Annotated in this window: 61 protein-coding genes and 1 pseudogene (2 of these 62 cut by a window edge); 32 read left to right on the top strand and 30 right to left on the bottom strand. The window is 69.0% G+C overall.

Annotated elements, in window-relative coordinates; translation table 11 throughout:
• Positions 1 to 1,447: the 5' portion of a DNA gyrase/topoisomerase IV subunit A gene (locus tag QM714_RS05250; RefSeq protein WP_415098266.1), read on the bottom strand. 1,025 nt of this gene lie to the left of the window's left edge; only the first 1,447 of its 2,472 coding nucleotides appear in the window; its start codon is at positions 1,445 to 1,447; its stop codon lies off the left edge, out of view.
• 76 nt (positions 1,448 to 1,523) lie between these two features.
• Here QM714_RS05250 and QM714_RS05245 point away from each other — a divergent pair, with 76 nt between their 5' ends.
• The 4 genes from QM714_RS05245 to QM714_RS05230 all read left to right on the top strand — a co-directional run bounded on the left by QM714_RS05245 (position 1,524) and on the right by QM714_RS05230 (position 7,374).
• A complete protein-coding gene (locus tag QM714_RS05245; RefSeq protein WP_415098264.1) occupies positions 1,524 to 4,259 on the top strand; it encodes a GNAT family N-acetyltransferase in 2,736 nt (911 codons plus the stop codon).
• Between the two features lie 79 nt (positions 4,260 to 4,338).
• Positions 4,339 to 5,631, top strand: coding sequence for an MFS transporter (locus QM714_RS05240; RefSeq protein ID WP_415098262.1), 1,293 nt, complete (start codon positions 4,339 to 4,341; stop codon positions 5,629 to 5,631).
• Between the two features lie 13 nt (positions 5,632 to 5,644).
• Complete coding sequence (locus QM714_RS05235; protein WP_415098260.1) at positions 5,645 to 6,232, top strand: DUF5998 family protein; 588 nt, start codon at positions 5,645 to 5,647, stop codon at positions 6,230 to 6,232.
• Entirely contained in the window at positions 6,229 to 7,374 is a 1,146-nt protein-coding gene (locus QM714_RS05230; protein WP_415098258.1) for an alkaline phosphatase family protein, read from the top strand. The genes QM714_RS05235 and QM714_RS05230 overlap by 4 nt, the downstream gene beginning before the upstream one ends.
• A gap of 11 nt (positions 7,375 to 7,385) precedes the next feature.
• Here the strand turns inward: QM714_RS05230 and QM714_RS05225 are convergent, their stop codons facing one another.
• Complete coding sequence (locus QM714_RS05225; RefSeq protein ID WP_415098256.1) at positions 7,386 to 8,039, bottom strand: thymidine kinase; 654 nt, start codon at positions 8,037 to 8,039, stop codon at positions 7,386 to 7,388.
• Between the two features lie 54 nt (positions 8,040 to 8,093).
• Here QM714_RS05225 and QM714_RS05220 point away from each other — a divergent pair, with 54 nt between their 5' ends.
• Positions 8,094 to 8,924: a sulfurtransferase gene (locus QM714_RS05220; RefSeq protein ID WP_415098254.1), complete on the top strand. Its 831-nt coding sequence runs from the start codon at positions 8,094 to 8,096 to the stop codon at positions 8,922 to 8,924.
• Here QM714_RS05220 and sepH read toward each other — a convergent pair.
• Together sepH and QM714_RS05210 are read right to left on the bottom strand one after the other, a co-directional pair.
• On the bottom strand, positions 8,896 to 9,894 hold the full coding sequence (gene sepH / locus QM714_RS05215; RefSeq protein WP_415098252.1) for a septation protein SepH: 999 nt from the start codon (positions 9,892 to 9,894) through the stop codon (positions 8,896 to 8,898). The genes QM714_RS05220 and sepH overlap by 29 nt on opposite strands.
• 226 nt (positions 9,895 to 10,120) lie before the next feature.
• Entirely contained in the window at positions 10,121 to 11,302 is a 1,182-nt protein-coding gene (locus tag QM714_RS05210; protein ID WP_415098250.1) for an MFS transporter, read from the bottom strand.
• Between the two features lie 62 nt (positions 11,303 to 11,364).
• On the opposite strand from QM714_RS05210, the gene QM714_RS05205 reads away from it, so the two are divergent.
• The 3 genes from QM714_RS05205 to QM714_RS05195 all read left to right on the top strand — a co-directional run bounded on the left by QM714_RS05205 (position 11,365) and on the right by QM714_RS05195 (position 13,816).
• The gene (locus QM714_RS05205) at positions 11,365 to 12,468 is read left to right on the top strand and encodes a ferrochelatase (protein WP_415098248.1); all 1,104 of its coding nucleotides are present in this window, start codon (positions 11,365 to 11,367) and stop codon (positions 12,466 to 12,468) included.
• Complete coding sequence (locus QM714_RS05200) at positions 12,468 to 13,307, top strand: inositol monophosphatase family protein (protein WP_415098246.1); 840 nt, start codon at positions 12,468 to 12,470, stop codon at positions 13,305 to 13,307. Before QM714_RS05205 ends, QM714_RS05200 begins: the two co-directional genes overlap by 1 nt.
• Before the next feature lie 218 nt (positions 13,308 to 13,525).
• Positions 13,526 to 13,816 carry a DUF4193 domain-containing protein gene (locus tag QM714_RS05195; protein WP_415098244.1) on the top strand — a complete coding sequence of 97 codons (291 nt, stop codon included), beginning with the start codon at positions 13,526 to 13,528 and terminating at the stop codon, positions 13,814 to 13,816.
• Positions 13,817 to 13,859: 43 nt separating this feature from the next.
• Here the strand turns inward: QM714_RS05195 and QM714_RS05190 are convergent, their stop codons facing one another.
• The gene (locus QM714_RS05190; RefSeq protein WP_415098243.1) at positions 13,860 to 14,171 is read right to left on the bottom strand and encodes a DUF4235 domain-containing protein; all 312 of its coding nucleotides are present in this window, start codon (positions 14,169 to 14,171) and stop codon (positions 13,860 to 13,862) included.
• A complete protein-coding gene (locus QM714_RS05185) occupies positions 14,171 to 14,647 on the bottom strand; it encodes a DUF3093 domain-containing protein (protein ID WP_415098241.1) in 477 nt (158 codons plus the stop codon). Before QM714_RS05185 ends, QM714_RS05190 begins: the two co-directional genes overlap by 1 nt.
• Before the next feature lie 49 nt (positions 14,648 to 14,696).
• On the opposite strand from QM714_RS05185, the gene dut reads away from it, so the two are divergent.
• The 4 genes from dut to QM714_RS05165 are packed head-to-tail and all read left to right on the top strand — an operon-like array spanning position 14,697 to position 16,908.
• Positions 14,697 to 15,170 (top strand): dUTP diphosphatase, encoded by a 474-nt coding sequence (gene dut / locus QM714_RS05180; RefSeq protein ID WP_415098239.1) that lies wholly within the window; start codon positions 14,697 to 14,699, stop codon positions 15,168 to 15,170.
• A 35-nt stretch (positions 15,171 to 15,205) separates the two neighbouring features.
• The gene (locus tag QM714_RS05175) at positions 15,206 to 15,841 is read left to right on the top strand and encodes a DUF3710 domain-containing protein (protein WP_415098237.1); all 636 of its coding nucleotides are present in this window, start codon (positions 15,206 to 15,208) and stop codon (positions 15,839 to 15,841) included.
• A 15-nt stretch (positions 15,842 to 15,856) separates the two neighbouring features.
• Positions 15,857 to 16,210: an OB-fold nucleic acid binding domain-containing protein gene (locus QM714_RS05170; RefSeq protein ID WP_415098235.1), complete on the top strand. Its 354-nt coding sequence runs from the start codon at positions 15,857 to 15,859 to the stop codon at positions 16,208 to 16,210.
• Positions 16,207 to 16,908, top strand: coding sequence for a DUF3159 domain-containing protein (locus QM714_RS05165; RefSeq protein WP_415098233.1), 702 nt, complete (start codon positions 16,207 to 16,209; stop codon positions 16,906 to 16,908). Before QM714_RS05170 ends, QM714_RS05165 begins: the two co-directional genes overlap by 4 nt.
• 10 nt (positions 16,909 to 16,918) lie before the next feature.
• Here the strand turns inward: QM714_RS05165 and QM714_RS05160 are convergent, their stop codons facing one another.
• Both QM714_RS05160 and QM714_RS05155 read right to left on the bottom strand, forming a co-directional pair.
• On the bottom strand, positions 16,919 to 17,584 hold the full coding sequence (locus QM714_RS05160; RefSeq protein WP_415098231.1) for a potassium channel family protein: 666 nt from the start codon (positions 17,582 to 17,584) through the stop codon (positions 16,919 to 16,921).
• Entirely contained in the window at positions 17,584 to 18,231 is a 648-nt protein-coding gene (locus QM714_RS05155; RefSeq protein WP_415100987.1) for a potassium channel family protein, read from the bottom strand. The genes QM714_RS05160 and QM714_RS05155 overlap by 1 nt, the downstream gene beginning before the upstream one ends.
• A gap of 83 nt (positions 18,232 to 18,314) precedes the next feature.
• Here QM714_RS05155 and QM714_RS05150 point away from each other — a divergent pair, with 83 nt between their 5' ends.
• Both QM714_RS05150 and QM714_RS05145 read left to right on the top strand, forming a co-directional pair.
• Positions 18,315 to 20,378 (top strand): APC family permease, encoded by a 2,064-nt coding sequence (locus tag QM714_RS05150; protein ID WP_415098229.1) that lies wholly within the window; start codon positions 18,315 to 18,317, stop codon positions 20,376 to 20,378.
• A gap of 51 nt (positions 20,379 to 20,429) precedes the next feature.
• On the top strand, positions 20,430 to 21,536 hold the full coding sequence (locus QM714_RS05145) for a class I SAM-dependent RNA methyltransferase (RefSeq protein WP_415098227.1): 1,107 nt from the start codon (positions 20,430 to 20,432) through the stop codon (positions 21,534 to 21,536).
• A gap of 186 nt (positions 21,537 to 21,722) precedes the next feature.
• Here QM714_RS05145 and QM714_RS05140 read toward each other — a convergent pair whose 3' ends face one another.
• Positions 21,723 to 21,908 (bottom strand): hypothetical protein, encoded by a 186-nt coding sequence (locus QM714_RS05140; protein ID WP_415098225.1) that lies wholly within the window; start codon positions 21,906 to 21,908, stop codon positions 21,723 to 21,725.
• A 645-nt stretch (positions 21,909 to 22,553) separates the two neighbouring features.
• On the opposite strand from QM714_RS05140, the gene QM714_RS05135 reads away from it, so the two are divergent.
• Complete coding sequence (locus tag QM714_RS05135; protein ID WP_415098223.1) at positions 22,554 to 22,730, top strand: hypothetical protein; 177 nt, start codon at positions 22,554 to 22,556, stop codon at positions 22,728 to 22,730.
• A gap of 103 nt (positions 22,731 to 22,833) precedes the next feature.
• On the opposite strand, the gene QM714_RS05130 is transcribed toward QM714_RS05135, so the two are convergent.
• From QM714_RS05130 to QM714_RS05105, 6 genes are all read right to left on the bottom strand, one after another.
• Positions 22,834 to 23,787, bottom strand: a complete 954-nt coding sequence (locus QM714_RS05130; RefSeq protein WP_415098221.1) for a DUF4192 family protein — start codon at positions 23,785 to 23,787, stop codon at positions 22,834 to 22,836.
• Between the two features lie 41 nt (positions 23,788 to 23,828).
• Entirely contained in the window at positions 23,829 to 24,191 is a 363-nt protein-coding gene (locus QM714_RS05125) for a hypothetical protein (RefSeq protein WP_415098219.1), read from the bottom strand.
• Positions 24,188 to 24,475, bottom strand: a complete 288-nt coding sequence (locus QM714_RS05120; protein ID WP_415098217.1) for a ribbon-helix-helix domain-containing protein — start codon at positions 24,473 to 24,475, stop codon at positions 24,188 to 24,190. Before QM714_RS05120 ends, QM714_RS05125 begins: the two co-directional genes overlap by 4 nt.
• Before the next feature lie 114 nt (positions 24,476 to 24,589).
• Positions 24,590 to 24,904 carry a DUF86 domain-containing protein gene (locus tag QM714_RS05115; protein WP_415098215.1) on the bottom strand — a complete coding sequence of 105 codons (315 nt, stop codon included), beginning with the start codon at positions 24,902 to 24,904 and terminating at the stop codon, positions 24,590 to 24,592.
• 29 nt (positions 24,905 to 24,933) lie between these two features.
• Positions 24,934 to 25,239 (bottom strand): nucleotidyltransferase family protein, encoded by a 306-nt coding sequence (locus QM714_RS05110; protein ID WP_415098213.1) that lies wholly within the window; start codon positions 25,237 to 25,239, stop codon positions 24,934 to 24,936.
• Positions 25,240 to 25,343: 104 nt separating this feature from the next.
• Entirely contained in the window at positions 25,344 to 25,640 is a 297-nt protein-coding gene (locus QM714_RS05105) for a hypothetical protein (RefSeq protein ID WP_415098211.1), read from the bottom strand.
• Positions 25,641 to 26,020: 380 nt separating this feature from the next.
• On the opposite strand from QM714_RS05105, the gene QM714_RS05100 reads away from it, so the two are divergent.
• Positions 26,021 to 26,479 carry a GNAT family N-acetyltransferase gene (locus QM714_RS05100; protein WP_415098209.1) on the top strand — a complete coding sequence of 153 codons (459 nt, stop codon included), beginning with the start codon at positions 26,021 to 26,023 and terminating at the stop codon, positions 26,477 to 26,479.
• Positions 26,480 to 26,676: 197 nt separating this feature from the next.
• Here the strand turns inward: QM714_RS05100 and QM714_RS05095 are convergent, their stop codons facing one another.
• The 8 genes from QM714_RS05095 to QM714_RS05060 form a co-directional block, all read right to left on the bottom strand.
• On the bottom strand, positions 26,677 to 26,931 hold the full coding sequence (locus QM714_RS05095) for a helix-turn-helix domain-containing protein (RefSeq protein ID WP_415100985.1): 255 nt from the start codon (positions 26,929 to 26,931) through the stop codon (positions 26,677 to 26,679).
• Positions 26,932 to 27,132: 201 nt separating this feature from the next.
• The gene (locus QM714_RS05090) at positions 27,133 to 28,326 is read right to left on the bottom strand and encodes an MFS transporter (protein ID WP_415098207.1); all 1,194 of its coding nucleotides are present in this window, start codon (positions 28,324 to 28,326) and stop codon (positions 27,133 to 27,135) included.
• 48 nt (positions 28,327 to 28,374) lie between these two features.
• Entirely contained in the window at positions 28,375 to 28,749 is a 375-nt protein-coding gene (locus QM714_RS05085; RefSeq protein WP_415098205.1) for an FCD domain-containing protein, read from the bottom strand.
• Entirely contained in the window at positions 28,715 to 29,044 is a 330-nt protein-coding gene (locus QM714_RS05080; RefSeq protein ID WP_415098203.1) for a GntR family transcriptional regulator, read from the bottom strand. The genes QM714_RS05085 and QM714_RS05080 overlap by 35 nt, the downstream gene beginning before the upstream one ends.
• A 103-nt stretch (positions 29,045 to 29,147) precedes the next feature.
• Complete coding sequence (locus tag QM714_RS05075) at positions 29,148 to 29,894, bottom strand: amino acid ABC transporter ATP-binding protein (RefSeq protein ID WP_415098201.1); 747 nt, start codon at positions 29,892 to 29,894, stop codon at positions 29,148 to 29,150.
• Positions 29,891 to 31,027, bottom strand: a complete 1,137-nt coding sequence (locus QM714_RS05070; protein ID WP_415098199.1) for an amino acid ABC transporter permease — start codon at positions 31,025 to 31,027, stop codon at positions 29,891 to 29,893. Before QM714_RS05070 ends, QM714_RS05075 begins: the two co-directional genes overlap by 4 nt.
• A 2-nt stretch (positions 31,028 to 31,029) precedes the next feature.
• Positions 31,030 to 31,938, bottom strand: coding sequence for an ABC transporter substrate-binding protein (locus QM714_RS05065; RefSeq protein WP_415098197.1), 909 nt, complete (start codon positions 31,936 to 31,938; stop codon positions 31,030 to 31,032).
• Positions 31,939 to 31,968: 30 nt separating this feature from the next.
• A complete protein-coding gene (locus tag QM714_RS05060; protein ID WP_415098195.1) occupies positions 31,969 to 32,709 on the bottom strand; it encodes an acetoacetate decarboxylase family protein in 741 nt (246 codons plus the stop codon).
• Between the two features lie 376 nt (positions 32,710 to 33,085).
• Here QM714_RS05060 and QM714_RS05055 point away from each other — a divergent pair.
• The 4 genes and pseudogenes from QM714_RS05055 to QM714_RS05040 all read left to right on the top strand — a co-directional run bounded on the left by QM714_RS05055 (position 33,086) and on the right by QM714_RS05040 (position 38,311).
• Positions 33,086 to 35,900 (top strand): annotated as a pseudogene (locus tag QM714_RS05055) (aconitate hydratase).
• Between the two features lie 19 nt (positions 35,901 to 35,919).
• Positions 35,920 to 36,324 carry a YjbQ family protein gene (locus tag QM714_RS05050; RefSeq protein WP_415098193.1) on the top strand — a complete coding sequence of 135 codons (405 nt, stop codon included), beginning with the start codon at positions 35,920 to 35,922 and terminating at the stop codon, positions 36,322 to 36,324.
• 144 nt (positions 36,325 to 36,468) lie between these two features.
• Positions 36,469 to 37,830: a hypothetical protein gene (locus tag QM714_RS05045; RefSeq protein ID WP_415098191.1), complete on the top strand. Its 1,362-nt coding sequence runs from the start codon at positions 36,469 to 36,471 to the stop codon at positions 37,828 to 37,830.
• Complete coding sequence (locus QM714_RS05040; protein ID WP_415098189.1) at positions 37,823 to 38,311, top strand: SigE family RNA polymerase sigma factor; 489 nt, start codon at positions 37,823 to 37,825, stop codon at positions 38,309 to 38,311. The genes QM714_RS05045 and QM714_RS05040 overlap by 8 nt, the downstream gene beginning before the upstream one ends.
• On the opposite strand, the gene QM714_RS05035 is transcribed toward QM714_RS05040, so the two are convergent.
• From QM714_RS05035 to QM714_RS05025, 3 genes are read right to left on the bottom strand one after another with little or no spacing between them, the layout of a single operon-like run.
• Entirely contained in the window at positions 38,312 to 39,637 is a 1,326-nt protein-coding gene (locus QM714_RS05035; RefSeq protein WP_415098186.1) for a M20/M25/M40 family metallo-hydrolase, read from the bottom strand.
• On the bottom strand, positions 39,634 to 40,251 hold the full coding sequence (locus tag QM714_RS05030; protein WP_415098184.1) for a prolyl oligopeptidase family serine peptidase: 618 nt from the start codon (positions 40,249 to 40,251) through the stop codon (positions 39,634 to 39,636). Before QM714_RS05030 ends, QM714_RS05035 begins: the two co-directional genes overlap by 4 nt.
• Positions 40,184 to 41,800 (bottom strand): hypothetical protein, encoded by a 1,617-nt coding sequence (locus QM714_RS05025; protein ID WP_415098182.1) that lies wholly within the window; start codon positions 41,798 to 41,800, stop codon positions 40,184 to 40,186. The genes QM714_RS05030 and QM714_RS05025 overlap by 68 nt, the downstream gene beginning before the upstream one ends.
• Before the next feature lie 42 nt (positions 41,801 to 41,842).
• Between QM714_RS05025 and QM714_RS05020 the strand changes: the two genes are divergently transcribed.
• Genes QM714_RS05020 through solA form a run of 6 tightly spaced genes read left to right on the top strand, consistent with a single transcriptional unit; the run spans position 41,843 to position 48,874 of the window.
• Positions 41,843 to 43,669, top strand: a complete 1,827-nt coding sequence (locus tag QM714_RS05020; protein WP_415098180.1) for an ABC transporter substrate-binding protein — start codon at positions 41,843 to 41,845, stop codon at positions 43,667 to 43,669.
• Positions 43,670 to 43,682: 13 nt separating this feature from the next.
• Complete coding sequence (locus QM714_RS05015) at positions 43,683 to 44,723, top strand: ABC transporter permease (RefSeq protein ID WP_415100983.1); 1,041 nt, start codon at positions 43,683 to 43,685, stop codon at positions 44,721 to 44,723.
• Complete coding sequence (locus QM714_RS05010; protein WP_415098178.1) at positions 44,720 to 45,646, top strand: ABC transporter permease; 927 nt, start codon at positions 44,720 to 44,722, stop codon at positions 45,644 to 45,646. The genes QM714_RS05015 and QM714_RS05010 overlap by 4 nt, the downstream gene beginning before the upstream one ends.
• Positions 45,646 to 46,638, top strand: a complete 993-nt coding sequence (locus QM714_RS05005; RefSeq protein WP_415098176.1) for an ABC transporter ATP-binding protein — start codon at positions 45,646 to 45,648, stop codon at positions 46,636 to 46,638. The genes QM714_RS05010 and QM714_RS05005 overlap by 1 nt, the downstream gene beginning before the upstream one ends.
• A complete protein-coding gene (locus tag QM714_RS05000) occupies positions 46,635 to 47,675 on the top strand; it encodes an ABC transporter ATP-binding protein (protein ID WP_415098174.1) in 1,041 nt (346 codons plus the stop codon). Before QM714_RS05005 ends, QM714_RS05000 begins: the two co-directional genes overlap by 4 nt.
• A gap of 38 nt (positions 47,676 to 47,713) precedes the next feature.
• Positions 47,714 to 48,874 carry an N-methyl-L-tryptophan oxidase gene (solA, locus tag QM714_RS04995; protein ID WP_415098172.1) on the top strand — a complete coding sequence of 387 codons (1,161 nt, stop codon included), beginning with the start codon at positions 47,714 to 47,716 and terminating at the stop codon, positions 48,872 to 48,874.
• Between the two features lie 706 nt (positions 48,875 to 49,580).
• Here solA and QM714_RS04990 read toward each other — a convergent pair.
• Genes QM714_RS04990 through QM714_RS04980 form a run of 3 tightly spaced genes read right to left on the bottom strand, consistent with a single transcriptional unit; the run spans position 49,581 to position 50,615 of the window.
• Positions 49,581 to 49,760, bottom strand: coding sequence for a hypothetical protein (locus tag QM714_RS04990; RefSeq protein WP_415098170.1), 180 nt, complete (start codon positions 49,758 to 49,760; stop codon positions 49,581 to 49,583).
• On the bottom strand, positions 49,721 to 50,182 hold the full coding sequence (locus QM714_RS04985; protein ID WP_415098168.1) for a uridine kinase family protein: 462 nt from the start codon (positions 50,180 to 50,182) through the stop codon (positions 49,721 to 49,723). The genes QM714_RS04990 and QM714_RS04985 overlap by 40 nt, the downstream gene beginning before the upstream one ends.
• Position 50,183: 1 nt before the next feature.
• Positions 50,184 to 50,615, bottom strand: a complete 432-nt coding sequence (locus QM714_RS04980) for a hypothetical protein (RefSeq protein ID WP_415098166.1) — start codon at positions 50,613 to 50,615, stop codon at positions 50,184 to 50,186.
• A 52-nt stretch (positions 50,616 to 50,667) separates the two neighbouring features.
• Here QM714_RS04980 and QM714_RS04975 point away from each other — a divergent pair, with 52 nt between their 5' ends.
• From QM714_RS04975 to QM714_RS04955, 5 genes are all read left to right on the top strand, one after another.
• A complete protein-coding gene (locus QM714_RS04975) occupies positions 50,668 to 51,186 on the top strand; it encodes an SseB family protein (RefSeq protein ID WP_415098164.1) in 519 nt (172 codons plus the stop codon).
• Between the two features lie 217 nt (positions 51,187 to 51,403).
• The gene (gene infC / locus QM714_RS04970; protein ID WP_415100981.1) at positions 51,404 to 52,105 is read left to right on the top strand and encodes a translation initiation factor IF-3; all 702 of its coding nucleotides are present in this window, start codon (positions 51,404 to 51,406) and stop codon (positions 52,103 to 52,105) included.
• 104 nt (positions 52,106 to 52,209) lie between these two features.
• Complete coding sequence (locus QM714_RS04965) at positions 52,210 to 52,422, top strand: large ribosomal subunit protein bL35 (RefSeq protein ID WP_415098162.1); 213 nt, start codon at positions 52,210 to 52,212, stop codon at positions 52,420 to 52,422.
• A gap of 52 nt (positions 52,423 to 52,474) precedes the next feature.
• On the top strand, positions 52,475 to 52,858 hold the full coding sequence (gene rplT, locus QM714_RS04960) for a 50S ribosomal protein L20 (protein WP_415098160.1): 384 nt from the start codon (positions 52,475 to 52,477) through the stop codon (positions 52,856 to 52,858).
• Between the two features lie 19 nt (positions 52,859 to 52,877).
• Positions 52,878 to 53,678 carry a TrmH family RNA methyltransferase gene (locus QM714_RS04955; protein WP_415098158.1) on the top strand — a complete coding sequence of 267 codons (801 nt, stop codon included), beginning with the start codon at positions 52,878 to 52,880 and terminating at the stop codon, positions 53,676 to 53,678.
• 7 nt (positions 53,679 to 53,685) lie between these two features.
• On the opposite strand, the gene QM714_RS04950 is transcribed toward QM714_RS04955, so the two are convergent.
• Complete coding sequence (locus QM714_RS04950) at positions 53,686 to 55,125, bottom strand: aminotransferase class I/II-fold pyridoxal phosphate-dependent enzyme (protein ID WP_415098156.1); 1,440 nt, start codon at positions 55,123 to 55,125, stop codon at positions 53,686 to 53,688.
• 90 nt (positions 55,126 to 55,215) lie between these two features.
• Between QM714_RS04950 and QM714_RS04945 the strand changes: the two genes are divergently transcribed.
• Positions 55,216 to 55,221, top strand: the beginning of a protein-coding gene (locus QM714_RS04945) for an ATP-binding protein (RefSeq protein WP_415098154.1). 1,050 nt of this gene lie beyond the right edge of the window; 6 of the gene's 1,056 nt are visible here — the first part of the coding sequence; its start codon is at positions 55,216 to 55,218; its stop codon lies beyond the right edge, outside the window.

Raw genomic sequence — 55,221 nt, 5'->3', positions numbered from 1 at the left:
CCACCTCGCCGAGCTCGTCGGAGACGACTTCGCGGAGCAGCCCGTCGTCGGCCAGGATCGCGTCGAGCTCCTCCAGCGTGCGCTCCAGCTCGGCCTTCTCCTTCTCCAGCTCCAGGCGGGAGAACTTGGTGAGTCGACGCAGCGGCATGTCCAAGATGTAGTCGGCCTGGATCTGGGTCAGGTCGAAGACGGCGATCAGTCGCTCCTTGGCGGCCGCAGCGTTCTCCGAGGAGCGGATCAGCTGGATCACCTCGTCGATGTCGAGGATGGCGATCAGCAGGCCGTCGACGAGATGGAGTCGGTCCGCTGCCTTGCCCCGGCGGAACGTGGTGCGTCGGCGCACCACCGAGAACCGGTGGTCGAGGAACACCTCGAGGAGCTGCTTGAGCCCCAGCGTGCGAGGCTGACCCTCGACCAGGGTGACGTTGTTGATGCCGAAGGTGTCCTCCATCGGCGTCAGCTTGTAGAGCTGCTCCAGCAGCGCCTCGGGGTGGAAGCCGTTCTTCACCTCGATGACCAGCCGGAGCCCCTTCTCGAGGTCGGTGAGGTCCTTGACGTCGGAGATGCCCTGTAGCTTCTTGGCCCGCACCAGCGCTGTGATCCGGTCGATGACCTTCTCGGTGCCCACGCCGTAGGGCAGCTCGGTCACGACGATGCCCTTGCGTCGCCCGACCGACTCCACCCGTGCGGTCGCGCGCATCCGGAAGGTGCCGCGGCCGGCCTCGTAGGCGTCCCGAATGCCGTCCAGGCCGACGATCTTGCCGCCCGTCGGCAGGTCCGGACCGGGGACGAAGCGCATCAGGTCGTCGATGCTGGCGTTGGGGTGCTTGATCAGGTGGCGCAGCGCCTGCACCACCTCGACCAGGTTGTGCGGGGCCATGTTGGTAGCCATTCCGACCGCGATCCCGGTCGCGCCGTTGACCACCAGGTTGGGGATCGCGGCGGGCAGGACGATCGGCTCCAGCTCCCGGCTGTCGTAGTTGGCCCGGAAGTCGACGGTGTCTTCGTCGATGGAGGCGGTCATCGCCACCGCGGCGGGCGCCATCCGGCACTCGGTGTAGCGCATCGCGGCCGGGCCGTTGTCCGGCGAGCCGAAGTTGCCGTGGCCGTCGACCATCGGCAGCCGCATCGCCCAGGGTGCGGACATCCGCACCAGTGCGTCATAGATCGCGCCGTCGCCGTGAGGGTGCAGGCGACCCATCACCTCACCCACGACACGGGCGCTCTTGACGTGCCCGCGATCGGGCCGCAGACCCATGTCGTTCATCGTGTAGAGGATGCGGCGCTGCACCGGCTTGAGGCCGTCGCGAGCGTCGGGCAAGGCACGGGAGTAGATCACCGAGTAGGCGTATTCGAGGTACGACGACCGCATCTCGTCGCTCACACTGACGTCGAGGATGTGCTCCTCGAAGTCGTCGGGCAGGGCCTGCTTGGTTCGGCGGGACATGGGCCCGATTCTCCCCGGTCCGCCGAGGCGATCGGCGATGGGCACGCCGACCTCCGGTGGCGATAGATTCGACTCCGTGGTCTCGACGAGTTCGACTGACGGTCCCAGCGCCACCGACGAGGGGAAGGTGACGCCGGCGCCGCGGCACTGGGAGGCCGACGTCCTCCTCCGGGACGGCCGGACCGCCCACATCCGGCCGATCCGGGCCGACGACGCCGAGCTGCTCGTCGAGTTCTACGCCCGGGTGTCGCCCGAGTCGAAGTACTACCGCTTCTTCGCGCCGATGCCGGAGCTGTCCCGGCAAGACGTCCACAGGTTCACCCATGTCGACAACGTGGAGCGGGTGGCCTTCGTGATGCTCGTCGGCGGGCAGCTGATCGCGGTGGGCCGCTACGACACCGTCCGACCCGGCGAGGCCGAGGTCGCCTTCCTGGTCGAGGACGCTCACCAGGGGCGCGGCATCGGACAGCTGCTGCTCGAGCACCTCGCCCAGGCCGGTCGCGAGCGTGGCATCGAGCGGTTCGTCGCCGAGGTGCTGCCGGACAACCAGCCGATGATCCGCACCTTCCGTGACACCGGCTACCGCCTCGCCAGCGGCTACGAGGACGGCGTGATGATGCTGGACTTCGCCATCGACCCGACCGAGACGGCGATCGGGGTGATGGAGAGCCGCGAGCATCGGGCCGAGGCCGCGTCGATCGAGAAGTTCCTCAACCCCGCCTCGATCGCGGTGATCGGGGCGAGCAGGCGGCAAGACACCATCGGCCACGCCCTGGTCCGCAACCTCGTCACCGGTGACTACACCGGTCGGGTCTACGTCGTGAACTCCTCGGGGGCCGCGGTGTCCGGGCTGCCGGCGTACTCCAACATCACCGAGATCCCCGACAGCGTCGACGTCGCCCTGGTCGCGGTGCCCGCGGAGTCGGTGCAAGACGTCGTGCTCGACTGCGCCGCGAAGGGGGTTCACGGACTGGTGGTGATCTCCGCGGGCTTCGCGGAGACGGGGGAGGAGGGGCGGCTACGACAGCGACGGCTGCTCGGCCTGGCCCGGTCCTACGGCCTGCGACTGATCGGCCCCAACTGCCTGGGCGTGGTCAACACCGCGACGGCGGTGTCGATGAACGCCTCCCTGGTCGCCCTGATGCCGCCACGCGGACGGGCGGGCTTCTTCTGCCAGTCCGGTGCGCTCGGCTCGGCGATCCTGGAGAAGGTGCACAACCGTGGCCTCGGACTGTCGACGTTCGTCAGCGCGGGCAACCGAGCCGACGTCTCCGGCAACGACCTGTTGCAGTACTGGCTGGACGACGACTCCACCGAGGTGGTGCTGCTCTATCTGGAGTCGATCGGCAACCCCCGCAAGTTCTCCCGCGTTGCCCGCAGGGTGTCTCGTCGCAAGCCGGTCATCGCGGTCCGCTCCGGTCGCACCACCCAGGGGGTGCCGATGGGGCACACGGTGCGTCGGATCGCCGCGCCGCAACAGGCTATCGACGCGATGTTCGCCCAGGCCGGCGTGATCCAGGTCGACACCCTCGACGAGATGTTCGACGTCGCCCAACTGCTCGCCCACCAGCCGCTGCCCGCCGGTCGGCGGGTGGCCGTGGTCGGGAACTCCGACGCTCTCGGCCTGCTCGCGGTCGACGCGGCCGCGGCCGTCGGGCTGGTGGTCAACCACTCGGTGTCGCTGGGTGCGGACGCCACAGCGGAGGACTTCGAGGACGCTCTCGACGCGGCCATCGACGACCCGGACGTGGATGCGGTCGTGGTCGTCTACATCCCGCCGCTCAACGTGTCCGGGGAGGATGTCGCCAACGTGCTCGCCGCGGTCGGTGAGCAGTCCGACAAGCCGCTGGTGTCCACCTTCCTGGGCGCGGAGGGCATCCCCGAGCTGCTCCGCGTCCCCGACGTCGCCGGTCATACGGCCGGCCGGGGATCGGTGCCGTCCTATCCGGCGGTCGAGGCGGCAGTGCGGGCGCTCGCCCGCGTCGTGGAGTACGCCGTCTGGCTGCGTCGGCCGGTCGACGCGGGCCAGGAGCCGGCGACCAGTGAGGACACCCCGGCCGGTCGCCGCCTGGTCAACGAGCTGCTGATCAAGCACCCCGACGGCCGGGATCTCGACTACGACGAGCGTGCGGCGCTGCTGGCGGCGTACGGCATCGACGTCTGGCCACTGCGCCGGGTCGGGTCGATGGGCCAGGCGATCGAGGCGGGCGAGGAGCTCGGCTGGGATGTGGTGTTGAAGGCCACCCACGAACGGCTGCGCAATCGCCCCGACCTGGCGCACGTGTGGCGCAACATCGACACGGCGAGCGAGATGACCGACGCCTGGATGACGCTGGCCGCGAAGATCGCCGAGCCGGCCACGGCCGGGTTCGTGGTCCAGAAGAACGCGCCCGCGGGTGTCCCGGTCGCGATCAGCTCGATGGAGGATCCGCTCTTCGGGCCGGTCGTCTCGTTCAGCATCTCCGGAGTGATGACCGAGCTGCTGGCTGACAAGTCCTACCGGATCCCGCCGCTGACCGCCCAGGACGCCGCCGACATGATCCGCGAGATCAAGTCCTCACCGCTCCTGTTCGGCTACCGCGGGAGCGAAGTCGTCGACGTGGCCGAGATCGAGCGCCTGATCATGTGCGTCGCGCGACTGCAGCACGACCTGCCCCAGGTCCGCTCCCTCGACCTGTCGCTCGTGCTTGCCGGCACCGAGGGGGCCAGCGTGCTCACCACCGCCATCCGGCTCGAGCCCGTCCGTGACCCTCGCTCGAGCTGGTATGTCCGTCGGATGAGCAGCCCGCCCGGCGACACCCTCCCCGACTGACTCGTGACCACAGACCACCAGCAACCCGACTAGATAACGATTGGCTTCGGGGCCGTCGACTGGCGGAGAGTGGTGCCTTGTGACCGATGTGCTCTCCACCGGATCCCAGCGGGTCCGGCTGCGTGATCTCGACCCACGCGCGCTGCGGATCCTGGCGGGGTTCGCGTTCTATGCCCTGGGCAACGGTCTGACTATGCCGTTCTTGTATGTCTACCTGGCCGAGGTGCGTGGATTCCCGACGGCCACGGTCGGCTGGGTGTTCGCCTGGATGGGCCTGCTCGGCTTCGTGGTCGCCCCGCTCGGCGGGACGCTCATCGACCGGTTCGGGCCGCGCTGGGTGATGCTGGTGGGGTTGGTGGCCGAGGCTGCCAGCCTGATCTACCTGGGTCACGTCGACACCGTGCTGAAGGGCTTCGCCGTGGCGTCGGTATTGGTGATCGGGGTCTCCGGTCTGTGGCCGGCATCGACGGCGATGTTGACTCGCCTGGTGCCCTCCGAGGCGCGAGAGACCGTCTACGGCTACAACTTCATGCTGCTCAACGCCGGACTCGGGATCGGAGGAGTGATCAGCGCGCTGATCATCGACACCGAGTCGGTGGCGTCCTTCCAGCGGCTCTACCTGATCAACGGGCTGACCTACGTCGGCTACATCGCGGTGCTGCTGACCCTCCCACGCGGGACCGGGGTGACCCCGCCCGCGGACGACGCCGACAGCTCGGGCGCCCAACCGTCGTGGGCGGTGGTGCTGCGCGACCGGACCTTGATCCGGGTGGTGGCGATCTCGATCCTGGCCGTCACCTTCGGCTACGCACAGCTGGAGGCGGGTATGGCGGCGTACGCCGTCGACGTCGCCGAGATCCCAGCGCGCGCCCTGGGTTGGGCGTACGCCGCCAACACCGGCGCGATCGTGCTCGGCCAGCTGGTGGCCCTGCGCTTCATCAAGGGCCGTCGTCGCAGCGCGATGCTGGCGTTGACGGCCGCTACCTGGTCGGCCTCGTGGGTCGTCATCGGCCTCTCCGACGCGGTGCCGGGGTGGCTCGCCGTCGCGGCGGTGATCGCCGGGCTGGGCCTCTTCGGCCTCGGCGAGACGCTGTGGGCGCCCGTCGCCCCCGCGGTGGTCAACGACCTCGCCCGCGAGGAGCTGCGCGGCCGCTACAACGCGCTGCAGGGGATGACCTGGACGATCGGCTCGATCATCGGTCCGGCGCTGGCCGGGATGCTGATCGGACACGGGCTGCCCCTGGTGTGGGTTGCCTGTGTCGTCGGCGGGACCGCGACCGCGAGCCTGCTGTTCCTGCGCCTGCGCACTCACCTCACCGACGCCCAGGACGGGCTCTCCACAGCCGGGCCGCCAACCCTCCCGAGCGCGTGACACACTGGCGCTCATGCGCCGTACCCTGATCGACGAGCAGGACCGCTCCGCTGACCTGCGCCTGGCCATCGACCGCACTGGCTACTACCCCGAGGTCGTCGCCGATGCCGTCTCCGGGGCCGTGGCCGGTGAGCAGGTGGTGTCGTTCTTCGTGCACCACGAGCCGACCTTCGAGCGTGACGAGGTGCGCCGCCACCTGACGGTGGCCGTGCTGACGCCGAGTCGTCTGGTGCTCGCGCACACCGACGAGTACGCCGGCGATGACCTGCTGCCCGAGCCCTACACGTCCACCTCGACCGAGGCGATCGCGCTGTCCACGGTCCGCTCGGTGGTCGTCACGAGGATGGTCACCAATCCCACCGAGGGCCCGTCCTCGCCGGCCGAGGCCGTGCTCACCATCGGGTGGGGCGGGGTCGGTCGGATCGATCTCGAGCCGGCGAGCTGCACCGACCCCGAGTGCGAGGCCGACCACGGCTACACCGGCGTCCTCGCCAGCGACGACTTCTCCCTGCGGGTCTCGGCCGCTGCCGATGGAGTCGACGCCGTCTCCCGGCTGCTCGCCTTCGCGGAGTCGCTCTCCGCGCGGACCCAACCCGCGTGACCAGCAGCGCCGAGTCCGCCGGATTCGTCCAGCCTGCCTACGGGAGCAGGTCCCTCGGTGATGTGGTGCCCGCGATCGCGGTCGCCCTCGGCCTCAGCGCCGCGATCCCAGGCCCCACTCCGACGGGCCTGGCGCTCCCGCCCGCACCGGCGTACGTCGTTCTCCTCGTCGACGGCCTCGGAGCCGAGCTGCTCGGGCGCTACGCCTACGCCGCGCCGTACCTCTCCGGTTTGCTCGCTGGTCAGCAGGCCGGGACTGCCGGGGTGCCCTCGACGACGGCCACCAGCCTGACCTCGCTGGGGACCGGGTTGACCCCTGGCGTGCACGGTCTGGTCGGCTTCACCTCACGGGTGCCCGGGACCGAACAGCTCCTCAACGCCCTGTTCTGGGACAAGCGCATCGACCCGATGGAGTGGCAGCCGCATCCCACCGCCTTCGCGGACCTGGCGGCCACGGGCGCCGAGGTCACGGTGGTGAACAAGCGTGAGTTCGCGTCGTCGGGGCTGACGGTCGCCGCGCATCGCGGCGGCCAGTTCGTCGGCGCCGACCGCGTCGGCGAGCGGCTCGCCGCGGCGGCTGCCGCGGCGCGAGCCCGGCCGTCCCTCACCTACGTCTACGAGGGTGACCTGGACTGGACCGGCCATCGGTACGGCGTCGCGTCCGAGCAGTGGCTTCAGCAGCTCAGCATGGTCGACGCCGAGGCCGAGCAGCTGCGCGCCGCCCTGCCGTCGGATGCCCGGCTGGTCGTCGTCGCCGACCACGGCATGGTGGACTCGCCGTCCGACGACCGAACCGACGTGGACACCCACCCCGAGCTGCGAGACGGCCTGGTCCTGCTGGGCGGAGAGGCGCGGCTGCGCCACCTCTACTGTGCGCACGGTGCCGTCGCCGACGTGGCCACGACCTGGCGAGAGCACCTCGGCGATCGGGCGCTCGTGCTCACCCGCGAGGAGGCGATCGGGCGGTCCTGGTTCGGCCCGACCGAGCCCCAGGTGCTGCCCCGCCTCGGCGACGTGATCGTCGCCTGCCGAGGCAGCCACGGCGTCTTCTCCAGCGTCGACTTCGGCTATGAGACCACGCTGATCGGCCTGCACGGTTCGCTCACCCCCGACGAGATGCTCATCCCGATCCTGGTCGGCTGAGACCTCCGGGGTCAGCCGAAGGGGAGAGGCTCGGGGGCGAGCGAGACGGCCCGGGCCCTGGCCGCGGTCAGGCCGCGGCGGTGGTGCTGACGGCACAGCACCTCGTAGGCGATCTCGGCGGGGGGTCCGCCGGGCTCGTTCATGTCACCGACCACGATCACCTCGCCGTCGGTCACCATCACGCCGTCCTCGGTGCGAGCGTTGTGGGTGGCGCGCTTGCCGCACCAGCACAGCGCCTCCACCTGGAGCACCTCGGTCCGATCGGCGAGCTCGACCAGGCGAGCGCTCCCGGAGAACAGCCGGGTGCGGAAGTCGGTGAGGATCCCGAAGGCGAACACGTCGATCTGTAGCTCGTCGACGATCTTGGCTAGCTGTTCGACCTGGGCGGCGGTGTAGAACTGCGCCTCGTCGCAGATCAGGTAGTCGATCCTGCGGCCCTGGGTGAGCTCGTCGACCACGTGCCGCCAGAAGTCGAAGTCGGGCGCCACCTCGAGAGCCTCGGCCACCAGACCGAGCCGGCTGGACAAGGTCGCCTCACCCGCCCGGTCGTGGGTGGTGAACATCTGGCCCACCCGGCCACGCTGAGCGTGGTTGTGGTTGGTCTGCAGGGCCAGCGTGCTCTTGCCGGAGTCCATCGTCCCGGTGAAGAAGTGCAGTTCCGCCACGCTGAGGAATCATGCCACCCACCCCCGACCACGCCGTGCCCTACGGTCCTGGGTATGGACCCGTCACCCGTGATCGACGTCGAGGCGCTGGCCGATCAGCTGGCCGACGTGACCGTGCTGGATGTCCGCTATCGGCTGGCCGGCCCCGCTGGGCCGGGGGAGTACGCCGCCGGACACGTCCCGGGTGCGGTGTACGTCGACCTCGACACGGCGCTCGCCGCCCCGCCTGGGTTGGGTGGTCGGCACCCGCTGCCGGACTCGGACGTGTTCTGCGAGGCGATGCGACGGGCCGGTGTGCGCCAGGACAGGCCGGTGGTGACCTACGACGACTTCGGTGGCCTCGCGGCGGCCCGGGCCTGGTGGCTGCTGCGGCACTACGGCCATCGGTCCGTCGCCGTGCTCGACGGTGGCTGGCCCGCGTGGGGGGCCTCTGGCCACCGGGTGGAGACGGGTCCGCCGGCCGAGATCGAGTCCGGTGACTTCAGCGGAGCTCCAGGCGCCATGCCCGTCGTCGACGTGGACGCCGTGACCCAGGTGGGTGTGCTGATGGACGTGCGGGCGCCCGAGCGCTTCCGGGGCGAGGTGGAGCCGATCGACCCGGTCGCCGGCCACATCCCGGGCGCGGTGAACGTGCCGACCGGCCAGACCCTCGACGAACACGGCCTACTCCGCCGGCCCGAGGAGCTGGCCGCACTGTTCGGATCGGTGGGCGCCGTCCCGGGCACCGACGTGGCGACCTACTGCGGGTCCGGGGTCACGGCGGCCCATGCCGTGCTCGCTCTGGAGCTGGCGGGGGTCAGCGCCGCGCTCTACCCCGGGAGCTGGTCGGAGTGGATCACCGACCCGCAGCGACAGGTTAGTCGCTCTTCCCGCCGCCGAACATGATCTCGTCCCAGCTCGGCACCGACGCGCGGCCACGGGTCTTGCGCACCTGGCGACGGTGCGGCCCCTCGGCGAGTTCTGCTTCGGCGGTCTCGGGTTCGACCGCGGCCGCGCCGTCCACCTGAGCTCCCTCGTCGTCGAAGTCGGGCTCCGTGTGTTGGACCGAGGAGTCGTGTGCCGACGCGGAGTTGGGGTTCTGGTGGGCGAAGACCTGGTCCAAGAAGGCCTCGGCGGGCTGTTCGCTGCCGAGCATCGGGTCCAGAGGAGCCTCCTCGGCCGGCGCCTCGGTGACCAGCTCGATCGCGTCGTCGCCCAGCGGCAACTGGTCGTCGGCGACAGCCGTCAGCCGACGCCGCCTCACTGCCGAGAGGTCGTCGGTGAGGTCCTGGGTGGGGGCGTCCGGCAACTCACCGACCAGCCAGCGGGCGTCGTCGTCCTCGGCGACCACGAAGTTGCCGGGGCCGTCGAAGGCGAAGGTGGCGGTGCCGGTGCGGGCCGCGCAGGCATAGACGGCGGTCAGCGTCCAGCGGCCGTCGGCCCGCTTCCAGGAGTCCCAGTCGACCGCGTCGGCGTTGACGTTGTGCTCGCGCAGGGCCGTCTCGGTGGCCTCCCCGAGGGTGCGGGCGCCGGCCTCGCTGGACTTGCGGCGCACCGAGGCCCGCTGGGCGCGCTCGGCCACGTGGGCGCGCTCGGCGAGCACGGGCGCGGCGAACGGCATGATCTTCTCGACCGTCGTCTGGGCGGCCTGGGCGACCACCTCGGGCGTCTCGCCTGCCCGGATGCGGGCCTGGATATCGCGAGGACGGAGGGCGCTTTCCATGTCGATCTCCAACTGGCCGAGGCGGGAGCGGTCACCGCGGAGGGCGGAGCGGAGCGCGGTGTCGACGTCGAGGGTGTGCTCGGTGCCCGCGGCGTCGACGAGAAGCAGACGTGTCTTGTCCGCACTCAGCCCTACCAGCGTGAGGTGCGTCATCGTCGCGGTCTGCTTCCTGACTGTGTCTCCGGTGGCCCGAGCCTACGCCAGCGGTGCAGCCGCCCCGGTGCACCACGACGGCGCGCCGGTGAGCCGATCACGTGTGCGCTTCCCTCAGCACGTGTTTGAGAAGCCCATGGCCCGCTGCGCGACGCCCCGAGGGCGCTCCGCTGCGTTGCGAAGTCTCGCGGACAACCCCTACTGGCGGGACCTCTTAAACACGTACTCAGTGATCGGAGTCGCGGGAGGCGACCTGTGCGGCCAAGGCGGCCAGCACCCCGGCGGCCAGCGGGAGGAGGTACGCCGTCGAGGCGCCGTAGCTGTCGATGAGGACACCGGCCACGGCCGCCCCCGGCGCCACCCCGCCGGCGATCCCCGTGTGCACGATGGACATCCCTTCGGTCAGCCGGCTGCGCGGCACCGTCTGTTGGGTGAGCGAGTTCGTCGCGATCAGGGTGGGCGCGATACTGAAGCCACCGATGAACAGCACCACGGCGAGCACCGGGATCGAGTGGATGAAGGCCAGCGGCGCCATCGCGACCGCCATCGCCATCGCGCCGATGCGCAACCGGTCGCCCGGGCCCAGCCGCCAGCGGACCACGCCCGTCGCGATGCCGGCGATGAGACTGCCGGAGGACCACAGGGCCAGCAGGAAGCCGGACGATCGCTTGATGCCGTGCTCCTCGGCGAACGCGACGGTGACGACCTCGGCCCCCCCGAACAGGGCACCGAGCATCAGGCAGACCACGGCGATCGCGGCCATCGCCCGCCAGGGCATCGGATCGGTCGCGCGGAGCCCTGATCGGGACATATGGGCCGGTGGCTCGGTCCGGCGCTGGCCGGCGAGCAGCAGGGTGCCGACCAGCGCTGCAACAACCGCCGTACCCAACCCGGCCAACGGATGCCACGCGGTGGCGAGGACGGTGACCAGGATCGGGCCGGTGACGAAGACGACCTCGTCTAGCACCGACTCCAAGGCGTAGGCGGTGTGCACCTCGACCGGCACGTCGAGCACATGGGACCAGCGCGCCCGCACACAACCGCCGATCGTCGGCTGGCTGGCTCCTGCCACACCGGCGGCGACATAGGTGACCAGACGAGGCCACTCCTCATAGGCAGACCACGCCATCACCAGCATGCCGGCGGCGAAGACCAGCACCAGCGGGACGAGCACGCGGCTCTGTCCCAATCGGTCCAGGAGGCGGCCCTGGAAGACGGAGAACACCGCGTTGGTGACCAAGAACACCGCGCTGACCGATCCGGCGATCGCATAGGAGCCCGTGGTCGCCGAGACCAGCAAGACGATGCCCAGCCCGACCATCGAGATCGGCAGCCGGGCGACCAGACCGAAGGTGCTGAACGCCAGCGCCCCGGGTCGCCTCAGGACCTGCCGGTACGAGTCGAGCACGAGAAGTCAGCGTAGGCACCGCCACCCGGCACCAGCGAATCGGCACCTCCTACGATGAGACCATGCCCGGCCCGTCCGCTCCGTCCGCCGATGTATGCCCCTACGATGCCCTGTTGCTGGTCTCCTTCGGTGGCCCCGAGGGACCAGACGACGTGGTGCCGTTCCTGGAGAACGTGACCCGGGGAAGAGGCATCCCGCCCGAGCGCCTCGAGCAGGTCGGCGAGCACTACTTCCAGTTCGGCGGCCGGTCACCCATCAACGACTTGAACCGTGACCTTCTCGACGCGATCCGGGCCGATCTGGCCGCCGCCGGGATCGATCTCCCGGTCTATTGGGGCAACCGCAACTGGCATCCGTTCCTCGCCGACTCAATGCGGGAGATGGCCAAGGACGGGGTGCAGCGGGCTGCCTGCTTCGTCACGTCGGCCTACTCGTCCTACTCCTCCTGCCGGCAGTATCGCGAGGACCTCGCGGCCGCGGCCGACGACGTCGCCGACGGTCCGCGACTGGATCGACTGCGCGGCTACTTCAACCACCCGGGCTTCGTCGAGCCGGCTGTCGACGCGACACTGGCGGCCTGGGCCGAGCTCCCCGAGGAGGCCGGGCCGGATGCCCGCTTGGTGTTCGTGACCCACTCGTTGCCGGAGGTGCTCAGCGCGAGCAGCGGGCCCGACGGCGGTGCCTACGTCCGCCAGCACGAAAGCGTCGCGCGGGAGATCGCCGGGCGCGTCTCCCGCGCCGTGGGGCGTCAGGTCGAGAGGTCGCTGGCGTTCTGCTCGCGGTCGGGGCCACCTCAGGTGCCGTGGCTGGAGCCCGACGTCAACGACCACCTCGAGGAGTTGGCCGCCGACGACGCCACTGGTGTGGTGCTGGTGCCGGTCGGGTTCGTCTCCGACCACATGGAGGTGATCTACGACCTCGACACCGAGGCGATGGCCACCGCCGCCAGGCTCGGTCTGCCCGCGGCCCGAGCAGCCACACCGGGCCGGGATCCGCGGTTCGTGGCGCTGGTCCGCGATCTGCTGCTCGAGCGGGCCGCGACCGAGCGTGGCGAGGTGCCGACCCGGGCGGTGGTCGGGGACCTGCCCGCACCGCACGACCTCTGTCCAGCCGGCTGTTGCGCCAACCCGCGCAGCAACCGGCCCGCGTTGGGCGGACTCGACTGATGGGCGGCCCGACGACATCGGCCCCGACGACATCGGCCCCGGCGCCGGCCGAGCTGCTTGAGATCGGGCTCCGCGTCGCCGCGGAGGCCGCAGAGCTGATCACGGTCGAGCGTCGGTCGGCGGTGTCGGTCGCCGACACCAAGACCAGCGCCACCGATGTGGTCACCAGGGTGGACCGAGCTAGTGAGGAGCTGATTCGGTCGCGACTGCTCGAGGCACGCCCCGACGACGGCTTCCTCGGTGAGGAGGGCGGCAACGACACCGGCACGAGTGGAGTGCGGTGGGTCGTCGACCCGATCGACGGCACCGTCAACTTTCTCTACGGTCTGCCCCGTTACGCCGTCTCGGTCGCGGCCGAAGTGGACGGGGAGGCGGTGGCCGGCGTCGTCTGGGACGTGCCGAGCGGGGTCCGCTTCTACGCCACCTTGGGAGGTGGCGCCTTCCGCGACGGGGAGCCGATCGGTGTCCGCGAGCCGACCCCTCTCGCGCACCGCCTGGTGATCACCGGCTTCAGCTATCGCCCCGAGGTGCGCACGATCCAGGCCCAGGCGATCGCGCGGCTGCTGCCCATCGTGCGAGACATACGCCGGATCGGGTCGGCCGCCCTGGACATCTGCCACGTCGCGGAAGGGTCGGCCGACGCCTACGTCGAGGAGGGTCTCAATCCATGGGACCACGCAGCCGCCGGCCTGGTCGCCCGGGAGGCCGGCGCGCGGACGCTGCTCACCACCGGCGCTGGGGGCGGCATGACACTGATGGTGTGTGCTCCCGAGCACGGTTTCGACGAGTTCCTCGCCACGGTCACGGAGCTGGGCTTCCTCGCCGGTCCGACCAGCTGACAGGTTCCTGGGCCGACCCGCCCCGGTGGTGGCACGGCCCCCACGATCGCGGGCTTGACCGGGGGAATACTCTGACCCGGTCGTCCGTTCAGCGACGCGGTGCCGGACTCGGTGTGCATCGGGGGCCGTGATGGTGCACAATCTGGCGCCGGACACCCCTCCACGGCGATTTTCATGACGACGGGCCTGGCTGGCCCGAAGGAAGCGATAGACAACACATGGCGACCGACTACGACGCACCCCGCAAGACCGACGACGAGGCGTCCGAGGAGAGCATCGAAGAGCTCAAGGCGCGCCGTCACGAGAAGAACTCGGGCAAGGTCGACGAGGACGAGGCAGAGGCCGCGGAGTCGTTCGAGCTTCCCGGTGCCGACCTCTCCCACGAGGAGCTCGCCGTCGAGGTCAAGCCTCGTCAAGAAGATGAGTTCACCTGCATGAGCTGCTTCCTGGTCCACCACCGCAGCCAGCTCGCCGACGCGAAGAACCTGATCTGCCGCGACTGCGCCTGACCCAGCGACCGGTCCGCAGCGCAACCAGTCCGCAGCCCGGGCCTCAGGTGGTCGAGGCCTGCTGCTGCTGCTGGTCGTCGTCGCCGACGCCCGGAGGCAGGTGGCCGGTGCTGCGCAGGAAGTAGCTGGCGGCTCGGCGCTGGACGAGCATCCGGGCCAGCGCCACCAGGGTGCCGCTGACCATCGCCCACAACACCGCCTCCCGCGCACTCACTTGTGGGTCGGCCGGGTTCTGGGGCGGCGTCTTGCCGGTGGCGAGCCGCCAGGTCGCGGTGGCGCCCTTTCTGGCCAGGGCAGCGGCGGCCAACGCGGCCGCCACCGAGAAGACCGACCAGATCTTGGAGCTCGACGCCATCAGTCCTCCTGGGTGAGATGAGTCTGGTTCACCCTAACCATCGCCTCGTCCAACGCGCGCGCCAAGGCCTCGGGATGCCGGGTTGCGACCTGCCAGTACGGCGTCGGATCGGCCGGATCGATCAGGTCGACGCGCACGGAGCGCTTGAGGTAGGGGCGCAGCAGCAGGTAGGCCCGCGCGTCGGCGTCGACCCCGGCCAGTCGTCGGCTCGCCTCCGCGTCCAGGGGTGTGCTCGTGCCGAGGTGGATCACCTCGATGCGGGCCGAGCCCGCCTGGAACCACTGTCCGGTGACCCGGACGCGCGCGCCGCCGTAGGAGAAGAAGAACGCCGAGATCAGCGCCGCCACCACGACGGTGACCGCCCAGGCTGCCGCCTCCGGGAGGGAGACGATGGTGGCGAGCCAAGCACTGGCGACCATCATGGTCGCCTGCACCCACCAGCGCAGCGGGACGCTGAGCCGCTCGTCGTACAGCACGCGGACAGCCTAGTAAGGGCCGCCTTGCTCTGAGAGTAGGGTCACCGCCGTGATCACGCCCGAGGAGAGCCCGTCGGTCGATGTCGAGCTGCTCCGGCTCGACCCGGACCTGCCACCGCCGGCCTACGCCCACCCCGGCGACGCCGGTGCCGACCTGCACACTGCCGTCGACGTGACCGTGGCGCCCGGCGAACGGGTGCTGGTCCCGACGGGGGTGGCGATCGCCCTGCCAGCGGGATACGTCGCTCTCGTCCACCCCCGCTCCGGGCTGGCGGCCCGGCATGGTCTGAGCATCGTCAACACGCCGGGCACGGTTGATGCCGGCTATCGAGGTGAGATCAAGGTCCTTCTGGTCAACCTCGACCCGCGCGAGCCGGTGGAGCTGCGACGCGGCGACCGGATCGCCCAGCTGGTCATCCAACGGGTGGAGCAGGCCAGGTTCGTCGCTGTGGACGCCCTGCCGGACTCCCAGCGTGGCCCCGGGGGATACGGTTCTACCGGCGGCTTCGGCCGCCCCGAGTAGTCGCCCGAGCAGCGGGCCATCGCGCCGACGAGGAGTTGTCAGAGTTGTTCCGTCGCAAGCGAGCCAGCGCAGCCGGCCCCGACGATGCCGATGCCGCTGTGTCCGAGGACGGTGGTGGAGGGCCGACGCCCGCGGGCCCCTTCGACATCGAGGAGGTGGGTGACGACGGAGTGGACCGGGTCGACCTCGGCTCGCTCCTGGTGGCACCCGAGCCCCACCGCGAGGTCCGGATCCAGGTCAACGACGCCACCCAGGCCGTCCAGTCGGTCCTGATCGCCGGTGAGGACGGCGCCGTCGAGGTGCGTGCCTTCGCGGCACCGCGGAACGGCGACCTGTGGTCGGAGGCCCGTCGCCAGATCATCGCCGAGGCGGCGCAGCAGGGCGGCACCGCGACCGAGCAGGAGGGCAGATTCGGCACCGAGGTGCTGATCGAGCTGTCGGTGCAGCTCCCGGACGGCAAGCCGGGAATCCAGCACCAACGGCTGGTCGGAGTGAACGGCTCTCGCTGGATGTTGCGCGGCTCCTTCGTCGGCGCTCCCGCGACCGATCCGGAAGCCATCGACGCGTGGAACGAGACCTTGGCGGCCCTGGTCGTCAACCGGGGCGGGCACGCGATGCCCCCGGGTGACGCACTCCCGCTGAGCCTGCCGCCCGACGCCCGCGGCGGCTGAAGTTACCCTTGGCGCATGGGACGGTTGCGAGAGACGCTCAGCTCGTGGGCGAACAGCAGCCAGCAGCATGCCCGCGACATGCGCGAGACTTTCGCCACCTCCGAGCTGGACACCATTGCCGCGGCGCCTGACCGCACCCCGGTGCGGCTGCGCGGCACCCTGCGCACCGTCACCCTGCGTCCGCGCGGGGGCGTGCCGGCGCTCGAGGCGGAGCTGTTCGACGGCTCGGGCGTGATCACCGTGATCTGGCTGGGTCGGCGCCGCATCGGTGGCATCGCACCCGGTCGCTCCCTCCAGGTGTCCGGCCGGATCGGCGTCCACGACGGTGTCCGGATCATGTTCAACCCCCGCTACGAGCTGCTTCCGTGACGGAGGAACCGTCTGCCGCCGACACCGTGGAGGCGCTGGTCCGGCAGCAGTTGTCCGAGGCGCTGGGCGGGCGTCGCGGCATGGTCGAGGCCGCCGTACCGACCCTGCTGTTCACCGCGATCTGGTTGCCGACCAAGAACATCGAGCTGGCCCTAGGTGTCTCCCTGGCCGCCGCACTGGTGTTGTTGGCGGTGCGGCTGGCACAGCGCTCCACCGTCCAGTTCCTGGTCAACGCGCTCATCGGCATCGGCATCGGCTGGCTGTTCGTCCGGCTCGCCGCCCGCGGCGGTGGCTCCGCGGAGGACCAGGCGCTGGCCTTCTTCCTCCCCGGCATCCTCTACAGCGGGGTCTACTCGATCGTCCTCGCGCTGAGCTGCCTGACCCGCTGGCCCTTGGTCGGCTTCATGCTGGGTGGCGTCACCGGTGACACCGTCGGCTGGCGACAGAACCCCCAGGTGGTGCGACTCTGCACCCGGCTCACCTGGGTGCTCGGACTGCCGGGGATGATCGGCGTGCTGCTCCAGGGCCCGGTCTGGCTGGCCGGCACCTCGGGTGCCATCTCCGCCGAGAGCGCGGTGGTGCTGATCAGCGCGCTGCGCTACGGCCTCGGCTGGCCGTTGCGGATCGGTGCCTTCGCGCTGATGACCTGGCTGCTCGCTCGCAACCGCACCCCGCTCACCCTCGAGCCGGGCACCTGAGGTCTCGCCGTCAGTGGTGGCCGGGGGCGAGCACCTTCTCCAACTCGGCCTCGACCTCGGCGGGGGCCACGAACAGCAGCTCGTCGCCGGACTCGACCGGTTGGTCGGCCTCGGGCAGGTAGACCTGGCCGTCGCGCAGGATGGTCACCAGCGCGCAGTTCTCCGGAAAGGGAATCAGGCCGGCCGGCGTGCCGACGTAGGGGGAGTCCTCGGGCAGTGTCATCTCGACCAGGTTGGCGTTGCCCTTGCGGAAGGTGAACAGCCGCACCAGGTCGCCGACGCTGACCGCCTCCTCGACGAGCGCCGACATGATCCGTGGTGTGGACACGCTGACGTCGACGCCCCAGGCCTCGGTGAACAGCCACTCGTTGTTCGGGTGGTTGACCCGGCCGACCGTGCGGGGCACGCCGAACTCGGTCTTCGCGAGCAGCGAGATGACGAGGTTGGCCTTGTCGTCACCGGTTGCAGCGATCACCACGTCGCAGGTGTCCAGCCCCGCCTCGGCGAGGGAGGAGAGCTCGCAGCAGTCGGCCAGCAGCCACTCGCCGTCGGGGACCCGCTCGGGCTTGATCGCCCTCGGGTCCTTGTCGATGAGGAGCACCTGATGTCCGTTGGTGATCAGCTCGCGAGCGACCGAGCGGCCGACCGCGCCGGCTCCAGCGATGGCGACGCGCATCAGCTCTCCTCCGGGCCCTTCTCCAAGGTGGCGTAGGCGTGGGCGGCGTTCTCCTCGCGCATGACGAGGTGCATCATGTCGCCCTCCTGGAGCACTGACTCACGGTCGGGGAGGATGCCCTCTCCGAGCCGGTCGATCCAGGCGATCCGGCTCCGGGTCTGCTCTTGCAGGTGGATGGTCCGCTGCCCGATCCAGGCCTCCGGCACGCCGAGGTGGTCCAGCCGGATGGTGCCGGACGGATCGCGATAGTCGGGCTCGGCGTTGGCCGGCAGCAGCCGCCGGAGCACCTGGTCCGCGGTCCATTTGACGGTGGCGACCGTGGTGATGCCGAGCCGCTGGTAGACCTCGGCACGACCGGGGTCGTAGATCCGCGCCACGACGTTCTGGATCCCGAACGTCTCCCGGGCGACCCGGGCGGCGATGATGTTGGAGTTGTCGCCGCTGGAGACCGCCGCGAAGGCGTCGGCTCGGCGGATGCCGGACTTCTCCAACACTTCCTGGTCGAAGCCGTAGCCGGTCACCTTGTCGCCGTTGAAGCCCGGCCCCAGCCGCCGGAACGACTCCGGGTCGCTGTCGATGATCGACACGGTGTGATTGCGGTCCTCGAGGCTTCGGGCGAGCGTGGAACCGACCCGACCGCAGCCCATGATCACGACGTGCACGATGAAACGGTATCCCAGGATGGCCCGTCGTCGTCGGTCAGGCGGTGGGTTGGACTAGCCTCTCGTTCGTGGGCATCGGAGACGTCTCGAAGAGACTTCTGCTCGGCCGCAAGCTCCGTAGCTCGCAGCTGGGCGAGACGCTGCTGCCCAAGCGGATCGCACTGCCGGTCTTCGCCAGCGACGCTTTGTCGTCGGTGGCCTATGCCCCGGACGAGGTCTTCATCATGCTGTCGGCGGCCGGAGTGGCCACCTACACGTTCAGTTGGAAGATCGGCATCCTGGTGGCCATCGTCATGCTGACCGTCGTGGCGTCGTACCGACAGAACGTGCACGCCTACCCCAGCGGCGGCGGCGACTACGAAGTCGCCACCGTGAATCTCGGTCCGACCGCCGGCGTCACAGTCGCCAGCGCACTGCTCGTCGACTACGTGCTGACCGTCGCGGTGTCGGTCTCCTCCGGGGTGGCCAACGCCGCCGCGGCCATCCCGATCATCCACGGCCATCGGACCTTGGTCGCGGTCCTCCTGGTCGCCCTGCTCGCCGCGGCGAACCTGCGCGGCGTGCGCGAGTCGGGGGCGCTTTTCGCCGTGCCGACCTACGGCTTCATGATCGCCGTGATGGGGATGGCGGCATTCGGCCTGGTCCGCGGCCTGACCGGTGACCTACCGCAGGCCGAGAGTGCCGACTACCACATCGCGGCGGAGCCGGGCTTCAGCGGAGACCTGACGACCATCGCGCTGGTCTTCTTGCTGGCGCGCGCCTTCTCGTCCGGATGCGCTGCGCTGACCGGCGTCGAGGCGATCTCGAACGGCGTCCCTGCCTTCCGCAAACCCAAGAGCAGGAACGCCGCCACGACGCTGTTGCTGCTGGGCACCATCTCCATCACCATGCTGCTCAGCATCATCGTGCTCGCCGACAAGATGAATCTGCGGTACGTCGATCCGACCGACCCGGACTCCGCCGGTCGGCTCACCGACGCAGCGGGACACCCGATCGACCCGGGCAGCCAGCACACGGTGATTGCCCAGCTGTCCCGGGCGATCTTCGACCATTTCGACCTCGGCTTCTACTTCGTGATCGCGATGACCGGGATCATCTTGATTCTGGCGGCGAACACCGCCTTCAACGGCTTCCCGGTGCTGGCCTCGATCCTGGCCCGGGACGGCTATGCCCCTCGGCAGCTCGGCAGCAGGGGCGACCGGCTCGCCTACTCCAACGGCATCGTGTTCTTGGCCTTCATCGCGATCGTGCTGATCATCGCCTTCCATGCCCAGACCACCCGGCTGATCCAGCTCTACATCGTCGGTGTCTTCGTGTCGTTCAACCTCAGTCAGCTCGGCATGATCCGACACTGGACGCGCAACCTGCGTTCGGAGACCGATCCGGCGACGCGGCGCCGGATGATGCGCAGCCGGGCGATCAACACCTTCGGGCTGGGCATGACGGCGGCAGTGTTCGTGGTGGTGCTGTTCACCAAGTTCCTCGCCGGCGCCTGGATCGCGATCTTGGCCATGGTGGTCTTCTTCGGCCTGATGAAGGCGGTGCGTCGGCACTACGACTCCGTCGAGGCCGAGCTTGCCGCGGACGACCAGGACAAGGTGCTGCCGACCCGGGTGCACGCGATCGTGCTGACCTCCAAGCTGCACAAGCCCACACTGCGTGCGCTGGCCTTCGCCAAGGCCACCCGGCCGAACGCGCTGGAGGCCGTCTACGTCAGCACCGACCCGGTCGCGACCGACCGGCTGTTGGAGGAGTGGGACGAGCGCCGGATCGACGTCCCGCTCAAGGTGCTGCACTCGCCCTATCGGGAGGTGGTCAGGCCGATCGTCGACTACTGTGCGGAGATCCGCAAGGCCAATCCCCGCGGAGTCGTGGCGGTCTATGTCCCGGAGTACGTGGTCGGCAAGTGGTGGGAGCAGCTCCTGCACAACCAGACCGCGCTGCGACTCAAGACTCGTCTGCTGTTCGCTCCCGGTGTGATGATGACCTCGGTGCCCTACCAGCTGCGTTCGTCGCTGGAGAGATCCCACGAGATGTCCTCCGATGCGTGGAACCATGCCCTAGACCTACGGATGGGTCAGGTGCGTTCCGACAGCAGCACCCAGGTGCAACGCCACAGCAGGCAGGACTGACCTCCGGTGGGCAGGAGGTCGCCGCGGTCCCGAGTGGCTCGCGGCCGGTCGATGGTGGGTGAGCGTTTCACCGTGGACGCCGGACCGATCGCCCACGGTGGCTCCTGCGTCGCCCGGGTCGGCGAGGCCGGCGGACGAGTGGTCTTCACTCGACATGCCCTGCCCGGCGAGCGGGTCGTCGTCGAGATCACCGAGGGCACCGAGGGCGACCGATTCTGGCGCGGCGATGCCGTCGAGGTGCTCGTCCCCTCCTCGGACCGGGTCTCGCCGCCGTGTCTGGTGGCCGGCCCCGGTGGCTGTGGTGGCTGCGACTTTCAGCACGTCTCGCTGCCCGCCCAACGACGGCTGAAGGCGGAGGTGGTCAGTGAGCAGTTGCGCCGCCTGGCCGGGTTGGACGTAGCCGTCGAGGTCGAGGCGGCCGCGCTGGAGGACACCGGCCTGCGCTGGCGGACCCGGGTCCGCTACGCGTCGACACCCGATGGTCGCCGCGGCATGCGCCGCTATCGCTCGCACGAGGTGATCCCCGTGGAGGACTGTCTCCTCGCGCGCCAGGATGCTCGGGAGCCCGGCCTGGGCGAGGTGGTCGAGCGAGTGGCTACCGCGATGGGTGAGCACGATTTCACCGTCGCGGCCGACGGATTCTGGCAGGTCCACCCGGCTGCCCCGGCCGTGCTCGTCGAGGCCGTGTTGGATCAGCTTCGGCCGAGGGCGGGGGAGCGGGCGGTGGATCTCTACGCCGGCGTTGGCCTGTTCAGCGCCTTTCTGGCCGACCGGCTCGGCGAGGACGGTTCGGTGCTGGCGGTCGAGGCGGATCGGACCGCCGCGCGACATGCTGCCGCCAACCTCGCTGGCCGGGCGGGCTGCAACGTCGTCTGCGCACCGGCGGCTCGCGCCGAGGTGGACGGTCTGGTCGATCTGGTGGTGCTCGACCCGCCACGCGAGGGCGCCCGCCGCGCCGTTGTCGAGAGGGTCTGCGCGTGGCGACCGCGCGCGGCGTCGTACGTCGCCTGCGACCCGGCCGCGCTCGCCCGCGACCTGGCCATCTTCGCCGAGCACGGCTATCGACTCACCGCGCTGCGCGTCTTCGACCTCTTCCCGATGACGCACCACGTCGAATGCGTGGCCCTGTTGACGAAAAGTGGCTCTGACCTGCGATGATGCGATTCGACTCTCGTTGTTGAACCTCGCGAAACTGGGCCTGAGGGCTCACTTTGGGCTCGCTTTGAGTTTGAGACCGGCCCTGACAGCGGACCTGACGACCCCCGGGGAACGCGAAGAACGGCCCATGGGCCACCGCGCAATGCGAAGTGGGCTACGGGGCCACTCGGAGATTCGGAAGGGCTCTCAGAGCCCGATAGCGGAGTCGTCCGGGGGATCGCTCCGGGGAGCCAGCCGCTCGGTCGCAGCCCGGTAGTCCGGCACTACCAGCCGGCGGTTGATGTAGTGCCGCTCGGTGACGGTCTTGGACGTCTGGCCCAGCTGGTCCTTTGCGGCTTCGGCGTCGTAGACCTCGTCGATCTCGGTCGCCACCGTCCGACGGAAGGAGCGGGGCCAGACGTCGCGGAGCGCGTCGATGTCGGCGTACTCGTCGAGCTAGCGGATGTGCCACAGCCGACTCTGGACGTTGCCGGGAAAGGAGTCCGACCCGGTGTGACGACTACCTGCTGCTCGAGACCTACGCGCCCACGTGCCTCGCCATAGAGTTCGGCATCGACAGCATAGATCTCGGAGCAGGCCACCTCGAACCGAAGGTCAGTCGCGGTGCCACGCTCGAAGAGCGTTTCCATCTCGCGTGGCGAGGGCACCGGGTCGAGGCTGAGCGGGCCACCGAACTCGTCGACAACGGTGACCCGTTCGCCCCGGCCTGGAAGGTCTTTCGCGAGTGGGTCTCGATCTCGCCGCGAACAGCGACCGACGGGCGACCCTGCTCGCTGAGGCGGTTGAGTTCGCACGCCGGGGAGTCGCGACGTCTTCACCGAGAAGCAGCTACTCCAAGGTGTCTCGGCAGCCGTACCAGCCGAACATCGGCATGACGAGACTCGTAAACATCAGCACGGAGAAGCTGGGCGACATCGCCCCAAGTCACGGGGGTGTTCGCGGATGCATGGCGGTACATCGACGGACATTCCCAGGTCGAAAGCGAACACCGACCACATCACTGTCACGCCCGCTGGCATGTGGGTCATCGACGCCAAGCGATACAAGGGCAAGCCCGAGTTGCGCATCGAGGGCGGCATCCTGCGCCCGAGGGTCGAGAAGGTGCTGGTTGGTCGTCGCAACTGCACCAAGCTCGTCGATGGTGTCCTCAAGCAGGTCGACCTTGTCAGGAACTCGTCGGCGATGTCCTGGTGACCGGTTCCGTCGGAGCAGGTCGAGGTCCTACGAGTCTGGCGAACGCCCGTTCCAGGAGGCTAGTTGGAGGGCGGTGGTGGTAGGAGATGTCCATGACGCCCGCTCACATCCCCATCGCGAGTCGAGTCGTGCCCCGCTCAGTCGTCGCCTGGCGAGGAGCGAACGAGTACGCTCCGCGATCTGTCGACAGGGTCTTCGACGCTTCCCACTCGCGCGGGTGCATCGCGCTCTGGACAGCGGCGGCGACGAGGTTGGCAAGGGCGTAGGGCTTGCCCTCGGGCACCTGGTCGAGGGCGCACCATGCGAGCGCGCCGTGTCCGCCCAACCAGCTCGCGAACCCGAGGAGGGAGGCTGGCGCGGCTCGAACGTCGTCGGGTGCCCGCTTGGTCATGTCGAGCCACAGGCGGTCGCGTGTCGGCGTGGACTCGACGGCCACGAGGAGACGGGCCGCGTCGGCGTCGGAAAGCCGGACGCCGTCGCGCTGGAACCGCTGCATCCGGGCGAGTGCCCAGCGGCCCTCGGCCGTGGCCGTGTTGGTGCGGGCGGTCTCGCGCGTTCCGGGGAGCAGCGCCGCAACGGGTTCGTGGTCGCCGACAAGCGACTCGGCCAGCGATTCGCGGCTCGCGGCCGGTTGGGCGCGCCCGCTGAGCACGGTCGCGGCGGCGATGGTCTCGCGGGCGGCGTCGGTGCGCAGCCCCATGTCGCCGGTGTCGAGATCGGCCCAGCGGGCGGCGTCGGCCCACAGCAGGATCGGCGTACCGATGCCGATGTCGCCGAGCCGGGTGGCGAAGTCTTGGCCGACGACGTTGGCCTGCTCGCGGTCAGCGCTCAGGCAGACGATGGCGACGTTGCAGCCGGGCTGGGCATAGCGCCGGAAGGCATCGCTGATGGAGCGCCAGACGACTTCGCGGTCCCGGGCGGTCGCGGGAATGTCGACACGAGCCACCGGGAGGTCGGATCGCAGAGGGAGGAACACGATCGACTCTTCAGGAAGCCGAGCAAGTGCGGGATGACCGCGACGAGTTCGTCGGGGGAGTGGATGGAGAGTGTCATGCACAGCAGGTGTGCACGCTGCACCGTCCGACGGTGCGGTGCCGGTTACTGCCAGTCGCTTGCTGGGTCGAAGTTCAGCGCGGGGTCCTGAACTTCATGGAGCAGGCGAGCGACTTGGAGCTGATCGCCGACCCAGCGGCAGATCAGGACATGCCTTGGCTTTCGCACCCGGCCGCCCGGACTGCGCATGACGCTCTGGGCGAGGTGCCAACTGAGGACGTCGCCGGGCAACTCGGCTCGTTTCTTGAATCCGAGGGCATTGGGGTCATGAGCAGCGTGCGCGATGGCGGCGGCGATCAGCGCTGAGTATCGGGCTTCCGCGGCGGCGCCGAAGTTCTCGAAGGACCACTCCAGCGCGTGTGCGATGTCGTTCTGGGCAGAGCCCGAGATGTGAGGCTCGGGCTTCACTGCCTCGGCGTGCTCGGGGAGAGACGTGGGCTCAGCCCGTTGATGAAGGAAGGGAGGTCCTCAACCGCGACCGCAGTGAATCGACCGTTGTCCAGGTCATCGAGCCCGGTCTGAACTGCCTCGCGGAACGCCTCGACCTTGGCGTCCTGTGCCCGCTGGTCCGCTTCCATCTTCCGGAGTGCGAAGTCCACGACTTCGGCCGCGTCCTTAGCTTCGCCGCTCTCGACGACAGCAGCGACGTACTCGCGACCGTGGTCGCTGAGCGGGACGTTCTGCGTGGTCATAGGGGCACCTCCTGAGTCGATTCTAGCGCCGAAGGGGCGGGAGGGCGGGGCACTGCGCGGTTCACGCAGCGGTTCAGCTCTGCTGCGAACGGAGCGATCGCGCCGAGCACTCAGTCAGTCGGTGGCTTCTGACGCCGCTGATGAGGCTTCCGCCAGGAGCGCGTCCAAGACTTCGATGAGGTTTGGTACGTCCTCGGTCGCCGCTACCCACACCTGGTGGGGGTCGACCTCGGCGTAACCGTGAATCAGCACGTTGCGCATTCCGATGACCTTGTGGACATGAGGAATGCGTTCGGCGGTCACAGGGTCGGCCTTACGGAGTTTGTTCAGTGCCTCTCCGGCGACTTCGAGCTTGCGCTCCACTGCCGCTTGCAGCAAAGACCCAGAGAGTTTGATCCGCCATGAACGCGTGGACCGACTTGGCCGCATCCAGTGCGTCCCAAAGAAACGCTGGCGCTTCAGGCCGCATAGAGATCCTCGGCGCTGGCGTAAGCAGACCTCGCGAAGAACGGGTTGCGGATGGCGCTCTCCTCGACGAGATCCACCGAGCGTCCGGTGATCTCCTCAAGTGCATCCTTGAAGTCGAAGTAGGCGTGGAAGTGGTTCGGAACATCCGGGGAGAAGGTCACCAGGAAGTCCAAGTCGCTGGAACTTGGGTCGAAGCGGTCCGAGGTCGCGGAGCCGAAGATGCGCAGGCGCAGCACGCCATGCTCGACGCAGGCGTGCGCAATCGCCTCGCGGTCAAGTAGGAGCAGCGCATTCATGGTTCAAGACTACCCGTCTCTTCCGTGGCGTCCTTGATCGTGAGCTTCAGCGACCTCCCGCCGCGGTACCCCTCGTTCGGGGAACAGACGTTGTAGTCGCAGGCTCAGTCGAGGTGGTAGCGGGCGCGGGCCCTCGCAATCAGGTCAGAGGAGTCGATCTCTCCAGCGACATAGGCGGCCGAATCCGAAACGGCTGCCTCGGAGACGGTGAGTCCTTCCATCTCGGCGCTGTGGATCGCCTCGCCGACCACCCGTGCACGCTTGTCGCGAGCGGCTGCCAACTCGGCCTTGGCGAGGGTGATCGCCTCGTCCTCGGAGATGTCCTCGCCGGTGCGGTAGGACGCCAGCGTCCCGGCCAATCCAGCGTCGCTCGGTGCGCTCTGCTCTTCAGGCCGGGTCATGCGTCACCTCCTCACGTTCGTGTCCGTCGCGCTTCAGCCTACGTTGGGGGAGCGAGGTCTCGACCTGGTTCTGTGTTCGTTTGCGGCCGTCGGCGACTGCTGACAGGAGGGCTCGGAATGGGCTCGCTTTGATTCGCAAGCCCCCGCAAACAGCGACCGACGAGCGCAGTGCCTGAAATCGGCATCGTCGCAGGTCAGCGGCCGTTTTCGCCCGCCGATCGCAGCCGATCGCAGCCGAACGCAAACACCTGCAATCACGCGTAACGTCGCCGGTGTGTTCCCGATGACGCACCACGTCGAATGCGTCGCTTTGCTGACGAGAACCGACGAGAAGGAGGACGGGCCCACGTGAGCGACGCTTCCGCCCGAGGACCCCGCTGGTGGGTCACGACCTGCGACAGCGACGAGCCGCTTGCAGCGGCCAGTCTTCTAACCAGTACCGGCATCACTACGGTGAGCCCCCAGAAGCAGATGGGCGCGCTGTCGGCTGGCTGACCGAGATGGTCCGGTCGAACGCGCTCACGCTCTACGCGGCGCGGGTGGACTCAGTTGCGGATGCGCCTCCAGTCGGGCTGGCGACCAGCCACACGATCCCTGCATCCTTGACAATGGGGCAGGTCTGGCAGTTGCGCGACCTCTATGTAGTCCCCGAGGCCCGTCACCAGGGTGCGGGAGTCGCCCTCGTCAATGCGGTGCGCCATGCAGCTATCGCCGCTGGCACCACACGACTTTCGCTCGTGACTGAACCGGACAACCACGTTGCTCTCGACCTTTACCGGAAGCTTGGATTCAAGCCTGTCGAGGATCTGGCATCGCTCAGCCGCGATCTCCGAAAGTGAGGCAGGGTAGCGGTCGGCGGCGTCCCTCGGTGCCGACCATCAGCGTTGCCAGTGGCGATCGCGCAGCCCACGGCGCAGGCGCTCTCGTCGTCCAAGCGCGCTTCACAGCGCACGCATACGACGCCTCGGAACAACACGCCCGGCTGGTCGGAGTCGGCGGGGCGAGAGCGTTCGCGTCCAGGAACAGGACGGCGGGCTCACTCACCGAACAACTCGGCCTCAATGTCAGGAGCACTGGCCTCAGCCATTCGGCGCATCAGTTCGTGGTTGTACCGCTCGAACTCGGCCAAGGGGATTCGGTGATGGGTGCCGACCTTCGTTGCCGCACAATCACCGTTGGCGATCCTGCGCAGCACCGTCGACCGCGACATGCCCAGTCGCTTGGCGACCTCGGCAGGAGATGCGCAATGCTCTGTGCATGGAGAGTTGGTCGCAACCCTGTCTTCGGCCAGATTCTCGACCTACCTGGCGGCTGCTGACGGCGATCCTGCGCTCGGTCTGGAGTTGTACGCCATGCATGCATGCATGCATGCGAGCATGCGTTGCGAGCGCACTGATGCTGCCAGCCCACTTCGTGGCTTGCCAGCGCACTCGCCTCGCAGCGCTCGCGACGGCGGCATTGATCAGCGCTTCCCTCATGAGGCGAGCAGGGCTCACGCATCGGATCGCCGACGCACCTGGGTAAGACCGAGCAGGAGGAGTACGGCGGCCGCCACAGCCGAGCCCGCGCGGAAGCTGAGCGCGTGGGCGATGACGCCGACAGCGATCGCGCCGAGGCCCACACCGCCGTCGAGGCCGACGTTCCAGGCGGCGCTCGCGACTTGTCGCCGTGCGGGGTCTGCGACCAGGAGAGCACCGAGCAGCGTGAGCGTCTGCAGCGCCCCGAAGCCGGCCGCCACCGCGGCAATGGACACGTACTGCAGCGGCACGGATCCAGCGGGGGCGAAGACGAGCGCACCGAGAACGAGGCCGACGAGAGTGCACCCGATGGCCATGGCGGTGAGGCGGGCGGAGCCCTCCGAACGGGCCAACCGGCCGACGCCCCACCGACCAAGGGCATTGCCCACCCCCCAGACTCCGAGACCCGCGGAGGCGACGGCGGCGGAGACGGCGAACGAACCGACGAACGTCGGCAGCCAGCCTGCGCAGAGACCGGCCGCGAACACCAGCACCGTCGCGGCGCGCAGGCGACGGTCGGTCCGGACCAGAGCCACGGGTCCGAACGCAGGCACCCCCGAGGCGCGCACCGGGTTCGGGTCCTGATCGATACCCAGCCGAGGGGTGAACAGGAGACCCACCAGCGCGGCACTGCCCATCGCGAACGCGACACCGTAGCCAAATGACTCGACGAGCACCATACCGAGCGGCACGAAGATCAGGTTCGGCACGGTGATCGACAGGCTGTAGAAGCCGGCGGACCTGGCCAGCCCGCCCGGCGGCGCCACCCGGGCCAGAGCTGCGCTGCCGACGACGGCCGAGAGCCCCAGTCCAAGGCCCCGAGCACCGCTGAGGGGCAGCACCCATGCCAACGAGTCCGACACGACGAACAGCGGGCTAGGCACCGCCATCAGCAAGAGGCCCAGTTCGAGGGCACGCCGGCTTGAGATGCGCCGTACGACGGCCGGGGCGAGGGCCGCGGCGACCACGGTGGTCAGCATCAGTACGCCGGTCACGAGTCCAGAGCCCACCGCACCATGCGCGCCGGCCACCCACAGCGGTGCCACCGCGAGCAGCAGGCACAGTCCGCTCACGTAGCTGGCGGTCACAAGCGTCAGCGCCACGAGGCCGCGGGTGAGATGGGACTGCCTTCGGATGGCCGTGGGCACGCCGCCGTCAGGCTCACGCATCATGCACGCCTCCGACCCGCGCCCCGCGCACGAGCTGTGAACGCCAGATCAGGCAGGGTTGAGGATGTCTCGCACAATCTGGGAGTCGTGGGCGATGTGTTCTTGCAGCAGCGTCCGGGCGAGGTCGCCGTCACCGGCCTTGATGGCTGCGGCCAGCGGTCGATGATCCACATGCTCGTCCCGATCGACAGGCGTGATTCGCTCCAGGGCCAGATACCACATCCGCAACCCGAGGTTGAAGTAGTGGTCGAGTGTGTTCTGAAGATGCCGGTTGCGCACCATCGCAAACACCATCCGGTGCACGGTGGCGTCACCGTCCACCTCTGCGCCGAATGTGGCCGCGGCGAAGGACATCTCGGCCAGGTTTTGTAGTTGCTCGCGTTGTTCTCTAGACGCCCGCAGCGCCGCCAACCGCGCGGCCATGCCTTCGAGCTTCGAGTCGCACCTCGGTGATCGCACCCAGATCCTCTAGACGAACCTCGGTCGCGAAGGTGCCCCGCCGCGGATAGACCGTAACCAGTCCGTCGGTCTCCAGCCGGTTGAGGGCTGAACGCACGGGCTGACGGCCGACCTCGAACTCTTCGGCGATCCGCTTCTCGTTGAGCGGTTCGCCCGGGGCGATCTCCAATCGGACGAGCTTGGGAAGGAGGCGGCCGTACACCTCGTTGACCAGCAGCGGCCGACCTGTGGAGTATCGCCCTCGCCGACTCCCGTCCATGCGTGGTCCCCCTCCCCTTGGTCGTTGGCTGGCCCCCGCAGAGTGTTGCTCACCTTAGAGGCTCTTGCCGTGGGGCCCTCGGCCGGGGCGCGCCCGCTATTCCTCACAGCCGACCGGCCTCCAGCACGCGCCGAAGGAAGCTGCGGGTCGCCTCTTCCTGCGGATTCTCGAAGATCTGTTCGGGCGGGCCGGACTCCACGATCCGGGCCTGGTGCAGGAAGCAGATGCGATCGGAGATCTCTCGAGCGAACCCCATCTCGTGGGTCGCCAGGAGCATGGTCATGCCCTCGGCGGCCAACTCGCGCACCATGTCGAGGACCTCCATGACCAACTCGGGATCCAGCGCTGAAGTAATCTCGTCCAGGAGGAGAGCTTGCGGTCGCATGAGCAGAGCACGGGCGATGGCTACCCGCTGCTGCTGGCCCCCCGAGAGCTGATCCGGGTAGGCATCCGACTTCTGGAGGAGCCCGATGCGGCTCAACATGTCGCGCGCGTCGCTCTCAGCCTCCTCTCGACTGAGAGTCCCCGTAGAGATGGGGGCCGCGACACAGTTCTTCAGCACCGACATGTGGGGGAAGAGGTTGTAGCTCTGGAAGACCATCCCGACCTTGCGCCGCAGATCGACAAGGTTCACCCCGGCACCCGAGACGAGGTCGCGCTCGACCAGAACCTCACCGCTCTGAATCTCCTCAAGCCCGTTGGTGACGCGAAGGAGGGTCGACTTCCCCGACCCCGATGCGCCAATCAGGGTGATCACCTCATGGCGGTCCACTTCGAGCGTCACCTCGTCCAGGACGGTGTGCGCGCCGTACCGCTTGGTGACCTTGTGGTACTCGATGAACGTGGTCACATCACCCTCCCAAGTCTGCGGTCCTGTCGCGAGACCAGATAGTCGACTAGCCGCGTCTGCGGGATTGTGAGCACGACGAACAGCACGCACACCACCGTGACCGACGAAAGGTTGAAGTAGTTGGCCGAGTAGATCTTGGCCTGGGTGAAGGCATCCATGACGCCGACCACGTAGACCAGTGCGGTGTCCTTCTGTAAACCGATGAAGACGCTCAGCATCGGCGCCGCGATCGTGCGAACGACCTGGGGCAACACCACCATCCGCATCGTGGCGGCGGGAGTGAGCCCCAGCGAGAGAGCAGCCGACCGTTGGCTGCGGTGAACTGCCTCGATCCCGGCGCGGAACTGCTCGGCCTGGTAGGCCGCATAGGTCATCGTCAACGCGACGATCGCGTAAAGCGTCGGACTCTGCTCGGAGAGCACAGGGATCTCGGTGAGAGGGATGCCGAAGCAGACCAGGTAGATGACCACGATCGCCGGAAGCCCACGAAAGACGTCGATGTAGGTGACGGCCAGGAATCGCAGCGGCCGAGAGGACGTGCCACGCATTTGGCGAACCAGTGCGAGCAACAGCCCCAGCGCCAGCGACATCACCTCGGCGCCAACGGCGATCAGGATGTTGATCCTGAGCGCCTTGGTGATGTCGGCCACGCTGGCCTTCATCAGTTCCCCCTGCAAGAAGGTGGACCGGACCGCTCCGTCGTTGGTGGTGATGAATACGCCAATCGCGAGCAGAACCAAGAAGAAGCCGCCTAGCCCGACGGCCACGAGCGAGGCATGTCTCGACGTGGCTGCGGCGTGGCGGGCGGCCACCCAAGCACAGGCCCGCCACTCCGCATTGCACCGACTCCGCTCGATGACCGCGCGGCCACACGAGACCACCGCTGCCACGATGCCGCAGAGCCCGATCAGAGCCAGGATGATCCGCATCCCCGACTGACCGGCGGACGCCTGGACAGCCACGACGGCCAGGGCGACCATCACCAGCGACACCAGCACGCCACCGGCCAGCAGGCCGTCGGTCGGCAGGGGGCGGGCAGGCGCGAAGCCCTGGCTCGCCTCTTCCGTGATCAGCAGACCCGTCGGGGCAACGGGCTCGCTTTCGGCCCGGTCGGGGGTGAGGTCGCCGCTCACGACTACCCAGCCGTCCAGACTGGCAGGTCGTTGGGGTCGCCGCCGAGAAGCGGGTTGAGCCACTTGCCGAGGATGTCGTCCAAGGTGCCGTCGCTCTTCATATCGTCGACGATGGTCGAGACGATCTCGGTGTTCTCCGAACCCTTCGGGAGCAGGGGCGCGACCTTGCTGCCGGTCTTGTACTGGGCGATGACGTCGATCTTGCCGCCGGACTTCGTGGCCCACGGCATCACCGTCGTCGTGTCGTTGAGTGCCACGTCGATCTGGCCCGCCAGGAGTGCGTTGAACATGTCGTCGTTGTTCTGGAACGTGCTCGGCGTCTGCGACGGCTTGATCTCGTCGTTGACGAGCGCCTCCTGCCGGGAGCCGGCCAATACGCCGATCTTGGCGTCCGCCATGTCGTCCTCGGCGATAGACTCTCCGCTCTTGATCGCGACCCCGGTCTCCACCGACATGTACGGCGTCGCGAAGTCGACGACCTCCTCGCGCTCTGGGGTCACGATGATGTCCCATAGGGAGAGGTCGAAGTCCTGGGTCTTGGCCGTCACCAACGCCTCGAACGACGTCGTCTTCAGCGCGATCTTGGACAGTCCACCGCGGTTGGCGATCTCCGCTGCCAAGCAGTAGAGGTAGCCGCCGTCGACTGTCTCCGGCGTCTCACCGTCGTAGGCGCCGGGAGAGGGCAGCGGTACCGCCACGGTCAGCACGCCGTCCGTGATGGGCTTCAGTTCGTGCACGGTCGGTGAGTCGGTGACCTCGCACTTGCCGAAGTTGCCTCCCTCGGCGGACTCCGAGGAACTCGAGGACTCTGACCCCGAACATCCGGAGAGAGCGAGGCCGACAACAAGGAACAGACTGCCGATTGCCGTTCCGGGACGGCGGGTGAAGAACCGATGAGTGGGTGTGGACATGACGCCTCCTGAGGGCGGTGGGAGCCGGGATCAGGCCAACGACGCGACGATCGTCGGCGTGCCGTTCTCGCGAGTGGCGTGGAAGTCACCGATCGTGAACTCCGCGCCGAGGGTCTCGAGGATCTCGAGTTGCTGGTCGCCGGCGACGATCTCGTTGCCGAGCTTGACGATCGCCGTCCCGCGCCGGACCTCCTTGAGTTCGAAGTCCTTGGCGGTGTTGCGGCTGATGATGTCGAAGGAGTCGAAGCCAGGCCCATTGACCTGAGGGACCGCGCGAACCTGGAGGTGTGGGTACACCGAGAAGCCCTTCCAGGCCTCCCCGGTCACGGCCTCGTCGAAGCGCACCTCGACCTCGAACATCGTCTCGCCCTCCAAGGTCACCCGACCCGAGACGCCGTTGTCTTCCTCGTCGAGCGCGATCAACGCGAAGTGCTTGGGGTAGCCCCACAGTTCGCGTCCGGCGGCCACGGTCGTGTGCTTGTCCTCCCACTCGTAGTAGTAGTTGCCACCCACGACCTCGCCGTACTTGACGGACAAGATGATCGCCGCGTCGTAGTAGGTCGTCGTCGAGTTGTTGCCGAAGTCGGCGATCGACACGACGAACCTGTCATCGGCGAGCTCGAACGGCGTCGGCTCAAGGAGCTTCTCGAGCTGATCACGACGACCTCGGCAATAGACCGACAGGCTACGCAAGTCGGGGCAGTCGTAGGTGTGGTCCCCGGAGCCGTAGCCCAGGAACTCGAAGAACGAGCTGATGTCGTAGTCCTTCATGTGCATCCTTTGTAGTGGTTTGACGTACAACTGACATGTTAGTCATCGCATTAGGGGCATGTCTAGAGCGGCACTTCCGGTCTTCACCGACTTCGAGGTTGAGCAGGCGCGCGTCCGAGGGGGACAACTCCGCGGCAACCTCGGTCGGCGCGCCGAGCAGGAAGTCCATGGCCGCACCGGGCGGCATCGTCGGAGAACCTCGCGTCAGCGAACGCTGGGCCGGCATCGAGTCGGCGACCGGATAGCGCACCCTCGGTTTGGCGCGGTCGCTCCAGGTCAGGTATCTTGATATCAAGAGAGTTTGGCCCGGGTTCCACCGGTGTGGTGCCCGACGGCAAGATGGAGCGTGAGCTTTGCCGGACCCGAGGAGGACCCGATGACCATCCAGGACAGTTTCGGCGCCAGGACCACCCTCGAGGTCGGTGAGCAGAGCCTACGACTACTTCCGGCTGGACGCGGTCGCCGGCGAAGGGCTCGACGTCGCGTCCTTGCCCTACTCCTTGAAGGTGCTGCTGGAGAACCTGCTCCGCACCGAGGACGGCGCGGACATCACGGCCGACGACATCCGCGCGCTGGCCGGCTGGGACGAGACCGCCGAGCCGGACAAGGAGATCCAGTTCACCCCGGCCCGGGTGATCATGCAGGACTTCACCGGTGTGCCGTGCGTGGTCGACCTCGCCACCATGCGCGAGGCGATGGCCGACCTCGGCGGTGATCCGTCGAAGATCAACCCGCTCGCGCCCGCCGAGATGGTCATCGACCACTCGGTGATCGCCGACGTCTTCGGCACCCCGGAGGCGTTCGAGCGCAACGTCGAGATCGAGTACGAACGCAACCGTGAGCGCTACCAGTTCCTGCGCTGGGGCCAGGGCGCTTTCGACGACTTCAAGGTCGTCCCGCCCGGCACCGGGATCGTGCACCAGGTCAACATCGAGCACCTGGCTCGGGTGGTCTTCACCCGCGACGGCGTCGCCTATCCGGACACCTGTGTCGGCACCGACAGCCACACCACCATGGTCAACGGCATCGGCGTGGTCGGCTGGGGCGTGGGCGGCATCGAGGCGGAGGCCGCCATGCTCGGTCAGCCGGTCAGCATGCTCATTCCGCGCGTGGTGGGCTTCAAGCTCTCCGGCGAGCTGCCCGAGGGCTCGACCGCCACCGACCTGGTCCTCACCATCACCGAGATGCTGCGCCAGCATGGTGTGGTCGGGAAGTTCGTGGAGTTCTACGGCGACGGCGTGGGCGCGCTGCCGCTGGCCAACCGGGCCACCATCGGCAACATGAGCCCCGAGTTCGGCTCCACCATTGCGGTCTTCCCGATCGACGAAGAGACCATCAACTACCTGCGGCTGACCGGCCGCTCGGAGGAGCAGCTCGCCCTGGTCGAGGCGTACGCCCGGGCGCAGGGGCTCTGGCACGACCCGGACGCAGCGGGCTATGTGGAGCCGCGCTACTCCGAGCGGCTCGAGCTCGACCTGGCGACGGTGGTGCCGTCCCTGGCCGGGCCCAAGCGGCCGCAGGACCGGATCCAGGTCACCGACGCCAAGGCCTCCTTCCGGGCTTCTCTGCTCGACTACGTCGGGGCCGAGTCCGAAGCGTCGGTCGGCTACGACGAGAGCGTCGAGGAGTCCTTCCCGGCCTCGGACGCCCCGGCCTGGCACGGTGCGACCAACGGAGCGCCCGCTCCCTCCGACCACCTCTCTGCCGCGCCCCGCGACGGCGGTCGGCCCTCGTCGCCGGTCCCGGTGACGCTGGAGGACGGCACCCGGTTCACGCTGGACCACGGCGCGGTGACCATTGCGGCGATCACGTCCTGCACCAACACCTCCAACCCGTCGGTGATGATCGGCGCCGCGCTGCTGGCCAAGAAGGCGGTCGAGAAGGGCCTGCAGCGCAAGCCCTGGGTCAAGACCACGCTGGCGCCCGGGTCGAAGGTGGTCTCCGACTACTACGAGCGGGCCGGCCTGACGCCGTACCTCGACAAGCTGGGCTTCAACCTGGTCGGCTACGGCTGCACCACCTGCATCGGCAACTCCGGGCCACTCATCCCGGAGGTCTCGGCGGCCGTGAACGAGGCGGATCTGGCCGTGGCGGCGGTGCTGTCCGGCAACCGCAACTTCGAGGGGCGGATCAACCCCGACATCAAGATGAACTATCTGGCCTCGCCGCCGCTGGTGGTCGCCTACGCGCTCGCCGGGTCGATGGACGTCGACCTGTTCGACGACCCGCTCGGCACGGACGAGGCGGGCAACCCGGTCTTCCTGCGTGACATCTGGCCGTCGCCGGTCGAGATCGAAGAGGTGATCGCCGGCGCGATCTCGGCGGAGACCTTCGCCGCGGAATACGCCGACGTGTTCGCCGGCGACGACCGCTGGCGGTCGCTGCCGACCCCCACCGGCGACATCTTCGAGTGGGACGCGGAGTCGACCTACGTCCGCAAGGCGCCGTACTTCGACGGCATGCCCGAGGAGCCGGAGCCGGTCTCCGACATCGTGGGCGCGCGGGTGCTGCTCAAGCTGGGTGACTCGGTCACGACCGACCACATCAGCCCGGCTGGCGCGATCAAGAAGGACTCGCCTGCCGGCCGCTACCTGTCCGAGCACGGCGTCGAGCAGCGCGACTTCAACTCCTACGGCTCCCGTCGCGGCAACCACGAGGTGATGATTCGCGGGACGTTCGCCAACATCCGGCTGCGCAATCAGCTCGCTCCCGGCACCGAGGGTGGCTTCACCCGTGACTTCATCCAGGGCGGCGAGGTCAGCTCGGTCTACGACGCCTCGGTGAACTACCAGGCCGCCGGGGTGCCGCTGGTCGTGCTCGCGGGCAAGGAGTACGGCTCCGGCTCGTCGCGTGACTGGGCGGCCAAGGGCACCGCGCTGCTGGGTGTGAAGGCGGTGATCGCGGAGTCCTACGAGCGGATCCACCGGTCCAACCTGATCGGGATGGGGGTGCTGCCGCTGCAGTTCCCTGCCGGGGAGACCGCCGAGTCGCTCGGCCTGACCGGCGAGGAGACCTTCGCCATCACCGGCGTCACCGAGCTCAACGAGGGGCGCACCCCCCGGACCGTGACGGTCACCGCCGACGGCAAGGAGTTCGACGCGGTCGTCCGCATCGACACCCCCGGTGAGGCGAACTACTTCCGCAACGGCGGCATCATGCAGTACGTCCTGCGCAACCTGCGCCGCGGCTGAGCCGCGGTCTCCGGTTCCCGTGGACTCGACCACGCAGCATTACCGCACCGGCGGCCACGAGGTGGTCGAGGACATCACCCGCGATGCGACGGAGTTTGTCGCTGGAAGGGGAGACGGGCTGCTGCACGTGTTCGTCCCACACGCGACCGCGGGGCTGGCCATCCTCGAGACGGGAGCCGGCAGCGACGAAGACCTGCTCGCCGCGCTGGCGGAGCTGCTGCCTGCTGACGACCGATGGCGGCATCGACACGGCTCCCGCGGCCACGGGCGATCCCACGTGATGCCGGCCCTGATCGCGCCGTACGCCACCATCCCGGTGCTGGCTGGTCACCTTACGCTGGGCACCTGGCAGTCGCTGTGCCTGGTCGACCTCAACGTCGACAACGACGTGCGCGAGGTGCGGTTCAGCTTCCTCGCGGGCTGACCAGTCGGTCGGGGAGCCGGGCTACTTCGGTGGGAGGGTGCGGGTGTAGGCCAGCCCGCCACCCAACCTGCTGGGGTGCTGGAGGCGTAGGAGTGGGTGACCGGGCGTCGGGCTCGGGAGACGTTGCGGCCGGGAGGATGACGCGTGGACCTGAAGGACCGACTCGTCGACCTCACCGACGAGCTCACCGACGTGCGGCCGCCGGTCGGCCTCTGGGATCGGGAGGTACGCCGCCGGCGGCGAGCACGTCGCGACACCATCGCCGTGATCTTGGTGGCGGTGCTGGCCGTTGCCGGTGTGCTCACCGGGTCCTGGCGAGCATCTCGCCAGGTCGCCCCGGTGAGTCCCACCGGCAAGACGTTCCTACCGGACGAACTCTTCACGCCGTCGAAGTGGCTTCCGGGCACCGATGAGGGCGGTGAGCTGGGGCCGCTGATCGCGGCCTACCCGACCTCACGTGGCTCCTGGTGGGGATCGCGCCCTGGCGTCGTGGGCGTCAGCGCTGCGACAGGGGAGTACCGCTTCTTGGACTTGCCGGACCTGGCCGACGCCGACATCGCCCTCTCGCCGGATGGCCGGCAGGTGGCCTATTGGCTGCGTGGGGGGTCCTCGGCAGCTCCCAACGACCGACACCTCGACACGGTGACCGGGATCGCGGTGTATGACACCTCCACTGGTGAGGTGCGGCGCTCCCCGGTAGCCACCGATCACGGCCTGTCGCCCAACACCGTCTTCTTCGCCGACGCGAGCACCCTGGTGGCGTCGTTCGGACAGTGGCGCGGAGGATACGACGACCCACCCATGGAGCAAGCCTCGGCGGCCGACGCGACACCGCTCGTGTGGCGGCTCGATGAGTCGACTCCGGTCGAGACCGGACTCCACTCCAGTCTGGACACCAACCCGGCCGCGCGGGCCGGTCGCTTCTGGGCCGGGTCACGCCATTCACCTCTGGTGGACCTGACGCGCGTTTCAGGCCCCACGTATCGAAAGTTGCGGCTGCCCTATACCCCGATCGGCACCATCGGGAGCACGAGCATGGGAGCGCTGACACTCGACGCTCGACGGCTGGCCGTCATGGCCTCCCAGCGGCAACCCGACCGGATGCCCAATGCGGTCACCGTCTACCACATCCCACCCACGCCGAAGCCGTGCTGTGAGGCCGGGCATGTGGTGCCCAACAGCCGCGGCACCTGGGCGGTCATCGGGTGGATCGACGACCAGCATGTGGCGATCATGCGGAATCAAGGCCGCTATGAGGACATCTCCGAGAGCGGAGCGCTGTTCTCGACCGATGAACGCACAGGCGAGTCGACGCAGCTGGTGTCGATGTCGAGGCTCGGCGAGGGCCTCAACTGGATCTGGGCGCTCGACCTGCTTGGCTCGCCGACCGGCCAGGGTGTCGAACCACCGAGGCCGTGGGATCCGCGGCTAGTCGCCGGGGGGATCGCCGGCATCCTGATGGTGTCGGGGCTGGCCGTCTGGCTGCTCAGGCGGCGCCGTGGCTGAGCGGGAGGACTTCGAGGAGTACGTCGCGGCGCGCTACGGCGCGCTGGTGCGGTCGGCGTACCTCCTGGTCGGCAACCGAGCCGACGCCGAGGATCTGGTGCAGACGGCGCTGAGCCGGCTGGTGTCCGCGTGGCCGCGGATCTCGGGCGATCCCGAACGCTACGTCAGGACCGTCCTGGTCCGAGAGTCGGTGACCCGCTGGCGTCGTCGCCGCTGGCGGGAGGTGAGCACCGAGCGGTTGCCCGAGGCCGCTGCGCCGGGGCAGCTGGACCAGGCCGCGGCCGATCGGGTCGCGTTGCACTCGGCGCTGGGGCAACTGTCACCGAGGCAGCGCGCGGTGGTGTTCCTCCGGTTCTACGAGGACCTCACGGTCGCCGAGACCGCCGAGGTGCTGCGCTGCTCTGAGGGCACAGTCAAGTCGCAGACCCACGATGCCCTGGCTCGCTTGCGTGGCCTGCTCCCGGACCTGACGCCGCAATAGTCAGCTGAGCAGCCGCCGGGCGAGGTCGAGGTGGAACTCGACGGAGTAGAGCAGGTCGTCGACGTGGACGCGCTCGTCTGCGTTGTGGTAGCCGGCGTCGATGACCTCGGTCGGTGTGGTCCGGAAAGGGGAGAAGCCGTACGCCGCGGTCGGTCCGGCGGCGCGTAGGAAGCTGGAGTCGGTGAAGCCGGTGCACAGGACCGGCAGCAGGCCGGCACCCGGGTCCTGCTCGGAGACGAAGGCCGCGGCGGCGTCGGGGAGGCGCCCGTGGGGTGGCGACGCCGAGCCCGGCACCGTCGCCTCGGGGAAGCTGAGCTCGTAGCGCACGTCGTCTCCGAGCCGGTCGCGGACGGCGCGCTCGACCTGGTCGGGGGTGGTGCCGGGAAGGATGCGGCAGTCCAGCTCCATCCAGGCGCGAGCAGGCATCACGTTGCGGGCGGCAGAGCCGTGCAACAGCGTCGGCGCCATCGTGGTGCCGGCCAGCGGCGGCAGCGAGTGCACGAAGGTGGGGTGCAGGGGGATCGCCTGCTGCAGTGCTGTCGCCACGTCCGGGTCAGGGTCGTCGAGCAACACCGACAACGTGGCGTCGAGCAGCTCGGTGGGCTCCATGGTCGGCAGTCCCTGGCCGACTCGCCGCAGCAGCTCGCCGAGGTGGGGCACGGCGTTGTCGCCCAACGTCGGCATCGAGGCGTGCCCGGCTTCGCCGACGGCGGCGATCCGCACGGGCTGGGTGCCCTTCTCGCCGACCGCGAGCAGCAGCACGACCCTTCCGTCGGTCAGCTCGAGCCGCTGTCCACCGCCCTCGTTGACGGCGAGGTCTGGTCGGATCTCCGGCCGGGCCTCCAACAGCCAGCGCATCCCGACGTCGGCCGACCCGTCCTCCTCGTCGGCCACCATGACCAGCCACAGGTCGTCGGGCGGCTGGAAGCCGGAGCGGGCCAGCTCGGCGAACGCCACCGCCCTCGCCGCCACCTCGTTCTTCATGTCCACCGCGCCGCGCCCGAACAGATATCCCGTGTCGTCGACCACCGCATCGAAGGGCGGATGCGTCCAGTCCTGGGGGTCCGCCGGCACCACGTCGAGATGGCCGACGTACGCCAGCGAGCCACTTCCGCCGCCACGACCACGCAACCGCGCCACCAGGTTGGCTCGCCGCGGATCCCGCGCCACCAGCTCGACCTCGAGCCGCCCCTCGGCCGCGGTGCCACGGACCGCGTCGGTGAGGTACGCCGCGAGGTGCTCGGCCGCCTCGGTCTCGTTGCCGTTCGTGGTGTCGATCCTGATCAGTCCACGAGCCAGGTCCAGGACCTCGTCAGCCAAGCTCATGCTTTCTCCGATCGATTCGCGGGTCGATTCAGGCGGTCGAGGAGCCAGGCGTAGACCTCGGCCTCGTAGGCGAGGTGGCCGAAGCGGCCCGAGGGGCCGACGTGGGCGCCGGCGCCGGTCTCGCAGCGGAACAGGCAGCGCGGCGACCACTCCGGGTCGCTGGCGCGCAGCGCGGCCACCCACTTCGCCGGCTCCCGGACCATGACTCGGGCGTCGTGGACAGCGCCGGTGACCAGCAGGTCGGGCCGCGATCCGGCGGGTGGCAGGTTCTCGTAGGGGGAGTAGGCCAGCATCCAACAGAACTCCTCGCGGACGCGCGGGTCGCCCCACTCCTCCCACTCGGTGACCGTCAGCGGCGTCGTCTCGTCGAACATGGTGGTGACGACGTCCACGAACGGCACCTCCGCCACCACGGCACGCCACCGGTCGGGGCATTGTGAGAAGACGGCACCCTGCAGCAACCCTCCCGCAGAGAGTCCCCGTGAGGCGATCCGGTCGGGATCGACCAACCCTTCGCGGGCGAGACCATCGGCCACAGCAATGTGGTCATCGAAGGTGTGCTGCTTGTGGGCCAGCTTGCCGTCGAGGTACCACTTCCTGCCGAGCTTCTCCACCGCCGCGCAGGTGGGCGAAGCAGAACACCGCGCCGCGGTCCAGGAACGACGGCAGCGCGGGGTCCCACTCGGGCTCGAACACCGCTTCATAGGAGCCGTAGCCATAGACCAGCACCGGCGCGGTGCCGTCTAGAGGCGTGTCCCGATGGCGGATGATGGTCGCCGGCACCTGAGTCCCGTCCGCGGAGGGGAAGGTGCGCCGCTCGGTCACATACTGGGTCGGGTCGTGGCCGGGCGCCTCGCGGCGATGAACGTCGCGGCGTGCACCGGTGGGCAGGTCGACCTCGAACCAGACCGCCGGCTCGGTGTAGGCCTCGTCGACGACGAGGAAGGCGGGCGCGTCGTAGCGCGGGGTCGAGGACAGGTAGGGCTCGCCCCCGGGGAACCGGGTGCCGATGTCGATGCCGGGGCCGGCCAGGTCGTCGTGGCGGAGGATCCGCAACACGTGCTCCCCGCCGGTGCGCAGGGAGAGCACCACCCCGCCCGCGAAGGCGTCGGCCCGCTCCAGCCGGTCGGCGGGATCCTCCGGACGCGCCTCCACCCACACCGAGGCATCCTGGTCGGCTCCGTCCGGCACGGGCGCGGTCATCAGCCGGAACTCGACGGCATCGTCGTTGGTGACGATCAGCAGGTCGTCGCCCCGCGGCGTACGCCGGTGCTCGGCGTGGTAGCGAACCCCCGGGCGCCGACCGCCCACCGACCACGGCCCGCGAGAGACATCGTGGGCGTCGACGACCCAGCACTGGGAGGTCGAGTTGCTCTCCGACCAGATCACGACCAGATCCCCGCTGCGGGTGGACCGGACCACGACCTCGAACCGCTCGTCGGGCTCGTCGAGGACCAGCACGTCCTCCTGCGGTGAGGACCCGATCCGGTGCCGCCAGACCTGGAACGGCCGGTAGGCCTCGTCGTGCACCGTGTAGAAGAACCATGTCGAGTCGGCGCTCCAGGCGGCGCCGTAGTAGCTCCGGTCGACCCGATCGGGCAGGTCCTCTCCGGTGTCGAGGTCGCGGAAGCGCAGGATGAACACCTCGTCGCCGTCGTGGTCGACGGAGTAGGCCAGCAGTCGCTCGTCCGCGCTGACCGAGGTCAGCCCGAGCTCGAGGTAGCCGCTGTCGGTGAGCAGCGTGTTGACGTCCAGCACCGTCTCGGGCGGCAGGGGTTCGGCAGGGCTTTCGGCGACGTCCGACCCGTCGGAGGACGAAATCGCTTGCGAATTTGTTCCAGAACGGAGTTTTTCTCGTAACAGGAGGGCGTAGTCCCTTCCCGCAGGGTGCACCGTGTAGTAGGAAAAAGCCAGACGTCGCGTTCTCGGGGAGACCTCTGTTGGTGACACCCGCCCGACCATCTCGGTCCGCAGATCCGCAACGAGGGAGTTCAGATGGCTGCAGGAGACGTCGTAGAAGACGCGCTCGGCCGAGAGATAGGACAAGACCGCCGGGTCGTCGACGTCGCGCAGCCAGGCGTAGGGGTCGGGTCGCTCGACCCCGTGCTCGCGGTGCGTGAACGGCTGGCGAGGGGCTCGCGGCGGGGTCGGCGCAGGGGTCACGAGCGTCAAGGTACTCGCGCGCGCTGGCTGGCCGCAGCCGCGTTGTTGCTGGCCTCGCTGGCACCGGCGCTGTCACTGGGTGCGCCGCCCAGTCCGGCCGCCGCGGCCGACAAGGTCACCTTCACGGTGGCGCTGACCAACGAGGTCGACTCGTTCAACCCGTTCTTGGGCATCGAGGCCGAGTCGTTCGAGATGTGGGCGCTCATGTACGACTACATGATCACCTACTCGATGGACGACATGTCGCCCGAGCCGGGCCTAGCGAAGTCCTGGGACACCTCCGAGGACGGACTGACCTGGACCTTCCACATCCGTGACGGCATCAACTGGTCCGACGGCGAGCCTCTGACCGCCCAGGACATCGCCTACACCTACAACCGCATCCTCGACGGCGGCCCCGAATCGGCCACCTGGGGCTCCTACCTCAAGGGAGTCACCTCGGTGACCGCCCCCGACGACACCACGGTCGTGCTGAAGACCGCAAAGCCCAACGCGGTGCTGCCGCTGCTGCCGATCCCGATCATCCCCGAGCACATCTGGAAGGACGTCTCGGAGAAGGACGTGAAGACCTACTCCAACGAGCCCGAGGACGGCCAGCCCGTGGTCGGCTCGGGCCCGTTCCGGCTGGTCGAGGGCAAGGCGGGCGGCGACAGCTACCGCTTCGAGGCCAACCCGGACTACTGGCAGGGCACCCCCCACATCGACGAAGTCGCCTACCGCGTCTACAAGAGCGAGGATCCGGCGATCGCGGCTCTCAAGAAGGGCGAGGTCGACTTCGCCGAGGCGATCAGCCCGATCCAGGTCAAGGCGTTGCAGGGTGAGCCGGGCATCACCGCCATCAACGGCAACTCGCCGAGCTTCGACGAGATCGCGTTCAACACCGGCTCGGTCGACGTCAAGACCGGCAAGCCGATCGGCGATCCGAACCCCGCCATGCTCGACCCGAAGTTCCGCTATGCCCTCGGCTTCGCGATCGACCGCGACAAGTTGATCGAGACCGTCTACCAAGGAGCCGGAGAGCCGGGCACCACGATCATCCCACCGGCCTACAGCCAATGGCGGTGGGACCCACCCGAAGACGTCGCGTTCAGTTTCGACCTCGACCGGGCCGGCGAACTGCTCGACGAGGCCGGCTACAAGCTGGGCTCCGACGGGTTGCGCACCCAGCCGGACGGGTCACCGATCGGGACGCTGCGGCTGGCAGCTCGCAGCGACTCGGACATGGATGCCTCACTGAACACGATGAACTACTTCAAGGAGTGGCTCGGCGAGCTCGGCATCCAGGCCAGGGTGGACACCTACGAGTCCAGCAAGCTCACCGACGTGATCTTGGACGGGACCTTCGACATGTTCCAGTGGGGCTGGTACGTCGAGCCGGACCCCCAGTCGATGCTGTCCTACCTGACCTGCGACCAGCGAGGGAACTGGTCGGACTCGTGGTACTGCAACAAGAAGTACGACAAGCTCTTCGACGAGCAGAGCATCACCGTCGACCGAGCCAAGCGGGCCGAGATCGTCAAGAAGATGCAGGAGATGCTCTACGTCGACGCGCCGTACCTCGTCACCGCCTACAGCACTATCGGCGAGGCCGTGCGCAGCGACCGGTTCGCCTGCCTGCGTCCGCAGCCCGACCCCGGTGGGATCTGGCTGTTCCAGTATGGCGCCTACAACTACATCAATATGAGGCCGGCGTCGGAGGCCAGCGAATGTGCCGGCGACAAGAGCGCGAGTCAGGCCACCGCGGCGGGGGAGAGCGGTGGCGTCAGCACCGGTGTCCTGGTCGGCGGCGGCATCGTGCTGCTGGCGCTGCTGGGCGCCGGCGGCGTGGCGATGATGCGTCGGCGGAGCACGACGGACGACCGGGAGTGAGCCGCTCGTGAGCATGGTGGTGGCCGGCGAGGCGCCGGCCACGGAGGTGACGCCGCGCAGCGGCGGCCGCGGGAAGAGCTATCCGCGCTACGTCGGCGGCAAGGTGTTGGGCTCGCTGGGCAGCCTCGCCTTCATGCTGGTGGTGAACTTCTTCCTGTTCCGGGTGCTGCCGGGGGATCCTGCTCGCACGCTCGGTCGAGGCCGGTTCACCACGCCCGAGCAGTTGGCGGAGTTCAACAAGACCCACGGCCTCGACCAGCCGCTTCTCCAACAGTTCTTCACGTTCCTGCGCAACACCTTCACCGGCGACCTGGGTATCTCGATCAAGTACAACGTGCCGGTCTCCGAGCTGATGTTGGACCGGATGTGGCCGACGCTGCTGCTGGTCGGCACCTCCACCATCCTGTCCACCGTGATCGGGATCTGGATGGGCATCCACCAGGCCTGGAAGCGGGACAGCTTCCTCGACCGCTCGACGACCGGAGCTGCGCTCACCCTCTACTCCATGCCGGAGTGGTGGCTCGGCCTGGTGCTGATCGCGGTGTTCTCCGTGGGCATCGGACCGATCCCCGGCATCTTCCCGACCGGCGGCCTCGACTCCGGCGCGGTCGGCGAAGGCGCCCTCGAGCACGGCCTGGATGTGGCCTGGCACCTCGTCCTGCCCGTGTTCACACTGACCCTGGCCTACCTGGCGGAGTACTCCCTGATCATGCGCGCCTCCGTGCTCGACGAGCTGGGCGAGGACTACCTGACTACGGCGCGCGCGAAGGGGCTGCGCGACATCCAGGTCCGCAACAACCACGCGGTGCGCAACGCCATGCTGCCGGCCACCACCGTGATCGCCCTCAACCTCGGCTTCGTGGTCAGCGGCGCGATCACCATCGAGACGGTGTTCTCCATCCCGGGGCTGGGTCTGCTCTCGACCGAGGCGCTCCAGACCCCGGACTACTGGGTCCTGCAGGGCACCTTCTTGTTCGCCTCGGGAGCCGTGATCTTCGCCAATCTGGCCGCCAACCTGCTCTACGGCCTGCTCGACCCGAGGGTTCGCTCATGACCGCGCCCACCGAGAGTCCCGTCGAGGCCGGTCGGCTCAGCAGCCGGCAGCTCAGCTGGCAACGCCGCCGCCAGGCGTTCGCGCGCGGGTGGGCAGAGTTCCGCCGGCACCGCTCGGGCATGGTCGGCCTGGGCATCATGGTCGCGTTCGTGCTGGTGGCGCTCTGCGCCCCGTTGCTGGCCAGTGCCGACGGTCTCTCGGTCACCAAGGCGACCGGCGGGGTGCTCGAGTCGCCTTCGAAGGAGTTTTGGCTCGGCACCGACGAGTCCGGTCGCTCCGTGCTGACCCTGCTGATCTGGGGCAGCCGGATCTCGCTGCTCGTCGGTCTCCTCGCGACGGTCATCTCGATGGTCATCGGCACCCTGATCGGGCTGCTCTCCGGCTACTTCACCGGCTGGGCCGGCTCGCTCCTCTACCGCTTCACCGAGTGGTTCCTGGTCATCCCGTTCCTCCCGCTGGCCATCATCTTGGCGACCGTGCTGGGCCGCTCGCTGTTCAACATCGCGCTGGTCATCGGGATCACCACCTGGCCGTCGACGGCCCTGCTGATTCGCAGCCAGACGCTCTCGATCAAGGAGCGGCCCTACCTGGAGCGAGCCCGGGTCCTCGGGGCTGGACGCGCCCACCAGATCGGCCGGCACATCCTGCCCAACGTGATGCCGATGGTCTTCGCCAACACCACTCTCACCGTGGCCGCGGCGATCCTCAGCGAGACCACGCTCAGCTTCCTCGGGCTCGGTGACCCGACCCGAGTCTCCTGGGGCACCATGCTCGACTCGGCCTACACCGTCGGTGCGATCACGACCGGATCCTGGTGGTTCTTCCTGCCGCCCGGCCTGTGCGTGGTCGCGGTCGTGCTGGCCTTCACCCTGATCGGCCGAGCGCTCGAAGAGGTCCTCGACCCACGTCTGCGAGGCCGCTGATGACCGCACCACTGCTGGAGATGCGCGACGTCGGCGTGACCTACCACTCCGGCACCAACGCGGTGCCCGCCGTCCGACACGTCGATCTCACCGTCAGCAGAGGCGAGATCGTCGGCCTCGCCGGTGAGTCCGGGTGCGGCAAGTCCACGTTGGCCAGCACTATCCTGCGCCTGCAACCCGCCTCCGCCGAGGTGACCGGCCAGGTCCTCTTCGAGGGTGAGGACGTGCTCACCATGCGGTGGGGCGACCTGCGCACCCTGCGCTGGGCAGGCGCCTCCATCGTCTTCCAGGGCGCGCTGCACTCGCTCAACCCGGTGCACCGGATCAGCCGGCAGATCGGCGAGGCGATCACGACCCACCAGCCGGCCCTCTCCGAGCAGCAGGTCGCCGAGCGAGTGGGCGACCTTCTCGAGCAGGTGGGATTGCCGCGGCAGCGTGCGTCGACGTATCCCCACCAGTTGTCTGGCGGTCAGAAGCAGCGGGTGATGATCGCGATGGCGCTCGCCTGCAACCCGTCGCTGATCGTGGCGGACGAGCCGACCACGGCGCTGGACGTGATGGTGCAGGCGCAGGTGCTCGACGTGCTGCAGCACCTGGTCCGTGAGCTCGGCGTCGGGATGCTGATCATCAGCCACGACCTCTCCGTGCTCGGGGACCTGTGCGACCGGATCGTGGTGATGTATGCCGGGCGCGTCGTCGAGACCGGCCCGGCCAAGGCTGTCTTCGGTCACCCCCTGCATCCCTATGCCGGCGCACTGTCGGCTGCGTTCCCCAAGGTCGGGGATCCGGCAGCCCGGTTCGCGCCGTCGGGGCTCCCCGGGGATCCGCCTGATCCCGCCGAGCTGCCGCCGGGCTGCTCGTTCGCGCCGCGCTGCCCCTGGGTGCTGGACAGCTGCGCTGAGGCGATGCCCGCGTTGGAGTCCTACGAAGGAGGCAGGCTGGCCGCCTGCTTCCGGGTGGGCGAGGACCGGGAGACGGTGAGCTTGCCATGAACGCCCCAGAGGTGAACCCGCACAGTGGCGCGCTCGAGGCCGACGGCCTCGTGGTGGAGTTCACGACTCGTTCGGGTGACATCGCGCGGGCCCTGGACGGCGTCGACGTGATCGTTAGGCCCGGCGAGGTGCTCGCCCTGGTGGGGGAGTCCGGCTCGGGGAAGACCACCCTGGCCCGCACCATGCTGGGCCTTGAGCGCCCGACCGCAGGCGAGGTCCGCTTCGACGGCACGCCTCTCAACTACTCCATCTCCGGGCTCCGTGCACTGCGTCGCCGCGTGCAGATGGTGCTCCAAGACGCCTCGTCGTCGCTGAATCCACGGCACACCGTCTACGACTCGGTGGCCGAGGGGCTCCGACTGCACGGGCTGGACACCAGTGATCCCCAGGGTCGGACCGAGGCCGAGCAGGTCGCGGCCGCGCTGGCCTCGGCTGGTCTGCGACCTCCGGAGTCGCTCTTCCTGCGCTATCCCTACGAGCTCTCCGGTGGGCAGCGCCAGCGGGTGCTCATCGCCGGTGCGTTGGCGCTCCAGCCGGAGCTGCTGATCGCCGACGAGCCGGTGTCCTCGCTGGATGCGTCCATCCGGGGCGAGATCCTGGCGCTCTTGCTGAAGTTGCGCGACCAGATGGGCCTCGGCGTCCTGGTGGTGACCCACGACCTCGGTCTGGCCTGGAACATCGCCGACCGGATCGCGGTGATGTATCTGGGCCGCGTGGTCGAGTCCGGGCCTACCGAGGAGGTGCTGGCCCGCCCCAAGCACCCCTACACCCAGGCGCTGCTTTCGGTGGTCCCCGAGATCGACGAGCTCGCCCCGGTCGTGCTGACCGGCGAGATCCCCGACCCGACCCGGATCCCCGGTGGCTGCCGCTTCCACCCGCGGTGCCCGGCGCTCCAAGGCGGCTTCGCCGAGGCTGTCGGCGTGGCGACCATGTGCACGACCGTGGATCTGCCGCTCATCCCACCCGATGTCGACGGCCATCATGTGGCGTGCCATCTGCCGCAGCGGGTGGCCACCGAGGACCTTGCCGATGTTTGAGGGGCCGATGTCTGAGGGGCCGATGTCTGAGAGAGCCGATGTCTGAGACCTTCGACTACGCCGTGGTCGGACTGGGAGCGCTAGGCTCCGCGACGGCGTACCAGCTGGCCCTGCGCGGCCACCGTGTGATCGGGCTCGAACAGTTCCCGCTGGGCCACGACCGAGGCGCCTCGCACGACACCTCCCGGATCCTGCGGCACAGCTATCACACACCGACCTACGTGCGGCTGACCTGTGAGGCGTACGACGACTGGGCGGCGCTCGAGGACGACGCGGGGGAGTCGTTCGTGACGGTGGTCGGCGGTCTCGACCTGTTCCCGCCCGATCCGGCGATCCCGATGGGCGACTACACCGAGTCCCTGACCGCGGTGGGCATCGAGCACGAACTGTTGTCGGTCGCCGAGGTGAGGGAGCGGTGGCCGCAGTTCGTCCTCCCCGAGGGCACCGTGACGCTCTACCAGTCGCGCGGCGCGATCGTGCCGGCGGCACGCGGGACTGCGGCGATGCAGCGGCTCGCCGCTGACCGCGGAGCAGTGCTGCGCGACTCCACCCCGGTGACCGCTCTGCGCGACCTGGATGACTCGGTGGAGGTGGAGACGGCCGACGCGACGTACTCCTGCGGGGCCGTCGTGGTGTGCGCCGACGCGTGGACGAACCATCTGTTGGGCTGCCTCGACGCGGCCATCCCGCTGACCACCACCTTGGAGCAGGTCACCTACTTCGGTCCCGCCGACCCGGTGCGGTTCGGGCCGGAGGTGCTGCCGCTGTGGATCTGGATGGACGAGCCGTCGTTCTACGGATTCCCCTGCTACGGCGAGGAGACGATCAAGGCCGCGCAGGACTGCGGTGGTCCCGCGGTCGACCCCGACCAGCGTGGCTTCGACCCCGACCCGGCGATGCTGGATCTGTTGGCTCGGCATGTGCAGACGATGCTGCCCGGCTCCGGCGAGCCGCTCCGCTCACGTCGCTGCCAATACACGCTGACCCCGGACCGCGACTTCGTGATGGCCCCCGTGCCCGGCCACGAGCGCGTCGTCGTCGGCCTCGGCGCCGCCCACGGCTTCAAGTTCAGCCCCACCTTCGGCCGGATCCTCGCCGACCTGGCCACCGACGGCTCGACGCCGTCGGACATCGCTCCGTTCGGCTTCGACCGCCCCGGACTCACCGACCCGGATTTCGAGGCGAACTGGATGGTCTGAGCTGCGTTGGTCGGCCCCTTCAGGTGCCGACCGGCAGAGCAGCGAGGCCGGTGAGCACTGCCGTTGGTCCGGGCCGCGCGCCGGGTTGCTGGCCGTCGGTGGTGGCGATCGATAGGCAGCGATGGCGGGTGAGCGCTCGCCGTGGCCGGGGTTGTCGGCCGGGTCGCTGGTGGTCGGTGGTGGCGACCGACAGAGCAGCGACCACGGGTGAGCGCCGCCATCGGTCGGGGTTGCTGTCCGGGTTGCTGGTGCTGCCTGGCTCTTCCGCGGCGGGGTGTCTGCTGCGGTGTTGTTGCGTCTGCCGCGGTCCTATGGTGGCAAAGTGGCCTGTATACCGGGTCCTCAGCCACCACAGCACCGCGGGAGATGGGGCAGGGCCACCACAGCACCGCAGAAGACGGGCACCAGGGCCCACAAGGGCGCGGGAGACGGACTCCGGCAGGTCGAGGTGTTGCGGTTTGGGCCCAAACGGCAACGAAACCGCGATCCGACATGCGGTTTGGGCCCAAACGGCGTACCCCATCCCGGGGCCGACGCCGGTCACGTTCCCAGCCGTCACACGCGTTGCTGCTTCATCAAGATAAGTGGACGAAGCGTCACTCCCCATGGCGCATACGCAATGAGAAGTGCAGGCCCACCCAGATACCTTGAGAAAGCAGCGACAGGAGTGACCACCGAGGCCAGCATCCCAGCCGACCCCTCCGGATCAGCAGAGCTGCGCGGGGGTGGCGCCGGTGCCGTCCACGAGGATGTCGGCGCGTTCCGCGGTGCGGTGGGCGGTGAACAACTTGGCCTCCGACTCTCGCCAGGTCAGCCAGTCGGCGCGCATGGACTCGCCGTCCCGCTCTACGCCACGGGCCAGCCGTAGGTCGGCGGGTGCCTCCACCCAGACCAGGGTGGTGATCGCATCGGCGAGAGCTGGAGCGACCCGGAGCCGACGCCTTCGATGACGAGCAGCGGGACCGGGTCGACGTGGTGCTCTTCGGCCCACCGGTGGGCAAACCAGTCCCAGCGTCGATAGGACCCCGTCCGTCCGTCGAGCAGCGGGTCGATGATCCCGCCCCGGATCCGGGTGGCCACGTCACCGAGGCCCGCCCAGCCTTCGTACATGTCGTCCATGTGCAGCAGGCGCACACTCGTCACCCGGCGTCGGGCGACCCTGGCGATCGCCTCGCCCAACGTGGTCTTGCCCGAGCCAGCGGGTCCGTCGACGCAGATCAGCCGGCCGGCGCCGAGCGTCGGCGCACATCCGAGGGCGTGATCGAGCACCACCGCGGCATCGCGCGCGATGTCAGGTGAGGTCGGCATCTCAGGTGATCCCGCGTTTGCGCAGGAGCGCCTCGATCTCGGCCATCTCGGGGTCTACGGGGTCGACGGCGGGCGGCCGCGACCCGAGCGTGGACGGGTTCTGGCCAGGGGCGACCGAGCGACCGGGCGTGTCCTTCTTGCGCCCGCCCAGCACGAACAGGCCGGCGGAGACGGCCAACAGCAGGAGGCCGAGCCACACCATCGGCGCGAAGACCAGGCGGGAGGCCCACTGGGTGATCACGTCGGCGATCCGCACGAGCAAGGTGAGGGTGCCGGTGAAGAGCAGTCCGAAGGGGAGCAGCACGAACGCCACTCCGCGCAGCGCCGCACGACGAGCTCCGCGACGGAGGGCGAAGAACGTCCAGATCCCGGCGACGGTCGCCATCGAGATGGCCAGCGCCCACATGATCGGATTCGCCGCGTAGTAGCCCACGCTCCCAGGGTGTCACACCGACCCGAAGCGGGCCGGTGAGAGGATCGGGCGCGTGCCTGCCGCCAGCGCTGATCCGGACCCCGACACCGGTGCCGTGCCACCCGAGGTGGCGGCGGCGCTGACCGCGCACGCGGCGGCCGGTGACACGGCGACGTATGGCGCCGCCCTCGCTGCGCTGGCCGACTCCCGGCTGCTGCTGGCGATGGTCGAGGTCCCGGCCGACTCGCTCGCTGAGCACGATCAGGGACACGATCAGGGGCACGGTCACGGTCACCGGAGTACGGCGATGGCGGCAGTCTCCATCCAGCGGGGCGACGGACGGCGCGGGCTGTTGGCGTTCACCGGCCTCGAGCCGTTGGCCCGGTGGGACGGGACCGCCCGACCACTTCCGGTCGCCACCCGCGAAGCCGCGGAGACCGCGGTGCGAGACGGCGCCGCCGCGCTGCTGGTCGACCTGGCCGGTCCGGCCCGCCTGGTCGTCGAGGGCGATGACCTGGCCGCGCTCGCCGCCGGATGGACTGCGGGCCGGGTGGGCGAGCACGGAGTCTGGATTCGGCCGGCGGCGGAATGATCCGATAGCATGCAGCGTTGACCGATTCAGCCCTGGGAGACCAGGGCGGATCACGCAAGCGGGGACAGGCTCGAATCGTCTCCCACCCGCATCGACCGACTCAAGGTCGTCGGGTCAGGTCCATGAGGGCTTAGCCCTGGCCTCCGCTTGCGCCAGCGGAGGCCTTTTGTGTTCGGGCACGTGACGAACTCGACCGGGCCTCCAAAACACCAGACACCTGGCACCAGGAGGACACATCAGCACAGAGCTGCGTATCAACGACCGGATCCGCGTTGCCGAGGTCCGGTTGGTCGGACCCAACGGTGAGACGGTGGGCATCGTCTCGACGGGCGATGCTCTCAAGCTCGCCCAAGAGGCCGACCTGGATCTCGTCGAAGTTGCGCCGACGGCTCGTCCGCCGGTCTGCAAGCTCATGGACTACGGCAAGTTCAAGTACGAAAACGCCCAGAAGGCCCGTGAGGCACGCCGCAACCAGACCAACGTGATCATCAAGGAGATGAAGCTCCGCCCGAAGATCGACCAGCACGACTACGAGACCAAGAAGGGTCACGTCGTGCGGTTCCTGCGAGCGGGCGACAAGGTCAAGATCACGATCATGTTCCGTGGTCGCGAGCAGCACCGGCCCGAGTTGGGCTTCCGGCTGCTGCAGCGGCTGGCGGAGGACGTCGACGAGTTGGGCTTCGTGGAGTCCGCGCCCAAGCAGGACGGCCGCAACATGATCATGGTGCTCGGCCCGCACAAGAAGAAGGCCGAGGCCAAGCTCGAGGCCAAGGCCGCCAAGGAAGAGCGCGCCGCCGAGCGAGCAGCGGTCGAGGCGGAGGAGAAGGCCGAGCGGACCGCCGCCAACGCTGCCCACCAGGTCGCACCGAAGAAGGAGCGCCGGCGCTCCGAGGCGCTCGATCCGGAGATCGAGGCCTAACCAGCTTCCGTCCTGGCGGATACACCAGACAGAGACACCCAAGGCGGCGCAGCACTTGCCGCGCCGTACCAGTAGAACGCGACGAAACGCGGAGAGAGACGAAGATGCCGAAGAACAAGACTCATTCGGGCGCCAAGAAGCGCTTCAAGGTCACCGGGACCGGCAAGGTCCGGCGCCTCCAGGCCGGTCGGAAGTCGGGCGCTGCCTTCGCGTCCGCTCCGACGACGGGCAGCCGTCGCAAGCACCGCCGCAACGTGGGTGAGGTCGACCTGGCGAAGGCCGACGTCCAGCGCGCCAAGAAGATGCTGGGTCGCTGACCCGAGCCTCTCGACCACCCTTACCCGTCTTCAGCATCAAGGAGAATTACCCATGGCACGCGTCAAGCGGGCAGTGAACGCCCAGAAGAAGCGCCGGACCACCCTCGAGCGCGCCAGCGGCTACCGCGGCCAGCGCTCGCGCCTGTACCGCAAGGCCAAGGAGCAGGTCACCCACTCGCTGGTCTACAGCTACAACGACCGCCGCAAGAACAAGGGCAACTTCCGTCGTCTGTGGATCCAGCGGATCAACGCCGCTGCCCGCGCCAACGGGATGACCTACAACCGGTTCATCCAGGGCCTCAACCTGGCCGGTGTCGAGGTCGACCGCAAGATCCTCGCCGACCTGGCCGTCAACGACGAGGCCGCCTTCGCGGCCCTGGTCGAGACCGCCCGCCAGGCTCTCCCCGAGGACGTCAACGCCCCGGCCGCGTCCTGACCCTGATCGGCAAGTCCGGATGGCCGACTTGCTGACCGCGCGCAGCGGTCGGATCAGGGCGGCTGCCCGGCTCGCCGATCGCCGCGCCCGGCGAGAGGCCGGTCGGTTCCTCGTCGAGGGGCCTCAGCTGCTCGCCGAGGCGTGCGCCGTCCCAGGCGCGGTCCAAGAGGTCTACGCGACTCCCGAGGCATCGGAGCGGTACGCCGACCTGCGCGCCGCCGCCCCGGTGCCGTGGCAACTTGCGGACGACCGTGCGCTGGCAGCGCTGTCGGACACCGTCACCCCCACCGGGCTGGCGGCGGTCTGCTCCTCGGCCGGCGTGCTGCATGACCTGGAGACCGCCGTCGACGCGGGGGCGCGCCTGGTCGCGGTCTGCGCCGACGTCCGCGACCCGGGCAACGCCGGCACCGTGATCCGGTGTGCCGACGCAGCCGGAGCCGACGCGGTCGTCTTCGCCGGCCACAGCGTCGACCCGCTCAACGCCAAGTGCGTGCGCGCCAGCGTCGGCAGTCTCTTCCACCTGCCGCTCGCGGTGGTACCCGAGGTGGCGGAGGTCCTCTCTTTTCTACGCGGTCGCGGTCTGGCGGTTCTTGCCGCCGACGGAGCGGGCGAGATCGACCTGTTCGCCGCGGAAGAGCTGCTCACCGCTCCTACAGCCTGGCTCTTCGGCAACGAGGCTTGGGGGCTGCCCCCCGACACCGCAGCCCTGGCCGACCACCGCGTCCGCATCCCCATCCTCGGCCGCGCCGAGAGCCTCAACCTGGCCACCGCTGCCGCGGTCTGCCTCTACGCGACCGCCCGCGCCCACCAGGGCCAGTGACGTCCCGTCAGGGGGATGCGACCACCTGGACGGTGGCAAGGGTGGGATCGGCGGCGTAGGCGATCCGGACACCGGAGTCCTGGGCGGCGCGGAGCGCGGTCAAGACTCCGTCGGTGATCTGCTCGCCGGGGGAGAGGACCGGGACACCAGGGGGATAGGGAGCCACCAGCTCGGCGCTGGCCCGCCCCTCCGCTTGCGCGAGCGGCACGGTCTCGCGGGGGCCGAAGAAGGCCTCGCGAGGGCTGACCAGCACCACCGGGTCGACCGACCAGGCGGCCGCGCTGACCACGGACCGGGGTGTGCCGCGGTGCTTCTCGACCAGCTCGACCAGCGTGTCGCCCAGGATGCCGAGCGTGCGGGCGTCGTCGGCGAGAGAGACGATCGGCACCAGCGTGTCCCGGTCGGCCATCTCCAGCGGCATCCCCCGCGCGATCAGGTCGGCCTCGACGGCATTCCCGTCGGCGCCGGTGTCGGAGAGCAGCACGGTCACCTTGAGCGGGTCGACGCCAGGCCCGTCGAGCACGGTCAGCCCAGAGACGTCATTCAGCCTGGCCCGCAGCCGGGCGACCTCCTCGATCAGTGGGCGGAGCAGTTCGGCACCGTCCCGCTGCAAGAGGGCACGGGAGGCGTCGATGCTCGCCAGGATGGTCCCCGAGGGACTGGTGGTGTGACCGGCGTCGAACGCCGCCTCGAACCGGGCCGGATCGATCCGGCCCGACCGGGCCAGCACCAGCGCGCCCTGCGACCAGGCGGGCAGCGTCTTGTGCGCGCTGGTCACCAGGGCGTCCGCCCCGAGCGCGAGTGCGTGGGGTGGCAGATTGGGATGGAAGCCGAAGTACGCCGCCCAGGCGGCATCCACCACCAACGGCGCATCGTGGTGGTGCGCCACCTCGGCCAGGGCCGAGACGTCGCCGCGCGTGCCGACGTACGACGGATCTCCGATCAGCACGGCGGCCGCGTCGGGTGCGCGATCGAAGGCCTCGGCCAAGGCCGTCGGAGTGACGCCCAGCGGCACCCCGAGGATGGGGTCCACGTCGGGCCGAACCCAGACCGGCTCGAGGCCGGCCAACACCAGTCCGAGCAGGAGTGATCGGTGCAGGGTGCGCCCGACGATGACCCGCCGCCCGGGTGCCGCGACGGCAAGCGCGAGTGCCTGGTTGCCATGGGTGGAGCCGGCCAGCGAGAAGCGACACAGGTCGACACCCCACGCGCGGGCGGCCAGCGCCTCGGCTTTGGCGAGCAGCTCGGGCGCGTGTTTGACGCTGCCCAGCGCTCCGAAGAGTGGGATGTCGGCGGCGACGACATCGCCGACCAGGTGGGTGCGGTACTTGTGGCCCGGGATGGTGAACGGGGCCCCCGCGGGATCGTTGCCCCCGGACTCGCAGAAGCGCAGCCAGGCATCGAGGAGCGGTGCGTCCTCGCGCAGGTGACGCGGGTCGGTCGGCATCGGCGGTCCTGGGGCTCGGGGACGCTCATTGTGTCATCGGGCCCGTCAGCCTCCGTCGTCGCGAAGGTCCCTGCCTCTACAGTGCTGTGCGTGGCC

The sequence above is a fragment of the Nocardioides sp. genome, from assembly GCF_047602075.1.
In the GTDB taxonomy this organism is placed as follows: domain Bacteria; phylum Actinomycetota; class Actinomycetes; order Propionibacteriales; family Nocardioidaceae; genus Nocardioides.
Note: the sequence above shows the minus strand (reverse complement) of the source record. Positions and strands in the feature narration are given on the sequence as shown.

What these genes read in the sequence shown, in the direction of transcription:
- QM714_RS04985 (WP_415098168.1), bottom strand. Translation starts at nt 50,182, where the DNA reads ATGCCGACCTCACCTGACATCGCGCGCGATGCCGCGGTGGTGCTCGAT.
- QM714_RS05035 (WP_415098186.1), bottom strand. Translation starts at nt 39,637, where the DNA reads ATGAGCTTGGCTGACGAGGTCCTGGACCTGGCTCGTGGACTGATCAGG.
- QM714_RS05160 (WP_415098231.1), bottom strand. Translation starts at nt 17,584, where the DNA reads ATGCGCGTCGCCATCGCTGGAGCCGGCGCGGTCGGCCGCTCGGTCGCT.
- QM714_RS05115 (WP_415098215.1), bottom strand. Translation starts at nt 24,904, where the DNA reads ATGCGGCCAAGTCGGTCCACGCGTTCATGGCGGATCAAACTCTCTGGG.
- QM714_RS05065 (WP_415098197.1), bottom strand. Translation starts at nt 31,938, where the DNA reads ATGTCCACACCCACTCATCGGTTCTTCACCCGCCGTCCCGGAACGGCA.
- QM714_RS05110 (WP_415098213.1), bottom strand. Translation starts at nt 25,239, where the DNA reads ATGAATGCGCTGCTCCTACTTGACCGCGAGGCGATTGCGCACGCCTGC.
- QM714_RS05105 (WP_415098211.1), bottom strand. Translation starts at nt 25,640, where the DNA reads ATGACCCGGCCTGAAGAGCAGAGCGCACCGAGCGACGCTGGATTGGCC.
- QM714_RS05170 (WP_415098235.1), top strand. Translation starts at nt 15,857, where the DNA reads ATGGGACGGTTGCGAGAGACGCTCAGCTCGTGGGCGAACAGCAGCCAG.
- QM714_RS05145 (WP_415098227.1), top strand. Translation starts at nt 20,430, where the DNA reads ATGGTGGGTGAGCGTTTCACCGTGGACGCCGGACCGATCGCCCACGGT.
- QM714_RS05085 (WP_415098205.1), bottom strand. Translation starts at nt 28,749, where the DNA reads ATGGCCGCGCGGTTGGCGGCGCTGCGGGCGTCTAGAGAACAACGCGAG.
- QM714_RS05155 (WP_415100987.1), bottom strand. Translation starts at nt 18,231, where the DNA reads ATGGGCTGCGGTCGGGTCGGTTCCACGCTCGCCCGAAGCCTCGAGGAC.
- QM714_RS05015 (WP_415100983.1), top strand. Translation starts at nt 43,683, where the DNA reads ATGGTGGTGGCCGGCGAGGCGCCGGCCACGGAGGTGACGCCGCGCAGC.
- QM714_RS05135 (WP_415098223.1), top strand. Translation starts at nt 22,554, where the DNA reads ATGTGGGTCATCGACGCCAAGCGATACAAGGGCAAGCCCGAGTTGCGC.
- QM714_RS05195 (WP_415098244.1), top strand. Translation starts at nt 13,526, where the DNA reads ATGGCGACCGACTACGACGCACCCCGCAAGACCGACGACGAGGCGTCC.
- QM714_RS05235 (WP_415098260.1), top strand. Translation starts at nt 5,645, where the DNA reads ATGCGCCGTACCCTGATCGACGAGCAGGACCGCTCCGCTGACCTGCGC.
- QM714_RS05205 (WP_415098248.1), top strand. Translation starts at nt 11,365, where the DNA reads ATGCCCGGCCCGTCCGCTCCGTCCGCCGATGTATGCCCCTACGATGCC.
- sepH (WP_415098252.1), bottom strand. Translation starts at nt 9,894, where the DNA reads ATGACGCACCTCACGCTGGTAGGGCTGAGTGCGGACAAGACACGTCTG.
- QM714_RS05190 (WP_415098243.1), bottom strand. Translation starts at nt 14,171, where the DNA reads ATGGCGTCGAGCTCCAAGATCTGGTCGGTCTTCTCGGTGGCGGCCGCG.
- QM714_RS05000 (WP_415098174.1), top strand. Translation starts at nt 46,635, where the DNA reads ATGAACGCCCCAGAGGTGAACCCGCACAGTGGCGCGCTCGAGGCCGAC.
- QM714_RS05010 (WP_415098178.1), top strand. Translation starts at nt 44,720, where the DNA reads ATGACCGCGCCCACCGAGAGTCCCGTCGAGGCCGGTCGGCTCAGCAGC.
- solA (WP_415098172.1), top strand. Translation starts at nt 47,714, where the DNA reads ATGTCTGAGACCTTCGACTACGCCGTGGTCGGACTGGGAGCGCTAGGC.
- QM714_RS04955 (WP_415098158.1), top strand. Translation starts at nt 52,878, where the DNA reads ATGGCCGACTTGCTGACCGCGCGCAGCGGTCGGATCAGGGCGGCTGCC.
- QM714_RS05090 (WP_415098207.1), bottom strand. Translation starts at nt 28,326, where the DNA reads ATGCGTGAGCCTGACGGCGGCGTGCCCACGGCCATCCGAAGGCAGTCC.
- rplT (WP_415098160.1), top strand. Translation starts at nt 52,475, where the DNA reads ATGGCACGCGTCAAGCGGGCAGTGAACGCCCAGAAGAAGCGCCGGACC.
- QM714_RS05060 (WP_415098195.1), bottom strand. Translation starts at nt 32,709, where the DNA reads ATGAAGGACTACGACATCAGCTCGTTCTTCGAGTTCCTGGGCTACGGC.
- QM714_RS04950 (WP_415098156.1), bottom strand. Translation starts at nt 55,125, where the DNA reads ATGCCGACCGACCCGCGTCACCTGCGCGAGGACGCACCGCTCCTCGAT.
- QM714_RS05200 (WP_415098246.1), top strand. Translation starts at nt 12,468, where the DNA reads ATGGGCGGCCCGACGACATCGGCCCCGACGACATCGGCCCCGGCGCCG.
- QM714_RS04965 (WP_415098162.1), top strand. Translation starts at nt 52,210, where the DNA reads ATGCCGAAGAACAAGACTCATTCGGGCGCCAAGAAGCGCTTCAAGGTC.
- QM714_RS05005 (WP_415098176.1), top strand. Translation starts at nt 45,646, where the DNA reads ATGACCGCACCACTGCTGGAGATGCGCGACGTCGGCGTGACCTACCAC.
- QM714_RS05080 (WP_415098203.1), bottom strand. Translation starts at nt 29,044, where the DNA reads ATGGACGGGAGTCGGCGAGGGCGATACTCCACAGGTCGGCCGCTGCTG.
- QM714_RS05120 (WP_415098217.1), bottom strand. Translation starts at nt 24,475, where the DNA reads ATGACCACGCAGAACGTCCCGCTCAGCGACCACGGTCGCGAGTACGTC.
- QM714_RS05220 (WP_415098254.1), top strand. Translation starts at nt 8,094, where the DNA reads ATGGACCCGTCACCCGTGATCGACGTCGAGGCGCTGGCCGATCAGCTG.